The organism is Variovorax sp. CF079 (assembly GCF_900101545.1).
GTDB lineage: Bacteria > Pseudomonadota > Gammaproteobacteria > Burkholderiales > Burkholderiaceae_C > Variovorax.
Genome location: NZ_FMZU01000021.1, coordinates 55,634 through 110,512, shown reverse-complemented (window position 1 = coordinate 110,512; position 54,879 = coordinate 55,634). Strand labels below are relative to the sequence as shown.

Annotated in this window: 56 protein-coding genes (1 of these 56 running past the window's edge); 27 read left to right on the top strand and 29 right to left on the bottom strand. The window is 68.1% G+C overall.

The genetic code is table 11. The annotated features are described in order from the left end of the window. The first annotated feature begins 72 nt into the window (after positions 1–72). The 7 genes from BLS74_RS25775 to BLS74_RS25750 all read left to right on the top strand — a co-directional run bounded on the left by BLS74_RS25775 (position 73) and on the right by BLS74_RS25750 (position 5,038). Complete coding sequence (locus BLS74_RS25775; protein WP_093110001.1) at positions 73–732, top strand: response regulator; 660 nt, start codon at positions 73–75, stop codon at positions 730–732. Next, on the top strand, positions 732–2,591 hold the full coding sequence (locus BLS74_RS25770; protein ID WP_093110000.1) for a sensor histidine kinase: 1,860 nt from the start codon (positions 732–734) through the stop codon (positions 2,589–2,591). Before BLS74_RS25775 ends, BLS74_RS25770 begins: the two co-directional genes overlap by 1 nt. Positions 2,592–2,723: 132 nt before the next feature. Continuing rightward, a complete protein-coding gene (locus BLS74_RS25765) occupies positions 2,724–3,017 on the top strand; it encodes a hypothetical protein (protein ID WP_139191738.1) in 294 nt (97 codons plus the stop codon). Positions 3,018–3,019: 2 nt separating this feature from the next. Further along, a complete protein-coding gene (locus tag BLS74_RS35560; protein ID WP_280142663.1) occupies positions 3,020–3,142 on the top strand; it encodes a hypothetical protein in 123 nt (40 codons plus the stop codon). Positions 3,143–3,170: 28 nt separating this feature from the next. Next, positions 3,171–3,779 carry a cytochrome b gene (locus BLS74_RS25760; protein ID WP_093109998.1) on the top strand — a complete coding sequence of 203 codons (609 nt, stop codon included), beginning with the start codon at positions 3,171–3,173 and terminating at the stop codon, positions 3,777–3,779. Continuing rightward, entirely contained in the window at positions 3,776–4,363 is a 588-nt protein-coding gene (locus BLS74_RS25755; protein ID WP_093109997.1) for a YceI family protein, read from the top strand. Before BLS74_RS25760 ends, BLS74_RS25755 begins: the two co-directional genes overlap by 4 nt. Before the next feature lie 45 nt (positions 4,364–4,408). Then, a complete protein-coding gene (locus tag BLS74_RS25750; protein WP_170855705.1) occupies positions 4,409–5,038 on the top strand; it encodes a YceI family protein in 630 nt (209 codons plus the stop codon). Here the strand turns inward: BLS74_RS25750 and BLS74_RS25745 are convergent. Further along, the gene (locus BLS74_RS25745) at positions 5,019–6,089 is read right to left on the bottom strand and encodes a GSU2403 family nucleotidyltransferase fold protein (RefSeq protein WP_093109996.1); all 1,071 of its coding nucleotides are present in this window, start codon (positions 6,087–6,089) and stop codon (positions 5,019–5,021) included. The genes BLS74_RS25750 and BLS74_RS25745 overlap by 20 nt on opposite strands. A 166-nt stretch (positions 6,090–6,255) precedes the next feature. Here BLS74_RS25745 and BLS74_RS25740 point away from each other — a divergent pair, with 166 nt between their 5' ends. Beyond that, complete coding sequence (locus tag BLS74_RS25740) at positions 6,256–6,636, top strand: hypothetical protein (protein ID WP_093109995.1); 381 nt, start codon at positions 6,256–6,258, stop codon at positions 6,634–6,636. Between the two features lie 6 nt (positions 6,637–6,642). On the opposite strand, the gene BLS74_RS25735 is transcribed toward BLS74_RS25740, so the two are convergent. The 7 genes from BLS74_RS25735 to argS form a co-directional block, all read right to left on the bottom strand. Further along, complete coding sequence (locus BLS74_RS25735) at positions 6,643–8,247, bottom strand: phospholipase D family protein (protein WP_093109994.1); 1,605 nt, start codon at positions 8,245–8,247, stop codon at positions 6,643–6,645. A gap of 2 nt (positions 8,248–8,249) precedes the next feature. Beyond that, positions 8,250–9,830, bottom strand: coding sequence for an RNA polymerase factor sigma-54 (locus tag BLS74_RS25730; protein WP_093109993.1), 1,581 nt, complete (start codon positions 9,828–9,830; stop codon positions 8,250–8,252). A 14-nt stretch (positions 9,831–9,844) separates the two neighbouring features. After that, the gene (gene lptB / locus BLS74_RS25725) at positions 9,845–10,621 is read right to left on the bottom strand and encodes an LPS export ABC transporter ATP-binding protein (protein ID WP_093109992.1); all 777 of its coding nucleotides are present in this window, start codon (positions 10,619–10,621) and stop codon (positions 9,845–9,847) included. Then, positions 10,618–11,310 (bottom strand): lipopolysaccharide transport periplasmic protein LptA, encoded by a 693-nt coding sequence (lptA, locus tag BLS74_RS25720; protein ID WP_093109991.1) that lies wholly within the window; start codon positions 11,308–11,310, stop codon positions 10,618–10,620. The genes lptB and lptA overlap by 4 nt, the downstream gene beginning before the upstream one ends. A gap of 126 nt (positions 11,311–11,436) precedes the next feature. Beyond that, positions 11,437–12,081, bottom strand: coding sequence for a thiol:disulfide interchange protein DsbA/DsbL (locus BLS74_RS25715; RefSeq protein WP_093109990.1), 645 nt, complete (start codon positions 12,079–12,081; stop codon positions 11,437–11,439). Between the two features lie 84 nt (positions 12,082–12,165). Further along, complete coding sequence (locus tag BLS74_RS25710) at positions 12,166–12,894, bottom strand: SPOR domain-containing protein (protein ID WP_093109989.1); 729 nt, start codon at positions 12,892–12,894, stop codon at positions 12,166–12,168. Between the two features lie 9 nt (positions 12,895–12,903). Continuing rightward, the gene (gene argS / locus BLS74_RS25705) at positions 12,904–14,577 is read right to left on the bottom strand and encodes an arginine--tRNA ligase (protein ID WP_093109988.1); all 1,674 of its coding nucleotides are present in this window, start codon (positions 14,575–14,577) and stop codon (positions 12,904–12,906) included. A 128-nt stretch (positions 14,578–14,705) separates the two neighbouring features. Between argS and BLS74_RS25700 the strand changes: the two genes are divergently transcribed. Continuing rightward, on the top strand, positions 14,706–15,002 hold the full coding sequence (locus BLS74_RS25700) for a PsiF family protein (RefSeq protein WP_093109987.1): 297 nt from the start codon (positions 14,706–14,708) through the stop codon (positions 15,000–15,002). Between the two features lie 66 nt (positions 15,003–15,068). On the opposite strand, the gene BLS74_RS25695 is transcribed toward BLS74_RS25700, so the two are convergent. From BLS74_RS25695 to BLS74_RS25665, 7 genes are all read right to left on the bottom strand, one after another. Then, positions 15,069–15,881 (bottom strand): FecR family protein, encoded by an 813-nt coding sequence (locus BLS74_RS25695; protein ID WP_093109986.1) that lies wholly within the window; start codon positions 15,879–15,881, stop codon positions 15,069–15,071. A 12-nt stretch (positions 15,882–15,893) separates the two neighbouring features. After that, positions 15,894–18,452: a two-partner secretion domain-containing protein gene (locus tag BLS74_RS25690; RefSeq protein WP_244503997.1), complete on the bottom strand. Its 2,559-nt coding sequence runs from the start codon at positions 18,450–18,452 to the stop codon at positions 15,894–15,896. A 22-nt stretch (positions 18,453–18,474) separates the two neighbouring features. After that, positions 18,475–20,091: a ShlB/FhaC/HecB family hemolysin secretion/activation protein gene (locus tag BLS74_RS25685; RefSeq protein ID WP_093109984.1), complete on the bottom strand. Its 1,617-nt coding sequence runs from the start codon at positions 20,089–20,091 to the stop codon at positions 18,475–18,477. A gap of 145 nt (positions 20,092–20,236) precedes the next feature. Continuing rightward, complete coding sequence (locus BLS74_RS25680) at positions 20,237–22,306, bottom strand: fused MFS/spermidine synthase (RefSeq protein WP_244503996.1); 2,070 nt, start codon at positions 22,304–22,306, stop codon at positions 20,237–20,239. Positions 22,307–22,329: 23 nt separating this feature from the next. Next, positions 22,330–24,369 (bottom strand): spermidine synthase, encoded by a 2,040-nt coding sequence (locus BLS74_RS25675; protein ID WP_093109983.1) that lies wholly within the window; start codon positions 24,367–24,369, stop codon positions 22,330–22,332. Positions 24,370–24,375: 6 nt separating this feature from the next. Further along, the gene (locus BLS74_RS25670; protein ID WP_093109982.1) at positions 24,376–24,834 is read right to left on the bottom strand and encodes a DUF2214 family protein; all 459 of its coding nucleotides are present in this window, start codon (positions 24,832–24,834) and stop codon (positions 24,376–24,378) included. Positions 24,835–24,854: 20 nt separating this feature from the next. Then, on the bottom strand, positions 24,855–25,790 hold the full coding sequence (locus BLS74_RS25665) for a LysR family transcriptional regulator (RefSeq protein ID WP_093109981.1): 936 nt from the start codon (positions 25,788–25,790) through the stop codon (positions 24,855–24,857). A 97-nt stretch (positions 25,791–25,887) separates the two neighbouring features. Here BLS74_RS25665 and BLS74_RS25660 point away from each other — a divergent pair, with 97 nt between their 5' ends. From BLS74_RS25660 to BLS74_RS25645, 4 genes are read left to right on the top strand one after another with little or no spacing between them, the layout of a single operon-like run. After that, the gene (locus BLS74_RS25660; RefSeq protein ID WP_093109980.1) at positions 25,888–26,832 is read left to right on the top strand and encodes a chromate resistance protein ChrB domain-containing protein; all 945 of its coding nucleotides are present in this window, start codon (positions 25,888–25,890) and stop codon (positions 26,830–26,832) included. An 8-nt stretch (positions 26,833–26,840) separates the two neighbouring features. Further along, positions 26,841–28,202 carry a chromate efflux transporter gene (chrA, locus tag BLS74_RS25655; protein ID WP_093109979.1) on the top strand — a complete coding sequence of 454 codons (1,362 nt, stop codon included), beginning with the start codon at positions 26,841–26,843 and terminating at the stop codon, positions 28,200–28,202. A 10-nt stretch (positions 28,203–28,212) separates the two neighbouring features. Next, positions 28,213–28,845 (top strand): rhodanese-like domain-containing protein, encoded by a 633-nt coding sequence (locus tag BLS74_RS25650; protein ID WP_093109978.1) that lies wholly within the window; start codon positions 28,213–28,215, stop codon positions 28,843–28,845. After that, the gene (locus BLS74_RS25645) at positions 28,842–29,300 is read left to right on the top strand and encodes a chromate resistance protein ChrB domain-containing protein (RefSeq protein ID WP_093109977.1); all 459 of its coding nucleotides are present in this window, start codon (positions 28,842–28,844) and stop codon (positions 29,298–29,300) included. Before BLS74_RS25650 ends, BLS74_RS25645 begins: the two co-directional genes overlap by 4 nt. Before the next feature lie 20 nt (positions 29,301–29,320). Here BLS74_RS25645 and BLS74_RS25640 read toward each other — a convergent pair whose 3' ends face one another. The 4 genes from BLS74_RS25640 to BLS74_RS25625 are packed head-to-tail and all read right to left on the bottom strand — an operon-like array spanning position 29,321 to position 33,346. Beyond that, positions 29,321–30,244, bottom strand: a complete 924-nt coding sequence (locus BLS74_RS25640; protein ID WP_093109976.1) for an SMP-30/gluconolactonase/LRE family protein — start codon at positions 30,242–30,244, stop codon at positions 29,321–29,323. A gap of 7 nt (positions 30,245–30,251) precedes the next feature. Then, positions 30,252–31,223: a Bug family tripartite tricarboxylate transporter substrate binding protein gene (locus BLS74_RS25635; protein ID WP_093109975.1), complete on the bottom strand. Its 972-nt coding sequence runs from the start codon at positions 31,221–31,223 to the stop codon at positions 30,252–30,254. A gap of 4 nt (positions 31,224–31,227) precedes the next feature. Beyond that, positions 31,228–32,421 carry a CaiB/BaiF CoA transferase family protein gene (locus BLS74_RS25630; protein ID WP_093109974.1) on the bottom strand — a complete coding sequence of 398 codons (1,194 nt, stop codon included), beginning with the start codon at positions 32,419–32,421 and terminating at the stop codon, positions 31,228–31,230. Beyond that, positions 32,414–33,346 carry a hydroxymethylglutaryl-CoA lyase gene (locus BLS74_RS25625; protein ID WP_093109973.1) on the bottom strand — a complete coding sequence of 311 codons (933 nt, stop codon included), beginning with the start codon at positions 33,344–33,346 and terminating at the stop codon, positions 32,414–32,416. Before BLS74_RS25625 ends, BLS74_RS25630 begins: the two co-directional genes overlap by 8 nt. Positions 33,347–33,450: 104 nt before the next feature. On the opposite strand from BLS74_RS25625, the gene BLS74_RS25620 reads away from it, so the two are divergent. Continuing rightward, the gene (locus tag BLS74_RS25620; protein ID WP_093109972.1) at positions 33,451–34,191 is read left to right on the top strand and encodes an IclR family transcriptional regulator; all 741 of its coding nucleotides are present in this window, start codon (positions 33,451–33,453) and stop codon (positions 34,189–34,191) included. A 24-nt stretch (positions 34,192–34,215) separates the two neighbouring features. Here BLS74_RS25620 and hisC read toward each other — a convergent pair whose 3' ends face one another. After that, on the bottom strand, positions 34,216–35,211 hold the full coding sequence (hisC, locus tag BLS74_RS25615) for a histidinol-phosphate transaminase (protein WP_093109971.1): 996 nt from the start codon (positions 35,209–35,211) through the stop codon (positions 34,216–34,218). A gap of 204 nt (positions 35,212–35,415) precedes the next feature. On the opposite strand from hisC, the gene BLS74_RS25610 reads away from it, so the two are divergent. Continuing rightward, a complete protein-coding gene (locus tag BLS74_RS25610; protein WP_093109970.1) occupies positions 35,416–37,593 on the top strand; it encodes a malate synthase G in 2,178 nt (725 codons plus the stop codon). Between the two features lie 10 nt (positions 37,594–37,603). Here the strand turns inward: BLS74_RS25610 and BLS74_RS25605 are convergent, their stop codons facing one another. The 3 genes from BLS74_RS25605 to BLS74_RS25595 all read right to left on the bottom strand — a co-directional run bounded on the left by BLS74_RS25605 (position 37,604) and on the right by BLS74_RS25595 (position 39,591). After that, positions 37,604–38,377 carry a glutathionylspermidine synthase family protein gene (locus BLS74_RS25605; protein ID WP_093109969.1) on the bottom strand — a complete coding sequence of 258 codons (774 nt, stop codon included), beginning with the start codon at positions 38,375–38,377 and terminating at the stop codon, positions 37,604–37,606. 1 nt (position 38,378) lies between these two features. Next, positions 38,379–38,597 carry a hypothetical protein gene (locus BLS74_RS25600; RefSeq protein WP_093109968.1) on the bottom strand — a complete coding sequence of 73 codons (219 nt, stop codon included), beginning with the start codon at positions 38,595–38,597 and terminating at the stop codon, positions 38,379–38,381. A 286-nt stretch (positions 38,598–38,883) separates the two neighbouring features. Continuing rightward, on the bottom strand, positions 38,884–39,591 hold the full coding sequence (locus BLS74_RS25595) for a ProQ/FINO family protein (protein ID WP_093109967.1): 708 nt from the start codon (positions 39,589–39,591) through the stop codon (positions 38,884–38,886). A 184-nt stretch (positions 39,592–39,775) separates the two neighbouring features. On the opposite strand from BLS74_RS25595, the gene BLS74_RS34830 reads away from it, so the two are divergent. Further along, the gene (locus BLS74_RS34830; RefSeq protein ID WP_212733695.1) at positions 39,776–40,075 is read left to right on the top strand and encodes a proteophosphoglycan ppg4; all 300 of its coding nucleotides are present in this window, start codon (positions 39,776–39,778) and stop codon (positions 40,073–40,075) included. A gap of 76 nt (positions 40,076–40,151) precedes the next feature. Then, positions 40,152–40,757 carry a L,D-transpeptidase gene (locus tag BLS74_RS25585; protein ID WP_244503995.1) on the top strand — a complete coding sequence of 202 codons (606 nt, stop codon included), beginning with the start codon at positions 40,152–40,154 and terminating at the stop codon, positions 40,755–40,757. Positions 40,758–40,760: 3 nt separating this feature from the next. Here the strand turns inward: BLS74_RS25585 and BLS74_RS25580 are convergent, their stop codons facing one another. After that, positions 40,761–41,693, bottom strand: coding sequence for a LysR substrate-binding domain-containing protein (locus tag BLS74_RS25580; RefSeq protein WP_093109965.1), 933 nt, complete (start codon positions 41,691–41,693; stop codon positions 40,761–40,763). Positions 41,694–41,775: 82 nt separating this feature from the next. Between BLS74_RS25580 and BLS74_RS25575 the strand changes: the two genes are divergently transcribed. From BLS74_RS25575 to BLS74_RS25540, 8 genes are all read left to right on the top strand, one after another. Beyond that, positions 41,776–42,093: a DUF2917 domain-containing protein gene (locus BLS74_RS25575; RefSeq protein ID WP_093109964.1), complete on the top strand. Its 318-nt coding sequence runs from the start codon at positions 41,776–41,778 to the stop codon at positions 42,091–42,093. 124 nt (positions 42,094–42,217) lie between these two features. Then, positions 42,218–43,396 carry an acetyl-CoA C-acetyltransferase gene (locus BLS74_RS25570; protein ID WP_093109963.1) on the top strand — a complete coding sequence of 393 codons (1,179 nt, stop codon included), beginning with the start codon at positions 42,218–42,220 and terminating at the stop codon, positions 43,394–43,396. Next, positions 43,396–44,196 (top strand): enoyl-CoA hydratase-related protein, encoded by an 801-nt coding sequence (locus BLS74_RS25565; protein WP_093109962.1) that lies wholly within the window; start codon positions 43,396–43,398, stop codon positions 44,194–44,196. The genes BLS74_RS25570 and BLS74_RS25565 overlap by 1 nt, the downstream gene beginning before the upstream one ends. Next, positions 44,193–45,356, top strand: a complete 1,164-nt coding sequence (locus tag BLS74_RS25560; protein ID WP_093109961.1) for an acyl-CoA dehydrogenase family protein — start codon at positions 44,193–44,195, stop codon at positions 45,354–45,356. The genes BLS74_RS25565 and BLS74_RS25560 overlap by 4 nt, the downstream gene beginning before the upstream one ends. Positions 45,357–45,403: 47 nt before the next feature. Continuing rightward, on the top strand, positions 45,404–45,706 hold the full coding sequence (locus BLS74_RS25555) for a type II toxin-antitoxin system HigB family toxin (protein WP_093109960.1): 303 nt from the start codon (positions 45,404–45,406) through the stop codon (positions 45,704–45,706). Positions 45,707–45,709: 3 nt separating this feature from the next. Continuing rightward, the gene (locus tag BLS74_RS25550; RefSeq protein WP_093109959.1) at positions 45,710–46,099 is read left to right on the top strand and encodes a helix-turn-helix domain-containing protein; all 390 of its coding nucleotides are present in this window, start codon (positions 45,710–45,712) and stop codon (positions 46,097–46,099) included. An 11-nt stretch (positions 46,100–46,110) separates the two neighbouring features. Next, complete coding sequence (locus BLS74_RS25545; RefSeq protein ID WP_093109958.1) at positions 46,111–47,367, top strand: 6-phosphofructokinase; 1,257 nt, start codon at positions 46,111–46,113, stop codon at positions 47,365–47,367. After that, positions 47,364–47,627, top strand: coding sequence for a cysteine-rich CWC family protein (locus tag BLS74_RS25540; RefSeq protein WP_093109957.1), 264 nt, complete (start codon positions 47,364–47,366; stop codon positions 47,625–47,627). The genes BLS74_RS25545 and BLS74_RS25540 overlap by 4 nt, the downstream gene beginning before the upstream one ends. Here the strand turns inward: BLS74_RS25540 and BLS74_RS25535 are convergent. Next, the gene (locus BLS74_RS25535) at positions 47,563–48,858 is read right to left on the bottom strand and encodes a zinc-binding metallopeptidase family protein (protein ID WP_093109956.1); all 1,296 of its coding nucleotides are present in this window, start codon (positions 48,856–48,858) and stop codon (positions 47,563–47,565) included. The genes BLS74_RS25540 and BLS74_RS25535 overlap by 65 nt on opposite strands. Positions 48,859–48,982: 124 nt before the next feature. Here BLS74_RS25535 and BLS74_RS25530 point away from each other — a divergent pair, with 124 nt between their 5' ends. Beyond that, positions 48,983–50,434 carry an MFS transporter gene (locus BLS74_RS25530; protein ID WP_093109955.1) on the top strand — a complete coding sequence of 484 codons (1,452 nt, stop codon included), beginning with the start codon at positions 48,983–48,985 and terminating at the stop codon, positions 50,432–50,434. 3 nt (positions 50,435–50,437) lie between these two features. After that, the gene (locus BLS74_RS25525) at positions 50,438–51,202 is read left to right on the top strand and encodes a class II glutamine amidotransferase (protein ID WP_093109954.1); all 765 of its coding nucleotides are present in this window, start codon (positions 50,438–50,440) and stop codon (positions 51,200–51,202) included. Positions 51,203–51,256: 54 nt separating this feature from the next. Here BLS74_RS25525 and gshB read toward each other — a convergent pair whose 3' ends face one another. The 4 genes from gshB to gshA all read right to left on the bottom strand — a co-directional run. Continuing rightward, positions 51,257–52,198, bottom strand: a complete 942-nt coding sequence (gene gshB, locus BLS74_RS25520; RefSeq protein ID WP_170855704.1) for a glutathione synthase — start codon at positions 52,196–52,198, stop codon at positions 51,257–51,259. Continuing rightward, on the bottom strand, positions 52,198–52,362 hold the full coding sequence (locus BLS74_RS34540) for a hypothetical protein (protein ID WP_170855703.1): 165 nt from the start codon (positions 52,360–52,362) through the stop codon (positions 52,198–52,200). Before BLS74_RS34540 ends, gshB begins: the two co-directional genes overlap by 1 nt. A gap of 17 nt (positions 52,363–52,379) precedes the next feature. Further along, positions 52,380–54,248, bottom strand: coding sequence for a potassium transporter Kup (locus BLS74_RS25515; RefSeq protein WP_093109952.1), 1,869 nt, complete (start codon positions 54,246–54,248; stop codon positions 52,380–52,382). A 156-nt stretch (positions 54,249–54,404) separates the two neighbouring features. Beyond that, positions 54,405–54,879 carry the end of a glutamate--cysteine ligase gene (gene gshA, locus BLS74_RS25510; protein WP_093109951.1) on the bottom strand. The gene runs 824 nt beyond the window's last position, so 475 of the gene's 1,299 nt are visible here — the last part of the coding sequence; its start codon lies beyond the right edge, outside the window — the gene reads right to left on this strand; the stop codon is at positions 54,405–54,407.

Genomic DNA, 54,879 nt, shown 5'->3' with positions numbered 1-54,879 from the left:
CTACCGCGTTTGCGCTATCGCCATGCAAGTCCCCGGTGCGAAAATCGCCGGACCGCGTCGCGAAGGGCTCACATGACCACCAGCGTGCTGATTGTCGAAGACGAACCGGAGTTCATGCGCCGTTTTTCGGACGCGGTGCTGGCGGACCCCGGCCTGCAGCTCATCGCGGCGGTGGCCACCGGGCGCGCGGCGCTGGCGATGCTGGACGCGCAAGCGCCCGACGTCATGCTGGTCGATCTCGGGCTGCCCGACATCGACGGCGTCGAGGTGATCCGCCACGCGGCCCGCCATCGTCCGCAGTGCGACGTGCTGGTGGTCACGATGTTCGGCGACGACCAGCACGTGCTGTCCTCGATCGAGGCCGGCGCCACCGGCTACCTGCTCAAGGACGCCGGGGCCGACCGCATTGCCGCCAGCATCCACGAAGTGCGCGCCGGCGGCTCGCCCATCAGCCCGAGCATCGCGCGTCGCGTGCTGGCGCGCTTCCGCGTCAGCGCCCAGCCGGCGCCCGCGACGCAGCCGCCCACGCCCGAAGCGCCCTCGCCCCTGACCGAACGCGAGACCGAGATCCTGCGCCTCACGGCCAAGGGCCTGAGCTTCGACACCATCGGGGAGCTGATCGACATCTCGCCGCACACCGTGGTCGCGCACGTGAAGAAGATCTACCGCAAGCTCGCCGTCCACTCGCGCGGCGAAGCGGTCTACGAAGCGAGCCAGATGGGATTGCTGTGATGCACCGGCTCGCGGTCGCCGTGCTGATGGCGGCCTGCATCGCGGGCATCGCCCATGCGGCATTGCAGGAGCCGCGCCAGGCCTCGGTGTTTGCGGCGCCGCTCGTCACTAGAACCCCACCGCCGGCCGACGCGGCATGGGAAACGGTGACGCTGCCCGACGACGCCGGGTATTCGCGCCCGGACCGCGCAAAAGCGCCCGCCTGGTACCGCGTCGGCTTCGACTATCCCGACGATCCGGCCCGGCAGGCGCAGTGGGCCGCCTACGTGCCCTACTTCTACGACGGCGGCGACCTTTGGCTCAACGGCACCCTGGTCGCGAGCGTGCCCGAGAACACCGAGCAGGTCTACGCGCGCACCTACCGGCCGCAGATGACGGTGTTTCCGGCACCGCTGCTGCGCCCCGGCCGCAACGAGCTGGCGATCCGCGTCGCGGCCCCCAAGGGCTACCCGCTGCGCTTCCCGCGCGTCGCCGTCGGGCCGCAAACCGAGCTCCAGCCGCTGCACGACCGGCGCCTGTTCTGGACCCGCACCGTGCCCGAGCTCACGGTGCTCGTCTCCGTGCTGGTCGCCGGCTTCGTGGTGTTCATCTGGTGGCGCCGCCGCAGCGAGGTGCTCTATGGGCTCTTCGGCCTTGCGGCCGCGCTGTGGGCCACCCGCACCATGACCTTCCTGATCGATGCGATGCCCATGGCCCAATGGCAGTGGTGGCGCGTGATCTACAACAGCGCCACGGGCGGCTTCGTGATCGTGATGGCGGTGTTCACGTTGCGCTATGCCGGCGTCCATCGGCCCGGACTGGAGCGCGGCCTGGTGGCTTACTGGCTGCTGGGCCCGCTCAGCTTCGCGCTCGGCGGCTTCGCGGCGGAGCCGTTCGTGGCGCGCTACTGGCTGGGCGGCATGATGGGGGTCGGCCTGCTGATCATCGCGACCTCGATCGGTTATGCGCGCCGCCGCGGCACCCTGACCTCTGCGGCACTGTCCGCCGTGATGGCCTTTGCGGTGCTGGTGGGCGTGCACGACTACCTGATCACCTGGGACCCGCGCCTGCTCGGGCGCTTCCTGCCGGAATGGGTCGGGCATCGCATCCACCTGCTGCATTTCGGCTCGAACATGCTGCTGCTGGCGATGGCAGCCCTTCTGACGGCGCGCTTCCTGCGCACGCTGCACTCGCTGGAGGACCTGAACCGCACGCTGGAAACGCGCGTCGCCGACCGCGAGCGAGCGCTGGCGGCCAACTACGAGCGGCTGGCCGCACTGGAGCGCGAGCATGCCGCATCGGAAGAGCGCCAGCTGATCATGCGCGACCTGCACGACGGCCTGGGCTCGCAGCTCTTCACCTCGCTGTCGCGCGTGGAGCGCGGCGACATGGACGACGGCCAGATCGCCACCGCGCTGCGCAGCTGCATCGCCGACATGCGGCTCGCGCTCGATGCGCTGGCCTCCGACGAGCACAACCTCGGCGCCGCGCTCGGCAACTTCATGTTCCGCTGGGAGGCGCAGCTGATCGCGGCCGGCGTACGCCCGCGCTGGGACATCGACCTGCCCGACGATGCGATGCCCCTGGCGCCGCACGCCGCGCTGCAGCTGCTGCGCGTGGCGCAGGAGGCGCTGACCAATGTGCTCAAGCATGCGCGGGCCACGCGGGTCGAGGTGCGGCTGCGCCAGCTCGGCGACATGCTCGAAATGGAAGTCGAAGACGACGGCCATGGCCTGGTCGGCGAACCCCGGCGCCAGGGCCACGGCCTCGGCAACATGCGCTCGCGGGCCCAGCGGCTCGGCGGTGCGCTCGAAGTGCGCTCGGGCCCGACCGGCACCTGCGTCGTGCTGCGCCTGCCGATGACGGCGCCGGTCGCCTGAGCGCTGTCGCGCGGCCCCTCCCGCGAACGCGGGATCCCGAACGCGAAGGCGGCATTTTCCGCGCACGGCTTCCTGCCTAGATTGCATGCACACGCCTTCATCGCGTGTCATCCGAAGGAAGGAAGGCCCCGCATGCAGTTCCAATCCCACGCAGCGACCAGATACCGGCTCTCGGCGCTCGCCGGAAAAAGCCGGAAAGAAAGCCGCATGCCCCGGCTGCTGCTCGGTTCGGTGGCACTGGCCGCCATCCTGCTCGTCGGCCTGGCCCTGCTCGGCCACTGGCAAGCCGAGGCCAGCGGCGCCGCGGCGCAGCGCCAGGCCCCGCCTGCGGCCGCCTATCGCAGCAGCGATCCCTCGGTTCCCGCCGCGAGCGAGGTGCTGACCGACCGCACGCCCGAACAGGCCAATCACGTTCCGACCTTCTGATCATGAACAACCAGCTCGCCTCCGACAAAGAAGAGCATGACGCACCCTGGCTCGTGGTGCCCTTCGTGCTGATGCTGGTGCTGGGCCTCGGCCTGCTGCTGATCGCGCGCTGGAGCATCGGATAGACGGCTTGCGGGGCGATATGCTCTGTGCATGCCCGCCGAGCCGCTCCATCCCGCGCTTGCCCACGACCGTGCCGACGCCCCACGCTACGGCGCGGTCGCCATGGGGCTGCACTGGCTGCTCGCGCTGCTGATCGTCGCCTCCTTCAGCGTCGGCCTCTACATGGCCGGCCTGCCCTTCTCGCCGATGCGGCTCAAGCTCATCAACTGGCACAAGTGGGCCGGCATCACGATCCTGACGCTTTCGGCCTTGCGCCTGCTGTGGCGCCTGTCACACCCGCCGCCGCCGCTGCCAGCCTGCATCGTGGAGGCGATGCCGGGCTGGCAGCTCATCGCGCACCGCGGCACGCATCTGCTGCTGTATTTGCTGTTCTTCGCCGTCCCCCTGTTCGGCTGGGCCTACAGCTCGGGACTGGGCATTCCGATCGTCTGGTTCGGCCTCGTGCCGCTGCCGGACTTCGTGCCGGTGGACAAGGACTTCGCCGAGGCGGTGCTGAAGCCGATGCACAAAGGCAGCGCCTTCACGCTGGCCGCCGTGGTGCTGCTGCACGCGGCGGCGGCGCTCAAGCATCACTTCGCCGACCGCGACGGCCTGCTCGATCGCATGTGGCCTTTTTCGCACCAGGGACACCCAAGATGACAAGACTTCCAATCGCCTGGCGGGCACTCTGGGCCGCCGCTGCGGCGCTCGCGACGGCGGGGCCGGCGAGCGCCGCAGAACCGATGGCGAAGCTGGTCCCCGGCTACGGCCAGATCACCTTCGTCACCAAGCAGATGGGCGTGCCGGTCGAAGGCGCGTTCAAGAAGTTCGACGCCCAGATCGCCTTCGACCCGCAGAAGCCCGAGGGCGGCACGGTCTCCATGCAGATCGACATGGGCAGCGCCACCCTCGGCGTGCCGCAAAGCGACGCCGAACTGCCCAAGGCGCCGTGGTTCGACACCGCGCGATTTCCGAAGGCCAACTTCCAGTCGAGCGCCATCAAGAGCCTCGGCAGCGGGCACTTCGAGGTCGCGGGCAAGCTGACGATCAAGGGCACCACGCAGTACGTCATGGTGCCGGTGACCATCACGCAAGCCTCGGGGCAGTCGGTGGCGACGGGAAGCTTTACGATCCAGCGCCTCGCCTTCAAGATCGGCGAGGGCGAATGGACCGACACCTCGATGGTCGGCGACGACGTGCAGGTGCGCTTCAAGCTCGTGCTCGCCGGCCTGCGTCCGATTTGACCTGACCTTCGTTCTTCTTTGCATCGCCCCATTCGAAAGCTCGTCATGATGAAGTCCATTGCCGTCGCTGCGCTCGCGGCCGCAGCGACCCTCGCCGCCGCACAGCAGGCACCGGAAATGGCCGCCTTGCCGGCAGGAGGTCCGGTCAAGGGCGCCAGCTACGTGGTCGACCCGACCCACACTTTCGTGATGTACGAGATGGGCCACTACGGCACCACCACCAACCGCGGCCGCTTCAGCACCAAGGACGGCACGGTCAAGATCGATACCACGGGCAAGAACGGCAAGATCGACATCACGATGGACATCGGCTCCATCAACACCGGCGTCGACCTGCTCAACCGCCACGTGCTGAGCAAGGACTTCTTCAACGTCGCGGAATTTCCGACCGGCCGCTTCGTGGCCGACAAGATCGATTTCAACGGCGACAAGGTCGCCGAAGTCGACGGCACGCTCACGCTGATGGGCCAGACGCGGCCCATCAAGCTCAAGGCCAGCCGCTTCGGCTGCTACCTCAGCCCGCTGATCAAGCGCCAGGTCTGCGGCGGCGACTTCGAGACCATCGTGGAGCGCAGCGACTGGGGCATCACCTGGGGCATCAACTTCGGCTTCGAGAACAAGGTGCGGCTCCTGGTGCAGGTCGAGGCGGTCAACATCACGGACCGGCCGAGCTAGGGCGCGATCGCTTCCTCGCTGCCGGTCCGAGGGCGAGCTCGAACTGTTCGAGCGCTTGAGGATGCCCACTCAAGGCCCTGCGCAAAGCAGGCAGGCGGGTTCTCGCCACTTCCTTGAGTGCGGCTGGCGCATCCCGAAACGAATCGGACAGAAGCTCGTCTTGCTGCTCGGCCAGGACGGCTCCCAGGGTCGCTGCCTGCAGCAGGTCCTTTTCGGCTTTCTCGGGCTTGGCCTTGCGCTCGGCGCTCGCGTAGAGCTTTTGCCAGACGAAGCGCTCCGGCTGCGGCAACGTCAAAGGGATGCAATGGCCGCCGGCAAGCGATGCGGCGCGACTTGGCTCCGCGAGCAGATAGTCATAGTGGGGCACGGTCTCGGCATGCCATTTCAGCTGCGGCAGGGGAACGGTCTTTCCAAGCTCCTCGCCATGCGTCAGAACGTCGACTCGCAACCCATCCCTGCCCTTGAGCTTCACGGAAGTCGAGGGCGCCTGGCTTGGAATCCCGGGAACAGGATGAAAACCAAGCCTGGTGGCTTCCATCGCTTCAAGAAAGGACGCCGGCGCTGCAAGCCTCAGCTTTTGCCGGGCGGCAATGTCGACGTCCTGCGTGCGGGCCGATACCGCCATCGCTCCGAGTTCGTTCAACCAGGCCATGAAGCCCAAGGTTCCGACCAGTGCGAGGCACGCGCCCAGGATGCCCGCGTTGTGAAGCTCGACCAGCACGCTCGCCACGCCTTTGTCCGCCACCTGGAAATCGAGCTTCCTGAGATTTCTCACCTGGGCGCTTGTCCATTGGGCGAACTCGATCTCGCGGGACACTTCGTCGAGTGCCGCGGTGTCCCCGTCTTTGCAGACGATCTGCTCGGCCTTCTTGCCAGGCGCCGGATAGAAGACCCGATACCAGTAGGCATAGCCTGTCCCCCGGCGCAATTGAAGGCTCCCGGGCGTTCCTTGAAGAAGGCGGCCCGCAGACGCAGTGCGTTCCTTGAGCTCGGCGTACTGCGTGCGAAAAGCCAGCTCATGCATGCGGTACAGGGCGTGCTGGACAGGCATGGATTTCTTACCCCACAAAACTGCATTTTATGTGGTAAGTCCGCTCCTGCGCTGTACGTCCGCGCTGCAACATTCAGCAACAAGCTTCACGGAGCAGGCGGGTCCTGCTTTACGCGGGCCGGGTGCAATGACCCCAACGGCACTTCATGCCTTCAGGAGTTTCTTCATGAACATCGCGCACACCCGCTTCTTCAAGTGGATCGCCGCCGGCGCCTTCTCCGCCGCAGCCGTGCTGGGCGCCACGTCCGCCAGCGCCAGGGACCTGGCCGTGTCGGTGGGCATCCATGTGCCAGGGGTCGCCGTCGGCATTGCCAGCCCGGTCCACTATGCCCCGGCGCCGGTCTACTACGACCCGCCGCCGCGGCACTACCGTCCGGCTCCCGTGTATGACTACCACCGCCCGCCGCCGCGGCACTTCTACCGCCATGAATACCGCGACGAGTACCGGCACGGTGATCGCCATCACTACCGCCATGACCGTCATGGCCGTCATGACCGTTATGACCGTTATGACCGTTATGACCGTTATGACCGTTATCGCTACTGATGAGGTCTAGAGCAGGCTCTCCGGCGCCAGCGGCGCCAGCAGCTCCAGCATCAGGTGGTCCCAGAAGCCCGCATCGGGCTCGCTGGTGAGCACCTGTTCGACGCCGGCCTCCTCGCTCACCCATTCCATTTTCTCGGTGCCGGGCGCGAAACGCACCTTGTAGGCGCCCTGCTGCTTGAGCACCTCGACCAGCTTCAGCACCTGCTGCGCCATCTCACGGCTGAAGATGAAGAGGCCGATCTCGGTGTTGTGCACTTCCGAGCGCGGGTCGAAATTCATCGAGCCGACGAAGAGCGTGCGCCCGTCGATCACGGCCGACTTGGCGTGCAGGCGTCCGATCTGCGTGCCGAACAGGCCCAGGCGCACGCTGCGCCGCGTGCGCACCGAGCTCAGCTCGTGGATCTCGGCGCCGAGCCGCAGCATGTCGGCCCGGTAGCGGCGGTAGCCGGTGTGGACCACGGGCTCGTCGGTGGCGGCCAGCGAGTTGGTGACCACGCTGATCTTCATGCCGCGCCGGCGGATCTCGCGCAGCACCTCCAGCCCCTCCTTGCCGGGGATCAGGTAGGGCGACACCAGCGTCACGTCGGAACGCCCGCGCCGCATCTGCTCGACCACGTTGTAGCGCACGCTGTCGACGTCGAGCAGCGGCACGCCGCCGTAGGTGACCTGTTTGCCGATCACGCGCTCGGGCGAATCGGCATACGCCTCGGCGGTGGTCCAGATGAGGTCGAGCTTGCCGGCGTTGAGGTTCTCGACGATCGGGCTGTAGCCCAGCAGGTCGTTGGGCGCCGGCGAACGCGGTGCCGGGGTGGTGGCCGGGGCAGTCAGCTCCTCGAAGCGCCGCTGCCGTTCCTCCCGCGCGAGCGTGGGCGCGACCACGGTTTCGATCGGCCGCACGTGCTCGCTGTTCCAGTACAGGTCGAACAGGCTGGAAAGACGCGGGATCAGGGCGCCGGCGACGAAGGTGTCGAGGTCGATGAAGTTCGCGCCGGCCGTCTGCGTGAAGTACGGGTTGCCGATGTTGCGCCCGCCGGCCACCGCCATCGCGCCGTCGGCGATGAAGAGCTTGTTGTGCATGCGCCGGTTGACGCGGCTGAAGTCGAAGAGCGAGGCCGAGAAGCGCCTGAGCATGCTGCCGCGCCCGGCCGGAAACGGGTTGAAGAGCCGCAGCTCGAGGTTGGGTGTGGCGGCCAGCGCGAGCAGCAGCTCGTCCTCGCCCGCGGTGTAGAGATCGTCCATCAGGAGCCGCACGCGCACGCCGCGCTGGGCCGCGTCGCGCAGTGTGCGCAGCAGGTAGCGGCCGGTCTCGTCGTTGTCGATCTGGTAGTACTGGACGTCGAGCGTGCGCTCGGCGCGGCGCGCGAGCTCGAGCCGCGTGTTGAGCGCGAAGTCGCCGCTGGGCATGAGCCGGAAGCCGCTCAAGTCCGCATCCGGCTGCGAGGCCTTGGCGATGCGGCCCAGCACGGTGCCGGTGGACAAGGGCATCGCCTTGGACGGCGTGCGCTCGAATTCGGCCGGCAGCATCGCGCAGCCGGTGGCGAGAAGAAGCACCGCCATCAAGGCCAGGCCGAGGCGAATCCAGCTTGGGAGCGGACTCGGACGGCGACTCATCGCTAGAGTGCCTTGCGCAGGTTCGCAGGCGCGATGCGCAGCGCCTCGCGGTACTTGGCCACCGTGCGGCGCGCGCACTCGATGCCCTGCTCCTTGAGCATCTCGGACACCTGGCTGTCGGACAGCGGCTTCCTCACGTCCTCGGCGCTCACGAACTGCTTGATCAGCGCGCGCACCGCGGTGCTGGAGGCGTTGCCGCCGGTTTCGGTGCCGAGCGCCGAGCCGAAGAAGTACTTGAGCTCGACGGTGCCGTAGGGCGTGGCCATGTACTTGGCGGTGGTCACGCGGCTGATGGTGGATTCGTGCAGGCCCAGCTCGTCGGCGATCTCGCGCAGCACCAGCGGCCGCATCGCGAGCTCGCCGTGCACGAAGTAGCTCTTCTGCCGCTCGACGATCGCGTTGGAGACCCTGAGGATGGTGTCGAAGCGCTGCTGGATGTTCTTGATGAACCAGCGCGCTTCCTGCAGCCGCTGCGACAGCGCCTGGCTGCCCTCGCCCTTGTGCTGCTTGAGCGCGCCGGCATAGATGTCGTGCACGCGCAGCCGCGGCATGACCTCGGGATTGAGCATGACGCGGAACTTCGCGTTGGTGCCGTGGCCGATGCGCGTGACGATCACGTCGGGCACGACGATGTTGCGCTCGACGTCGACGAAGCGGCGCCCTGGCTTGGGCTCGAGCCTGGCGATCAGCTGCAGTGCAGCGCGCACCTCGTCTTCATTGCTGCGCGTGAGCGTGGCCAGGCGCTTGAAGTCGCGCCGCGCGAGCAGCTCCATCGGCTGCTTGCAGATCGCGATGGCGGTCTTGCGCACCTGGGCCTCCTCCTCGCTCTCCTTGGCGCTCGCCAGCTGGCGCAGCTGGATGGTCAGGCATTCGCCGAGGCTGCGGGCGCCGACGCCGGCCGGCTCCAAACTCTGCAGCAGGCCCAGCGCGACCTGGAAGTGATGCACCAGTTCGTCGAACTGGTCGTTGTCGTCGCCCGCGAGGCCCGAGGCCAGCGCTGGCAGCGAATCCTCGAGGTAGCCGTCGTCGTTGAGCGATTCGATCAGGAAGCGCAGCGCGGCGCAGTCGTTCTCGTCCAGGCGCAGCGACAGCGCCTGCCGGTGCAGGAAGGACTGCAGCGATTCCTGGCTGCGCGCGAGCTCGGTCGCATCGGTGCGCTCGTCGTCGCCGAGGTTGTTGGCGCGCGCGGGCGCATCGCCGCCCCATTCGCTGTCGTCGGGCGCGAGGTCGACCGTACCGTCGCCCTCCCAGTCGGGTTCGCTGTCGGCGGGCGCAGCCGCTTCGGCATCGCCGTTGGCGGCGACCGCCACCTCGGCCGGCGCCGCGGCCGGGCCGGGGACGAAGTCAGCCTCGCCCTCGGCCTGGCGGTCTTCGTCGCGCACCGGCGCATCGGCCGCCTCGAGACCGAACTCCTCGCGCGGCGCCTCTTCGGCCGTGCGTTCGAGGAACGGGTTCTCGTCGAGCATCTGCTCCACTTCCTGGCTCAATTCGAGCGTGGAGAGCTGCAGCAGCCGGATCGACTGCTGCAGCTGCGGCGTGAGCGCCAGGTGCTGGGAAACGCGAAGCGAGAGCCCTTGCTTCATCGAAGTACGGTCCCCTACATCCGGAAATGCTCGCCCAGGTACACGCGTCGTACCTCGGCGTTGTCGACGATCTCCGAAGGCGTGCCTTGTGCCAGCACATGCCCGTCGCTGATGATGAAGGCGTGATCGCAGATGCCCAGCGTCTCGCGCACGTTGTGGTCGGTGATGAGCACGCCGATGCCGCGTTCCTTCAGGAAACTGATGATCCGCTGGATCTCGATCACCGCGATCGGATCGATGCCGGCGAAGGGCTCGTCCAGCAGGATGAAGCGCGGCTGCGTGGCAAGCGCCCGCGCGATCTCGACGCGGCGGCGCTCGCCGCCCGACAGCGCCAGCGCGGGCGAATCGCGCAGATGGTCGACGCGCAGGTCGTGCAGCAGTTCGCCGAGGCGTTCCTCGATGCGCTGCTTCGACAGCGGCACCGGCCGGCCCGCGTCGTCGAGTTCGCGCTGCAGCTCGAGCACGGCGCGCACGTTCTCCTCGACCGTGAGCTTGCGGAAGATCGAAGCTTCCTGCGGCAGGTAGCTCAAGCCCATGCGGGCGCGGCGGTGGATCGGCATGTGCGCGATCGGTTCGCCGTCGATGCTGATTTCGCCCGCATCCGCCCGCACCAGCCCGACGATCATGTAGAAGGAGGTGGTCTTGCCCGCGCCGTTGGGCCCCAGCAGGCCGACCACCTCGCCCTTTTGCACGCCGAGCGAGACGTCCTTGACGACCTTGCGGCTGCCGTAGCTCTTCTGCAGGCCGCGCGCCTCGAGGCGGCTGCCCAGGACTTCGTTGCCGCCGCTCACTTGCGCTGCTCTCCGCCGAGCGTGGTGGTCGAGCGCAGGCCCGTTCCGGACGCCGGCGCGGAGGCGGCCGGCGCCGCCGGCCTGGCGGACCCGGCAGCGGGCGCGGAAGCGGCCGCCTTGGGCGTGAGGATGGCCTTGACGCGGCCGCCGGGCTGGGTCGCCACGCCCGCATTGGGCGGCAGCGGCGAGCCGTTGACGGTGAAGGTGTCGTTGCTCTGGTCGTAGACGATCAAAGGTCCGCTGCTTTCGTCGTTGGGTGTCGCGCCGACCAGGCGACGCATCACCGCACGGCGGATGAACTTCACGTTGTCGGCGCGGCTGTCGTACTCGATGACTTCCGACTCGCCCTCGATCCACTCGTCGGGGCCGGCGTCGCGCTTCTGCTTGAAATAGGCCAGCTTGCCGGGCGCGGCCGTGACGATGCCGTACTGGTAGCCCTCGGGATCCTGCCGCACGTCGATGCGGATGCCGCGGATGATGATGGTGCCCTTGGTCACCACCACGTTGCCGGTGAAGACGCTGGTCTGCTTGAGGTCGTCGTAGCGCATGGCGTCGGCCTCGATGTTCATCGGCTTGGTGCGGTCCGCCTTCTCGGCCTGCGCCGCCGACACGAGGCCGGCCACGCCCAAGGCGAATACGAAAGCGCGACAAAGGTGGCGAGAAACGGAGGAGGAATGTAACGATGTCATAAAAGGCACGAAACTTGCTGGGCGATTGTATGCGGCCTCATGGATCCGGTTTCCGCCGGCGGATGAAAAAGCCCGCCGAAGCGGGCTTCCTGCTGGTTGCCGCGACGAGCGGCGGGAGGCGCTTTTTTACGCGCTCTTGCGCGCTTCGCCGACCAGGAAGTCAGTGACCTGCAGCGCGCGGTCCATGCTGCGCGCGAGTTCGCCGTCCGTATACCACCTGCCCGCGATGCCCATCGCGGGCACGCCGGCCACTTGGTAAGCCTCCTGCAGCTGCTTGGCGCGCTGGATCTTGCTCGCCACGCTGAAGGACTTGAAGTTCTCGGTGAACTTGGCCTTGTCGAGGCCGTTGGCCGCGGCCCAGTCGATGATCTGCTGCTCGCCCGAGAGGTTCTGGCGCTGCTGATGGATCGCGGCGAACACCTTGCGCTGGTATTCGTCAACCTTGCCCATCGCTTCCAGCGCGTAATAGAGCCGCTGCTGCGGCTGGAAGCTGGGCTGGAAGGCGACCGGCACGCGCTTGAAAGACACGTGGGCGGGCAGCTTCTTGATCCAGGTCTCGAGCGTCGGCTCGAAGGCGTTGCAATGCGGGCAGCTGTACCAGAAGAACTCGATCACCTCGACCTTCCCGGCCGGCGCGTCGACCGGCACGCGCTTGTCGAGCACGGCGTAGTCGGTGCCCGCCTTGGGCGCGAGCGCCTGGGCGTGCGAAAGTGAGGCGAGGGGAAGAAGCCCCAGCGAAGTGGCGGCCAGCGAAAAGTCACGACGTTTCATATTAAGAAGTTCTCCTGTGCGGCTGACAGAGCCCGCGGCTGGCCCGGAGTTCCCGGACCGGCGAGCTTGAGTATGGATGAAGGCTCAGCGCTGGACGCGCACCAAGGCAGATTCGAGGCCACCGCCGTCGAGCCGCTCCTTGAGCCGGTCCGCATCTTCCTTCTTGTTGAAAGGCCCCGCGCGCACGCGGTAGACGGTGCGGCCGGCCTGCTCGCGCTCGGTGATGCGCGCTTCCACGCCCATCAGCGAAAGCTTGGCGCGCTGCGCCTCGGCGTCCTCGGGGGTGCGGAAGGCGCCGGCCTGGACGAAATACATGAAAGGATCGGTGCTGGCGCTGGGCGCCGCGGCGGCGGTGGTGGCGCCGGGGCTGGCGCCCGAACGTGCCCGCGCGAGATCGCCGATCGGGTCGTTCGATGGCGGCACCGCGTTGGCTTCGGCCGGCAGGGGCGGCCGTCCGGCGCGCTGTGGCTGTTGCTGTTGCTGTTGCTGCTGCGCGCCGGGTGGCACCACCACGGGCGCCGGCGCGGTCGGCGGCGTGGGCGCCCCCGCCGTGGCGGGCTGGGGCGGTGCGGGCGTCGCGGGTGCCTGCGGGCGGGCGGCGCCTGCCTTGCCGGCGAGCGGGCCGTTGGGGTCCCAGTCGCGGTTCTTGCGCGCCTCGGCTTCGTCTTGCTCGGGGCCGCCGCGCTGGGTCTTGGTCATGAAGGGGATCGGCACCTTGGTCACATAGACCGCGATGCCCAGCGCCACGCCCAGCCCCAGCACCAGGCCGACGATCAGCCCGATGACAATGTTGCCGCTCTGTCTTTTAGTCATGGTTCGAAATCACATCTTGCGCGGCGCGCTCACGCCGAGAATTGCCAGCCCATTGTGCAGCACCTGCGCGGTGGCCGCGACCAGCGACAGGCGGGCCCGCTTGACCGGCTCCTCGTCGACCAGGATGCGCTCGGCGTCGTAGTAGCTGTGGTAGCAGGCAGCCAGTTCGCGCAGGTAGAAGGTGACGTCGTGCGGCGCAAAATCCTTGGCCGCGGCCGCGAGCATGTCGGGGTACCTGGCCAGCAGCAGCAGCAGCGCCTGCGCAGCCGGGCTTTGCAGCGGCGCGAGCTCGACATCCGCCAGCGCGGCCGCATCGCCGCCCCAGGCCGCCAGCACCGAGCAGATGCGCGCATGCGCGTACTGCACGTAGTAGACCGGGTTGTCGTTGTTCTGCGCCAGCGCGAGGTCGATGTCGAAGGTGTATTCGGTGTCGGGCTTGCGGCTCAGGAGGAAGAAGCGCACGGCGTCGGTGCTGGTCCACTCGATCAGGTCGCGCAGCGTCACGTAGCTGCCGGCGCGCTTGCTGATCTTGACCTCTTCGCCGCCGCGCATCACGCGCACCATGGTGTGCAGCACGTACTCGGGATAGCCGGCCGGGATGCCGACGTTCGCGGCCTGCAGGCCGGCGCGCACGCGCGCGATCGTGCCGTGGTGGTCGGTGCCCTGGATGTTGACCACCTCGCCGAAGCCGCGCTCCCACTTGGCGATGTGATAAGCGACGTCGGGCACGAAGTAGGTGTAGCTGCCGTCGCTCTTGCGCATCACGCGGTCCTTGTCGTCGCCGTAGTCGGTCGACTTCAGCCACAGGGCGCCGTCCTGCTCGTAGGTCTTGCCGGCCTCGATGAGCCGCTTCACCGTCGCATCGACCCGGCCGCTGGTGTAGAGGCTCGATTCGAGGTAGTAGTTGTCGAAGCGGACCTGGAAGGCCTTCAGGTCCAGGTCCTGCTCGTGGCGCAGGTAGGCCACGGCGAACTGGCGGATCGAGTCGATGTCGTCGACGTCGCCGCTCGCGGTGTATTCGCGGTCGTCCGAGCGCACGGTCTTCTTCGCCTTGAAGTCTTCGGCGATGTCGGCGATGTATTCGCCGTTGTAGGCCTGCTCGGGCCATTCGGCATCGCCGGGCTTGAAGCCCTTGGCGCGCAGCTGGGTGCTGGTGGCGAGCGTCTGGATCTGCACGCCCGCGTCGTTGTAATAGAACTCGCGCCAGACCTGCGCGCCCTGCGAGGCCAGCAGGTTGCAGATCGCGTCGCCGAGCGCGGCCTGGCGGCCGTGGCCCACATGCAGCGGGCCGGTCGGGTTGGCGGAGACGAACTCGACCAGCACGCGATCGCTGCGCGCGGGCTGGCGGCCGAAGGCCTCGCCCGCGGCCAGCACCTCGCGCACCACCTGCTGCTTGGCAGCGGTCTTGAGGCGGATGTTCAAGAAGCCGGGGCCGGCGATCTCTATGGCATCGACCCACTGCGCGAAGGCCGGGGTGGCCTGGAGCGCGGCGCTGATGTCCTCGGCCAGTTCGCGCGGCTTGCGCGCCAGGGGCTTGGCGAGCTGCATCGCAGCGGTGCTTGCGAAATCGCCATGCGCCGCGACCTTGGGCGATTCGAACGCGGCTTTGGCGCCGGCGCCGGGCGAGAAGGATTCGAGCGTGTTCGCGAGCGCCGCGAGCAGCTCCTGTTTGACCAATAGCATCGCGGGATTTTACCGGGGGCAAACCCGGCCCCGGCCGGCCATGGTCATCCAGGCGTTGCCTCGGGCCGTTAGCATGGGCGGCCCCGGCCGGGGCTCCTGTCACAACCACCCTTGAGGACACCTACACCATGAAGAAGCTTCTCTCCCTGTTTGCCGTGGCCGCCTGTCTCTCCATCGGCGTCGCGCATGCGCAGGACAAGGCCCCCACGGCCCAGCAAAGTAAGATGGCGACCTGCAACAAGGACGCCGGCGACAAGAAGGGCGACGAGCGCAAGGCCTTCATGAAGACCTGCCTCTCGGCCAAGCCGGTGACGCAGCAGGACAAGATGAAGAGCTGCAACGCCGACCCCAAGGCCAAGGCGCTGAAAGGCGACGAGCGCAAGGCCTTCATGAAGGAATGCCTCTCGGCCAAGCCGGCTGCCTGAGCGACGCCGCAAGCTGGCAAAGAAAAGCCCCGCAGGCTTCGGCCTGGCGGGGCTTTTTCTTTGCGCTCAGCGCACTTCGCAATCGACGGTGTTGCTCTTCGTGCCGCTGGTGCGGCTGGAAGCCGAGGATGAAAACACCGGCGGCGGGGTGAATTTGAGGCCGGGGTTGATGGGCAATACCACCGGCGGCTGCACGAAGGAGGGTGTGAAGCCAAACTGCCCGGCCGAGAATTGTTGCGACCCTCCCTTGTTCGACAGGTTGACCAAGCCGTCGATCACGTGCACATACAGGCCTGGCGCGAGCGCGCCCGGCACGGAAGGTGCGCGCGGCACGGAGGGGATCTGGACCTGCGCAACCCTCTCCCAGACGGGCAAGGCTGTCCCCGCATCGCTTCGCACCGGGCTGGCGGCTGAGGCCAGGCTGGCTTGCGCATAAGCGCGCCGCGCCACGGCGACGGCCGGATCCGGCCGGTAGAAGAGATTGAAACTGCCTGCGCCGGCATCGACGGTGGTTTCGCCGGCCTCGATGGCCAGGCGGCCGGCGCCGGGGGTTGCGCTTGCGACCACCTGCAGCTGACCGGCGGCCAGCTCGAGCGTGGCGGCACTGGCGATCTTCAGCCGGGTCTTGGGGCCCAGCACGGCCTGGCGGCCGTCGGCCAGGCCGATGCGAACGTAGGTGTCCTGCTCGCTCGTCAGGGTGTCGCCCACGTCGATCACGGATTGCGGCGACAGCACTTTCAGCACGCCATCGGCCTTGACGGCCATGACGAAGCCGCTCAGCTGCGTCACCTGGGCGGCCGGCGTGCCGGCGTGGGCTTGCGCTCCGCAGAGCGACAGCGCGGCCAGGAAGGATGCGAGGACAGGGAATTGGAGGTTCATGGTCGGCCCCGGTTAGTTGCAGTACATCTTCTTGGTCGGCTCGTTCTTGGCGCCGACCGTGTCGCTCGCCGCTTCCTTTGTTTCTTCCTTGGTCGCTTCTTTCTTGGATTCCGACTTGACGACCGGCTGAGACACCGTGGTGCTGACGGTGTTGATGATGTCGACGGTCGTGTTCACGGCCTGGGTGAGGGGCGTTGACGAGAGGGTGGTCTGCACAGGTGGCAGCACGACCGAGCAGCCCATCAGTGCAGGGGTCGCGGTGCAAGCGGCGAGGTTCGGCAGCACGGCGGAGCAACCCGTCGTGCTGGGTGCACTGATGCATTGCGACAACGTTGGCAGCACGGCAGAACACCCCGACCGCGTGGGCACGGCCGTGCAGGTGCCGAGGCTCGGCAGGATCACGCTGCATCCGGGCATGCTGGGCGTGCTGGTACAGGCGGCCAGGCTGGGCAGCACGGCGCTACAGCCGTCCATGGCCGGGTCGGCGATACATGCGCTCAGCGTGGGGAGCGCTGGCGCAGGCGCAGGTGACAGGGGCGGCGCAGGCGGCGGCAACACGACCGAGCAGCCGGCGGTGGCCGGATTTTCCTGGCAGGCCGCGAGGGTCGGCAGCACCGCGGCGCAGCCTGTCAGCGCCGTGTCGGCCATGCAGTCGGCCAGCGAGGGGCGCAGCACGATGCCCTGCGCCGTCACGCGGCCGCTGATCGAATCTACGGTGGACTGGTTGTCGAAGGTGGCCGCGGAGGTCAGCACGATGTTGCCCGCCTGCGAACTGACGGGGCTTTGCAGCGTGAGGTTGCCGGCGACGTCGATGTTGATGGGGCCGCTGCCCAGCGAAGTGATGCCGGTTTCGGGGCCGGCCATGCCGATGATCAAGGGCGTGTTGTTGCCGCGGAAATTGAATCCGCCGGCCCCGCCGGCAAAGCCGGCCAGCTGCTGCACCTGGTTGCCCGCGTGGGTGAGGTTGACCGATCCGGTGTCCGCGCGGGCCGACAGCGTCACCACGGTGATGGGCGCCGTCTGGTTGATGTCGCCCGCAGCGGTGCGCAGTTCGAGCCGGCTGCCGGGCCCGCCGGTGATGGCCCCGTTGATGTTGATGCCCGCGGCGGCATGCAGCGCCAGGCTCGTGTCGCTGGTCCACGTCACGGCGTCAACCACCTGGATGATGCCGGCGCCCGTGCCCGCCGCGTTGTCGGTGGTGACCACCACCATGCTGCTGGCGAGCGCGGCCTGCAGCGTGCCGACGGTCAGCAGCGAGTCGCTCACGGCGCCGGTGGCGACGAAGGTGGCGGCCGAGCTATCGGTGCCCACCATGCCCGCGGCGGTGGCGCTGGCCTGGTCGTTCGCGATGTAGATGTTGGTCGGGTCCAGCAGCAGGGTGCCGGTGCGGCCGTTCGGCGCGCGCGTATCGACGCGGCCGCGCATGTCCAGCGTGTGGCCCGAGGTTTCGATGAAGCCGCCGTCGCCCGAGCGGGCGCCGCCGCGGGCGCTGATGCTGCCGTAGACGCGCGTGATGCCGTCGGACCAGGCGATCACCTTGCCGCCGTTGCCGGATCCGATGGCGTCGGCGCGGATGCTGGCGTCGCCGGAAACGTAGAGCTGCTGGGCATTGGCGATGGCCGGGTTCTGGCCGCGATAGTCGCCGCCGGCCAGCACGGTGCCGCCGCCGGCCTCGCCGCTGGCGTCCACGCGCGCGTTGCCCGCCAGGCCCACGCGCTCGCCCAGGAGATGAATGGTGCCGCCGGTGCCGGTGCCGGCACCCGTGGCGCTGGTCAGGCTGCCGCCCTCCAGCAGCAGGTCGCCGCTGGCCTTGAACACGATCTGCCCGCCGGCGCCCACCGTCGCGCTGTCGGCGCTGACCAGGCCGCGCTGGTTGACCAGGTTGCCATAGATGCCGATGCGCCCGCTTTGCGCCACGATCTCGCCCAGGTTGACGGCCTGATCCTGCGGCGCGCTGACCACGACGTGCAGGGCCGGGTTGGCGCTGTCGGCCAGCTTCACGCTGCGACCCGCGGCCAGCACCACGTCGCCGCCGGGCGAATGGATGAGGCCGCTGTTCTGGACGTCCGGCGCGATCAGGATCACGTGGCCGCCTTCCGGCGTCGAGATCCGGCCCTGGTTGGCGACGCGGCCCGCCACGGGGCCGCCATTGAAGTTCATCCTGCCGGCCAGGAAATCGCTGTTGGAGATCGCCAGGCTGGAAGCCACCAGCCCGTTCACGTCCACCCGCGAACCGGCGCCGAACACAACGCCGTTGGGGTTGACCAGGAAGACGCGGCCGTTCGACTGCAGGGCGCCCAGGATCAGCGAAGGCTCCTGGCCCGTGATGCGGTTGAGCACCGTGCTGGTGGGGCTCTGCTGGATGAAGCGCGTGACCTCGCCGGCCGCGATCGAAAACCCGGGCCACTGGATGATGGTGCCCGGGGTGTTGGTGATCGCGCGGACATTGCCCAGTTGCTGGAAGCTGGCCTGGCCGTGGACGACGGTCTGGGCTACAGCCCCGCCCGCGCCGGCGAGCATGAGCGCGGCTGCCAACAAGCCCCGTGCAGTTCGTGCGTGGGTTGTTTTCATTTTTTTCATCCCTCGGGTCATGTCAGTAGGAAAGCGACAGGGCGACGTGCACCCGGCTGTCGCCGGACGCGCGCACGCCGCCGCCGTCGATCACGCGGGCGTAGTCCACCTGCAGGCTGGCGCGCCGGTCCATGGCGAATCGCAGTCCCAGGCCCGCGCTGGAGATGGACGTGCGCTGCTCTTCGCCGGGCAGCGCCTTGTTGCGCGACACGCTGGCAGCGTCGACGAAGGCCAGCGCGCGGCATTGCACGACGATGGCAGCCGTGGCCGGGCACCAATTGGGCGTCTGGATTTCCACGTTGGCGAACTGGCCCTTGTCGCCGGCGACCTCGCGCTCCTGGAAGCCCCGCACCGAACCGGCGCCGCCGGCGCCGAACTGCTCGCCGGAGACGAGTGCCGAACGGGTGGCCTGGCCGTTGAACTGCAGGCGCAGCTGCCAATCGTCCGCCAGCCGCCGGCTGTAGGCCGCGCCGTAGCGCAGGATGCGGTAGCTGGCCGAGGCGCCGGCGCGCTGGCGGGCGAAATCCTCGCTGCGGCCGTTCGACCCGCCGGGGATGTTCTGCAGGCCGATGAGCTGGACCCCGAGCACGGCGGCGGGCAGGGCCCATTGGCCGGAATAGCCGAGCGACAGCGGATGGACCGTGACCTCGCCGCCCAGCTGGGCGCCCTCGAGGTCGATGTCGTTCTTGTAGGTCCGCCAGTCGACGCCGTAGATCAGCGTGGAGCTCAGGTCGCCCCACTGCGGCAGGTTGTGGTTGTAGCGCGTGCCCAGGACCGTTCCCTTGCCGCTGACCTGCAGGTTCAGCACGCCAGCCGTCAGCATGCCGGAGTTCACGTCCGAATGGCTGGCGAAGAAATCCAGCGAATCGCCCAGCGCATACAGCGGCACGTGGTAGCCCGCACCGAACACGCTCAGCTTCGAAGGCTTCTCGGCCGACGTGATGTACTGCAGGCTCGCCACGTGGTCCAGGCCCCAGAGGTTGGCATGCTGGTAGAGCGTGCTCAGGCGCGTGCGGCCGATGTCGGCGTTGCCGGTGTTGTCGGCGGCGAGGCCGATGCGCCATGGCTTGTCTTCGGCCACGCGGACAACGGCGGCGACCTCGTCGGGCTGCTCGGCAGCCTGCAGCGCCAGCGTGATCTGCTTGGCGGGATTGGTGTTGGCCACTTTCAGGCTCGCCGAAACGTCGCGGATGTTGGGCGTGGCGCCTTCCTTCAGTGCCGGCAGGCTGGCGCGGATGTTGGCGGTCGAAAAGCCTTGGTTGCCTTCCACCGCGACGCGGCGGATGCGCGGCTCGATCACCTTGACGCGCACCACGCCCTGGGCGAGCTCCTGCTCGGGCAATTGCACGAGGACCACGCTGTAGCCGCGCCGGCGGTACGCCTGCTGCAGCGCTTCCACCGCGCGCCGCACGTCGCCGAAGTTGCGCGCCGGGCCGGCAAAAGGAGCCAGCAGGCCATCGACCTCTGCGCTGGGCAGCAAGCTGTTGCCCTCCACGGCGAAGCGGGAAATGGCAAATCGGGGTCCGCTGCTGCCAGCCTCGTCGGCGGCCTGAACGGCAGGCGCGGCAGCGGCGAAGGCCGCGAAGATCAGGAACATCTGGGTACGACGCAGCCGCATCCCGCTTTTGGTTGTTTTCATTGGGAGGCCAGGTCGAAGTAGCGGGCGTGGATTGCCGCCGGCGGGTTATACCGGCGGCAAGGCGCAACGCCGGCCAAAGGACCGTCGATAACCTCTCCTCGTGTGACCTAATGCCGCCAATCGAGGGAACACCGCAGCACTTTTCTTACTTCAGCACACTGAAGAGGTTGTTGAAGTCGTCGGTCCAGGGCTTCTGGCCCGAGATCGGCTCGAGGACGGAAGTGGCGCCGCGGATCGGGTCGCGCACCAAGGCCTGCGGGTCGCGCGACACCAGCACCCAGTCGGTCTCGTGCAGGCTCGTCGATTTGTCTGGCTGGTCCACCACCAGCGCCGCGTGCAGGCCCTTGGCGCGCGCGATCTTGTCGACCACCGGCGCCAGGGCCAGGTAGCGATTGCTCACATGGAAGGCGATCACGCCGCCGGGCTGCATGTGGCGCAGATAGACATCCATCGCCTCTGCCGTGATCAGGTGAACGGGTATCGAGTCGCCCGAGAAGGCATCGACCGCGAGCACGTCGAATCGTTGCGGGCTCTCGCGCTCCAGCGCGAGCCGGGCATCGCCCAGCACCCGCTCGATGCGCGCCGCACTGTCGGCCAGGAAGCTGAACTCGCGATCGGCCAGCTCGAAGACCAGCGGGTTGATCTCATAGAAGCGGTAGATGTCGCCCGGCCGGCCGTAGACCGCCAGGGTGCCGGCGCCGAGGCCGATCAGCCCGACGCGGCGCGGGCCCGCCGGCGCGGCGGCGATCGCGCGTCCGATACCTGAGGTGGGCCCGTAGTAAGTCGTTGGCTCGCGGCGCAATGCGGGCGCGAGGTACTGCTCGCCGTGCTTGATCGAGCCGTGATAGAGCTTGCGCATCGCGCCCTTCGCACCGCTGCGCGTTTCCGTGGTGAGCAGCGCGCCGTAGAAATTGCGCTCCATGCGAAAAATGCCGACCGCATCGCTCTTCACCTGCTGTACGAAGAACCAGGCGCAGCAACCGGCCAGCGCCAGCGAGGCCGCGAGGCCGATGCGCTTGCGGCGCCACAGCGCGGCAGCAACCAGCGCGCACAGGACCAGGCCGAGCCCCAGCTCGTAGTAGGCCGGCAAGACATGCGGTGCGACGAGCCCCACGCTCACGCCGCCGATGGCGCCGCCGAGCGAGAGCATCAGGTAGAAGCGCGTGAGCCAGGCCGCCGCGGGACGCATGCGGGCCATCTCTCCATGCAGGAACATGCACAGGGCGAACAGGCCGACGACGTAGATCGGCAGCGCGGTCTTGATGTTGGTGCCGATGCGGTGCTGCAACCCGAAGGCGCACAGCAGGAGCATCGCTGCGGCCAGCGGCAGGAACACGCGGCGGCGGTACCAGCGGTCACTCTCGAAGGTGAGCACGAAGGTCAGCAGGTAGACCGACAGCGGCAGCACCCACAGGAAGGGGATGGACGCCACGTTCTGCGTGATGTGGTTGGTGATGGCGAGCAGCAGCCACGAACCGAGCGCCGGCAGCGCGAGCCAGAGCAGGTAGTTGGTGCCGCGCGGCTTCGCGCCCGGCGCAGCGGCCGGCGCGGACGCGGGCGCGGCTTGCGTGGCCGTGGTCCAGTTCCGCGCCATGTACAAGGTGGTGCTCGCACACAGCAGCACGAAGACGGCGTAAGCCACCGACCAGCCCCAGGCCTGGTGCAGCAGTGTGCTGCGCGGCTCGATCAGGAGCGGATAGCACAGGAGCGAGACCAGCGAGGCCAGGTTCGAGAGCGAGAAGTAGCGGTAGACCTGCGCGCCCCAGGGCGTGCGCGCCACCCAGGACTGCACCAGCGGCCCGGTGGTGGAGAGCAGGAAGTACGGCAGGCCGATGGTGCCGACGAGCAGGCCGAGGATCCACAGCGTCGGGTCTTCGGTACCGATCGGCTTCCAGCGCGCGCTGGTCACGATCGGCAGGAAGACGAGGCTCGCGAGCAGCAGCGCGACATGCAGCCGCGCCTGCGCGCGCACGCCGAGCCGGCGCGTGATCCAGTCCGAGTAGGCATAACCTGCCAGCAGCACGACCTGGAAGAACACCATGCAGATCGACCACACCGCGGCCGAGCCGCCGAACCAGGGCAGGATCTGCTTGGCGATCAGCGGCTGGACCAGGAACAGCAGGAAGGCACTGGCGAAGATGGTGCCGGCGAACAGTGCCTTGACGTAGGCCGGCCGCATGCCGGCCGCGCCTCGCGAGAACCCCTTGATCGTCATGCAGGCGTTCTCGGACCCGGACCCTACTTCAGCACGCTGAAGAGATTGTTGAAATCGTCGGTCCAGGGCTCGAGGCTCGCAATCGGCTCGGGCGCAGAGGTCGCGCCGCGGATCGGATGGCGCATCAGCGCCTGCGGATCGCGCGCGACCAGCACGTAGTCGGTGGCGCGAAACGGGGTGCTCTCCGCCTCGTCGTGAACCAGCGCCCCGTGCAGGCCCTTGGAGTCTGCAATCTTCTGGATCACCGGGGCCAGCGCGATGTAGCGATTGGTGACGTTGAAGACGATCACGCCGCCCGGCTGCATGTGCCGCAGATAGACATCGATGGCCTCGGCAGTGAGCAGGTGGACGGGCACCGCGCCACCCGAAAACGCATCGACCGCCAGCACGTCGAAGGCCTGCGGGCTGTCGCGCTCGAGCGCCAGCCGCCCGTCGCCAGTCACGCGTTCGATGCGCGCGGCGCTGTCGGCGAGGAAGCTGAACTCGGTGTCCGCTAGCTTGTACACCTGCGGATCGATCTCATAGAAGCGGTAGACGTCGCCGGCCCGGCCGTAGGCCGCGAGCGTGCCGGCACCGAGCCCGATCACACCGACGCGGCGCGGCCGCAGCGGCGCCGCGGCGATCGCCCGCCCGATGCCGGAGTCGGGGCCGTAGTAGGCCGTCGGCTCGCGCCTGCGCGCGGGCGCCAGGTATTGCTCGCCGTGCTTGACCGAGCCGTGGTACATCTGGCGCACATCATCGGCCGGATCGGCGCGGTGCGAGTCGAACGTGATCACCGTGCCGTAGAAATTGCGGACCATGCGCCGCGCGCCGGTCACGTCGTGGCGCACCTGCAGCACAAGGAACCACGCGCAGCAGGCGGCGAGCGCCAGCGTCGAAAACACCAGGATGCGCCGGGTGCGCAGCAGCGCCACGCCGGCGAGCGCGACGAGCACCAGGCCGATGCCCAGCTCGTAGTAGGCCGGCAGCACGTGCGGCGCCACCAGCCCCACCGTCACGCCGCCTGCGGCACCGCCGAGCGACAGCATGAGATAGAAGCGCGTGAGGTAACGCGCGCCCGGGCGCAGCCGCGCCATCTCGCCGTGCAGGAACATGCACAAGACGAACAGGCCGGCGACATAGATCGGCAGCCCGGTCTTGACGTTCGAACCGATGTTGTCCTGCAGCCCGAAGGCGCAGAGCACCAGCATGACCGCCGCCGCCGGCAGCACCACGCCGCGGCGGTACCAGCGGTCGCTCTCGAAGGTCAGCACGAAGGTCAGCAGGTACACCGACAGCGGCAGCACCCACAGGAAGGGGATGGACGCCACGTTCTGCGTGATGTGGTTGGTGACCGCCAGCAGCAGCCAGGACGCGAGCGCCGGCAGCGCCAGCCACAGCAGGTAGTCGGCGGTGCGCGGCGGCGCGTCGGGCACGGTGGTGGCGCGATCGACCTTCGAGGCGGGCACGACCGTGCTCGCGGCCCAGCGGCGCGAGACATAGAGCGTGGTGGCGCTGCACAGCACGGCGAAGAGACCGTATCCCCATGACCATCCATAGCTCTGCTGAAGCACCGTACTGCGCGGTTCGATCAGCACCGGGTAGCTCAAGAGCGAGACCAGCGAGGCCAGGTTCGACAGCGAGAAGTAGCGGTACACCTGCGCACCCCAGGGCGTGCGCGCCACCCAGGACTGCACCAGCGGCCCGGTGGTGGAGAGCAGGAAGTACGGCAGGCCGATGGTGCCCATCAACAGGCCGAGGATCCACCAGGTCGGATCTTCGGCACCGGTCGGTTTCCAGCGCGCGCTGGTCACGATCGGCAGGAAGACGAGGCTCGCCAGCAGCAGCGCGACGTGCAGCCGGGTCTGCGCGCGCACGCTCAGCCGGCGCGTGATCCAGTCCGAGTAGGCGTAGCCCGCCAGCAGCACCACCTGGAAGAACACCATGCACACCGACCACACCGCCGCCGAGCCGCCGAACCACGGCAGGATCTGCTTGGCGATCAGCGGCTGCACCAGGAACAGCAGGAAGGCGCTGGTGAAGATGGTGCCGGCGAACAGCGCCTTCACGTAGGCCGGCTTCATGCGGGGCTAGCTCCGCGCGCCGAAGCCGCGTGCCAGGAAGGCGGCGACCAGCGGGATCAGCACGAGCAGGTGCGCCTGGATCATCACCAGCCGCCGGGTCTTCTTGATCTCGGCCTCGCTCGGCAGGGTGCCGGTGGAACGCACCGCCTTGCGCCAGCGGAAGTAGGTCAGCGTCGGGAAGATCGAGATCACGCCGATGATGATGAAGAGCGTGAGCTTCACGTGCAGCAGCGGATTGGTCCAGTACCAGGTGGTGCCCTTCATGCCCCACCAGGTGCGCGCGACGCCGGTCGCGAGCACGGCGATGGCGGAGAAGCCGTAGACCATGTCGACCTTGGCGAGGCGCTCGACCACCGCGGAGTTGAGCCACTGCACGCGGCACAGCGCGGCTTCGCTCGAGATGAAGACCACCATCGTGAGGATGGCCAGGATGTGCAGGTAGGCAAGGATCGCTTCGAGGGTCATCGTGGTTTTTCCTGTTGTTTCTACTGCGCAGCGATTGTGCCGCCCCAGAACTCCGGCCGCGCATAGTGCGCCTTCAGAAAATCGAGCCACAGCCGCACGCGCAGCGGCAGATGCTTGCGTTGCGGGAATACCGCGTAGATGCCGTTGGGCGGCGCGGCGAACTCGTCGAGCAGCGGCACCAGCAGGCCGGCGTCGATCTCGGCCTCCACCTCCCAGGTGCTGCGCCAGGCGATGCCGTGGCCGGCCAGGCACCAGTCGTGCAGCACCTGGCCGTCGGAGCAATCGAGCGGGCCGGTCGGCTTGAGGTAGATCACTTCGTGCTCGCCGCCCGCGGTCGGCACGCGAAAGGCCCAACCGCGGGTCTGCGAGGCATCGCTCGACAGGCTGAGGCAGGCGAAGCGCGCCAGCTCGCCCGGATGCCGCGGCGCGCCGTGGCGACGCACGAACTCGGGCGTAGCGACGCAGCGGCGCCGGTTGTCGGCCAGGCGCAGGCTCACCAGCGAGGAGTCCGGCAGGTCGCCCACGCGCACCGCGCAGTCGTAGCTCTCGCGTGCCACGTCGATCACGCGGTCGCTGAGGTTGAGCGAGATCGTGACTTCGGGGTGCAGCTCGTGGAAGCGCGGCACCAGCGGCGCGACATGGCGCCGGCCGAAGCCCGCCGGTGCCGTCACGCGCAGATGGCCGGCGGCCTTGACGCCGCCGGCGCTCACGCTGGCCTCGGCGTTCGCGAGCTCGACCAGCAGGCGCTGGCAGTCCTCGAGGAAGGCGCTGCCCTCGTGCGTGAGCGTGATGCGGCGCGTGGTGCGCAGCAGGAGCTTGACGCCGAGGCGCTCCTCCAGCGCATCCAGGCGCCGGCCCATGATCGCCGGCGCCACGCCCTCGGCCTTGGCCGCGGCCGTGAGGCTGCCGCGGGTGGCGATGGCGACGAAGGATTCGAGTTGCTTGAGTCTGTCCATGGCGGGGCGTCAATGATGCATGCGCTGCCGGCGCCACCAATCCCGGCTCCGAATTTTGATATTGATACTACATTTCTTGTAGCGTATGCTACTCACCATGTGGGCCATCCTGATCGTCACCCTTCCGACCCAGCCCAACGCGGTGCGCCTGCGCATCTGGCGGGCGCTCAAGGCGCTGGGGTGCGCGGCGCTGCGCGACGGCGCCTACCTGCTGCCCGACGCGCACGCATCGATCCTGGAGTCCCTGGCCGCCGAGGTGCGCGAGCACGGCGGCACGGCGTCGGTGATGACGCTCGCGCCGCGCGACGAGGCCCAGCGCGTCGAGGTGCTGGCGCAGTTCGATCGCACCGATGCCTATGCGCAGTGGCGCGAAACCGCGACGGCGCTGCAGCTCGAACTCGAAGGCCTGGCCGAAACCGAGGCCAGGCGCCGGCAGCGCGGCGTGGCCGACGCGCTGCAGGCCTTGCGCGGCATCGACTACTACCCCGGCCCGGCCGCCGAACAGGCCGAGTCCGAACTGCTGGCGCTGCGGCGCACGCTCGACGCCAGGTTCTCCAAGGGCGAACCGCAGCCGCGCCCGAACGACGGCATCGAGCGACTGGATCGGGCCCGGTTCCAGGGCAAGCGCTGGGCCACCCGCGCGCGCCCGTGGGTGGACCGGCTGGCCTGCGCCTGGCTGGTGCGGCGTTTCATCGACCCGGCGGCCGAGTTCGTCTGGCTGGACGGGGCCCGCGCCCCGGTTCGCACGCCGCGCGGCGCCATCGGCTTCGACTACGACGGCGCGCGCTTCACCCACGTCGGGACGCGCGTCACCTTCGAAGTGATGGCCGCGAGCTTCGGCCTGGAATCCGATCCGAGGCTGCAGCGCGTCGCCGGCGCGGTGCACTATCTCGACGTCGGCGGCATCCCCGTGCCCGAAGCGGCCGGGCTGGAAGCGGTACTGGGCGGCCTGCGCGAAGTGCACGCCAAGGACGACAAGCTGATCGCCGCCGCGGCGGCCGTATTCGATGCGCTGTATGCGGCGCCGGGAGCATCTTCGTGAGCGCCACTTTGGAGAAAACGGGCGAGGCGATCGCCCCGCCCGACCCCGTCAGCTTCGGCGCGGCCTTCCGCTTCTGGCTCAAGCTCGGCTTCATCAGCTTCGGCGGGCCGGCGGGGCAGATCGCGATCATGCACACCGAGCTGGTCGAGCGCCGGCGCTGGATCAGCGAGAAGCGATTTCTGCACGCGCTCAACTACTGCATGCTGCTGCCCGGTCCGGAGGCCCAGCAGTTGGCCACCTACATCGGCTGGCTCATGCACCGCACCTGGGGCGGCATCGTCGCCGGCGCCTTGTTCGTGCTGCCCTCGCTCTTCATCCTGATCGCGCTTTCGTGGATCTACCTGCGCTTCGGCGACGTGCCGGTGGTGGCCGGCATCTTCTACGGCATCAAGCCGGCCGTGACGGCGCTGGTGCTGCACGCGGCGCACCGCATCGGCACGCGCGCGCTCAAGAACCCCTGGATGTGGGGCATCGCGGCGGCGGCCTTCGTGGCCATCTTCGCTTTCGACACGCCCTTCCCGGCCATCGTCCTCGCGGCCGGGCTGATCGGGCACTTCGGCGCGCGCCGGGCGCCCGCCGTGTTCGCGCTCGGCGGCGGCCACGGCAGCCAACAGCAGAGCTACGGACCGGCGCTGATCGACGACGACACGCCGACGCCGGCACACGCGCGCTTCTCGCGCAGCCACCTGGCGAAGCTGCTGGCCGTCGGGCTGGGTGCATGGGCGCTCGCGATGGGCGCGCTCATCGCCATCCAAGGCCTGCAGGGCACGTTAACGCAGATGGGCTGGTTCTTCACCAAGGCGGCGCTGCTGACTTTCGGCGGCGCCTACGCGGTGCTGCCCTATGTCTACCAGGGTGCGGTCGAACAGCACCATTGGCTCAGCGGCGCGCAGATGATCGACGGCCTGGCCCTGGGCGAGACGACCCCGGGCCCGCTGATCATGGTGGTGGCCTTCGTGGGCTTCGTCGGCGGATGGGCGAAGCAGGTGCTGGGACCCGATGCGCTGTTCCTCGGTGGGGCACTGGCTGCCACGGTCGTCACCTTCTTCACCTTCCTGCCCTCCTTTATCTTCATCCTGGCGGGCGGGCCGCTGGTCGAGTCGACCCACGGCAAGCTGGGCTTCACCGCGCCGCTGTCCGCGATCACCGCGGCGGTGGTGGGCGTGATCCTGAATCTCGCACTGTTCTTCGCGTACCACGTGCTGTGGCCGCAGGGCTTCGGCGGCCGCTTCGATTTCGTCTCGGCCGTCATCGTCGTGGCCGCGGCCATCGCCCTGTTCCGCTTCAAGCTCGGCGTGATGCCGCTGCTCGGCGCCTGCGCACTGGCGGGGCTCGCCGTCACGTTGGGCAGGCCGCTGCTTTTCCCCTGAGGAGAGTTCCATGGATGCATCCGTCCTGCCCCCACCGATGGCGCTGGCCCTGGCCGCCAATTTCGGCAGCGTCGAGCGTTGGCGCGAGGAGTTCATCGCGATGGCCAGGACGCCCGGTGGCGCTTCGAGCTCCGTGCTGCTGATGTTCCAGCCGCGCGAGGGCACGCTCGTCAATCAGCAGGCGCCCGGCGGCGACGGCATACCGATCCTGGCCGTCGACAAGCAGGAAGACATCGAAGCGTTCATCGCCGCCATCGACTGGAATCCGGTGTACGAGCGCTACCAGGAGGCCGTGCATGCGGCGAGCGAGCCCTTCGGTGCGCGCCAGGACGAGGTCGCGGACGCCTTGCTGCTCGACGTGCGTCGCGCCGGCGTGTTCGAACAGGCGGCATCGATGATTCCCGGCGCCCGCTGGCGCGACCCGGCCGATGTCGGCGATTGGGCCGGCGAATTGCCCACCGACCGCGAGGTGGTCGTCTACTGCGTCTACGGCCACGAGGTGGGGCGCTCGACGGCGATGCGCCTGCGCGCCGCGGGCCTGCAGGCGCGCTACCTGCGCGGCGGTATCGACGGCTGGCAGAGCGCCGGGCAACCACTCGCCGCCAAGCCCGGCAAGCCCGGCAAGCAAGGAGGGACATCATGAAGTGGGTGACCCGCGAACGCCCGAAGATCGACCGCATTGCCTGCCCCTGGTTGATCCTGCGCTTCATCGACCGCGAGGCCGAGTTCCTCTACGTGCCGGCGCCGGAGGTGCTGCGCATCGCGGCGGACACCGGCGCCACGCCCTACGACATCCCCGGGGTGGAGATGAGCCATGTCGGCGAGCTGTGCAGCTTCGACGCCTTCCTGACGAAGTACCGCCTGGACGAGCCGTCGCTGCTGCAGCTGGCCGCCATCGTTCGCGGCGCCGACACCTCGCGGCCGGACCTCACGCCGCAGTCCGCGGGGCTGTACGCCATCTCGCTCGGTCTGTCCCGCGTGTTTGCCGACGACCACGAGATGCTGCGCCACGGTTTGGTGATGTATGACGCGCTGTATGCGTGGTGCCGCGAGGGGCGCGGCGAAACCCACAACTGGCCGCCGCTGATGACGGCCTGAGGGGGCAGGGCCCGCATGGGCTAGGACCGGTGGGAGAACAGCGGCACGCCCGCCACGGGCAGCTCGGCCGACAGCACGGTCCCGGTCGCCGATTCGGTCATCACCAGCTCCCCTGTTCCCGGCCTGAACGCCACATTGGTAACGGTCTGGCCGCCCGGACTGCGCACGAAATGCGTGATCTCGCCGCGCGCATTGAGTACGAAGGCACCGCCCAGGCTCGCATGCGCCACCACCAGGCTGCCGTCGTCCGCGAGCGCCAGGCCGTCGGGTCCGCTGGTGCCGAAGAAGCTCTGGAAGGCGCCCATCTTCGAGATGCTGCCGTCGGGCAGGAGCGGCGCGCGCCACACCTGGTTACCGCGCGTGACGGCGACGAAGAGCAGCTTGCCGTCTTCGCTCACGGCGATGCCGTTGGGGCTGGGCGCGTTGGAGAGCAGCAGATCCAGCTTGCCATCGGTGCCGAGGCGATAGACGCGGCCCGTGGGATCGTGCAGGCCGGTCTGGCCCTGGTCGGTGAAGAAGAGACGGCCAGCGCTATCGAACGTCAGGTCGTTCACCCCCTTGAAGGACTCGCTGTTGCGGTGCGCAAGCACGGGCTCGATCGCTCCGCTTGCCGCATCGAGCTTCAGGATGCCGCGCCGGTAGTCGGCGATCCAGAGGCTGCCGTCGGCGTGGATCGCCATGCCGTTGGGCCAGCCTTCGTACTGCACGACCAGTTGCCAGTCGAGCACCGGCGTGATGCGGAAGATGCGGCCGTAGGGAATGTCGGTGACGTACAGGTTGCCGGCCCGGTCGAACACCGGCCCTTCGAGGAAGCTGTCCATCACATGGCCGGGCTTGTTGGCATCGACCCAGTCGGTGCGGCGCGGCTGTCGCAATGCATCGGGCAGCCGCGTCAGCACGCGGGCCTCGATGATTTCCGGCGGCTTGAAGCTTAAGCTCCACATGGCCCGCTCACTCCGGCTGCACGCCGGCGGCCTTGATGACCGCACCCCAGTCCTGCGTCTGGCTCTTCACGTAGTTCTGGAACTCGGCCACCGCCATGCCGCCGGGCGCCGCGCCCTGCTCGGCGAAGCGCTTGACCAGCTCGGGCGAGGCCAACGCCTTCTTCACCTCGGCCTGCAGCTTGTCGATGATCGGCTGCGGCGTGCCCTTGGGCGCGGCGATGCCGAACCAGTTGGTGGCGTTGAAGGCCTTCATGCCGGCCTCGGCACTGGTCGGCACATCGGCCAGTGCGTCGAGCCGTTTCGGCGAGGTGACCAGCAGCGCGCGCACCTTGCCGCCCTTGACCTGCGGGATGGCCGTGGGCGCGGCGGTGACCAGCACGTCGACCTGGCCCGACACCACGCCCAGCATCGCCTCGCCCGCGCCCTTGTAAGGCACGTGCGTGAGGGCCAGCTTGCCGTGCTGCTTGAAGAGCTCGCCGCCCAGATGGGTGGAGCTGCCGACGCCGCCCGAGCCGAAGGTGAGCTTGTCGGGACTCTTGCGCGCGGCATCGACCAGGTCCTGCACCGTCTTGTAGGGCGAGGCGGCGCCGACCACCAGCACCAGCGGCGCATCGACGATGGTGGTGACCGGCACCAGGCCGCTCGCGTGGTCCCACGGCAGCTTCTTGAACAGGTGCGGCAGCATCGCGTAGGTGGTGTCGTTGACCAGGAAGCTGCTGCCGTCCGCCGGCGCCTTGGCCACCATGTCGGAGCCGATGGTGCCGCTGGCACCGGCCTTGTTCTCGACATAGAAGGACTTGCCGGTCTGCTCCGTGAGCTTCTGCGCGATCTGGCGCGCGGCGTAGTCGGTGGTGCCGCCGGGTGCGTAGGGCACGACCAGACGCACCGGCTTGTCGGGCCAGGCGGACTGGGCCATCGCGGGCAGGACGGCGAGGGTCGCGGCGCAGGCGAGCAGCGCGCGGCGTGGGATGGAAGCCATGGGTTCAGTCTCCGGTGGTGATGTTCTGCGTCTTCAGTTCGGCGATCTGCGCGTCGCTGTAGCCGACCTCCTTCAGCAGCGCGTTCGTGTGCTCGCCGAGCAGCGGCGGCTGGATGCGGATGCCCGGGCGTTCACCGCCGAGCGTGAAGGGCATCAGCGGCACCTTCGAGGTGCTGCCGTCGTTCATGCGGATCGGCGCCAGGCCACCGGTGGCGTTGAGGTGCGGATCGTCGAACAGCTCCTGCGGCTTGGTGATGGGCGCGAAGGGCAGCTCGTTCTTCTCGAACACGGCGCTCAGTTCGGCCGCGCTGTGGCCCGCCAGGTGCGAGCGCAGCATCGGCATCATCCAGTCGCGCGCGAGCACGCGGTCGTTGTTGGTCTTCAAACGCGGATCGGCCAGCATCTCCTCGAGGCCGAAGGCCCTGCAGAAGATGGTCCACTGCTTGTCGCTGACGGCGGCCAGGAATATCTGCTCGCCGTCCTTGACGGTGAAGACGTCGTACACGGCCCAGGCCGAGATGCGGCTGGGCATCGGATCGGCCGCTTTGCCGGTAGCGGCGAACTGCATCATGTGCTGCGCGACCAGGAAGATGTTGTTCTCGAACAGCGCCGACTGCACCTCGCAGCCGCGGCCGGTCTGCTCGCGCTGGCGCAGCGCCGCCATCGCTCCGATGGCGCCGAACATGCCGCCCATGATGTCGTTGACGCTGGTGCCGGCGCGCAGCGGGTCGCCGATGCGGCCGGTCATGTAGGCCAGGCCGCCCATCATCTGCACCACCTCGTCGAGCGCGGTGCGATGGTCGTAGGGGCCGGGCAGGAAGCCCTTGTGGCTCACGTAGATCAGGCGCGGGTTGAGCTGCTTCAGGCTCTCGTAGTCCAGCCCCAGCTTCTTCATCGTGCCGGGCTTGAAGTTCTCGCTCACGATGTCGGCGGTGGCGACGAGGCGCAGCGCAGCCTCGACGCCCTCGGGCTTCTTGAGGTCGAGCGCGATGCTCTTCTTGTTGCGGTTGAAGGTCGGGAAGAAGCCGGCGCCGGAGCCCAGCAGGCGCCGCGTGGCATCGCCTTCGATCGGCTCGACCTTGATGACCTCGGCGCCGAGATCGGCCAGCAGCATGCCGCAGGTGGGGCCCATCACCATGTGGGTGAATTCGACGACGCGGACGCCTTCGTACGGCAGGGGAGCGGTGCTTTCAGACATGTGCTTTTCCTTGAACGAAGCCCTTGGGCAGGCCGGCCTCGGGCGTCATGCCGTAGACCGGCTCGCCCGGCAGGCCGGCCATGAGCGGCGCGCGCGCCGCGATGAGTTTCTCGATGTCGATGCCGGTGGCGACGCCCATGGCCTCGAACATGAAGACCAGGTCCTCGGTGACGACGTTGCCGGATGCGCCGGGCGCATAGGGACAGCCGCCGAGGCCGCCGAGCGAGGCATCGAAAGTGCGCACGCCTTCTTCGTAGGCCGCGAGGCAGTTGGCCAGGCCCAGGCCGCGCGTGTTGTGCATGTGGGCGGCGCCGGCCTTGTCGCCGAGCTCGGCGCGCAGGCGCCTGAAGAGACGGCGCACCTGCGCCGGGTTGGCATAGCCGACCGTGTCGGAGAGCCCCGATTCGTCGGCGCCCGCGGCCACGCATTGCGCGGCCAGCCAAATGACTTCGTCTTCCGGCACCTCGCCCTGCAGCGTGCAGCCGAAGGCGGTCGAGATGCCGGCCTCGAGTTTCACCTGCGGCGCGATCTCGCGGCGCAGTTCGGCGATGGCGCGCACCTCTTCGACCATCTCTTCGCGCGTCTTGCGCACATTGGCCAGCGAATGCGCGGCGCTGGCCGATACCGGCATCGTGAGCTTGTGCACGCCCGCCGCGAGCGCGGCTTCGGCGCCCTTGCGATTGGGCACCAAGGCCATCACCGTGAGGCCAGGCAGCGTGACGGCGTGGCGCACCACCTCGGCAGCGTCGGCCATCTGCGGCAGCAGGCGGGCCGGCACGAAGGAGGCAACCTCCATCTCGCGCACGCCGGCGGCGTACAGGGCTTCGATCCAGCGCAGCTTGTAGTCCGTGGGCATCGTCGCCTTGACGGACTGCAGGCCGTCGCGCGGGCCGACCTCGCTGATGAGGACATCGGGACTTGTCATCGGGCTTGTCTCCTTGAAGGGCGCTTGACAGTTCTATCTAACAGAACTAAATTCTGTTTTACAGAATTAGACCGCAGCACACCCTCCACTGTCAACCCGAAGCCATGCCCCGCAAAGCCCACACCGAATCGGTCTCCGACCTCAACGCCGCGCCGGGCGGCGCCGCTGCGGTCGATCGGGCGCTGAGCCTACTTTCATGCTTCCAGCCCGGCGACGAGGCGCTGACGCTGGCGCAGTTCGCCGAACGCACGCAGCTCTACAAGAGCACGGTGCTGCGCCTGCTCGCCTCGCTCGAGCATGCGCGCCTGATCCGCCGGCAGGAGGACGGCCGCTATGCGCTCGGCATGGAGATCGCGCGGCTACACGGCCTTTACGCGGCCTCGCTCTCGCTCGACCGCATCGTGCCTCCGGTGCTGCGCGAGCTGGTCGCGGCCACCGGCGAGAGCGCGTCCTACCACGTGCGTCAGGACCAGGGCGACAGCTGGGCGCGCCTGTGCCTCTACCGCGTCGACTCACCTCACGTGGTACGCGACCACGTGCGCGCCGGCGACCTGCTGCCCAACGACCGCGGCGCCGGCGCCCGCATCCTGATCGCCTTCGGCCCCGAGGCCGAACGCCCGCGCGGCAGCAAGGAGCGCAAGCTCTACGACGCCATCCGCGCCCAGGGCTACTGCGCGATGGTCGGCGACCGCTCGGCCGAACTGGGCGGCATCTCGGCGCCGGTGTTCCACGCCGACGGCCGCCTGGCCGCGGCGCTCACGCTGACGATGCCGGCGCATCGCTATGACGAGCGGCACATCGAACCCGTGCGCGCCGCCGCGAGCCGACTCAGCGGGCAGGTTTGAAGGACCGGACTTTGCCGAGCGGGATCAGCGTGCTGGCGCGTTGTCGCGGAGCGCGTCAAGTACGGCCTCGTTCTGCTCGGTCAGGCCGACCGTGATGCGCAGCCAGTGCGGCAGGCCGTAGTTGTCGAGCAGCGAGACCTCGATGCCGGCGGCCAGCAGGCGCGCATGCACGGTGCGCCCCTCCCCGACCTGCACCATCACGAAGTTGCCCGACGACGGAATGGAAGCCAGCCTGAGCTCGTGCAGCCCGTTCGCGAGTTGCGCCCGCCCGATGGTGTTGAGCTGGTAGCTGCGCGCGAGAAAGGCCGCGTCAGCCAGCGCCGCCACCGCTGCGACCTGGGCCGGCGTGCTCACGTTGAAGCGCGGCCGCTGTGCATTCAGGCGCGCTGCCAGCGCCGGCTGCGCGACGCCGTAGCCGATGCGCAGCCCGGCCAGCCCGTAGGCCTTGGAGAAGGTGCGCGCCACGATCAGATTCGGGAAGCGCCGCACCCAGGCGATGCTGTCGTAGCGTTGTGCCGGCGCGAGGTACTCGGTGTAGGCCTCGTCGAGCAGCACCGTGACGTGCGCCGGCACCGCCTGCAGGAATTCGAGCAGCGGGCCCGCTTCGATGAAGGTGCCGGTCGGGTTGTTGGGATTGGCCACGAAGACCAGGCGCGTGTCTTCGCCGATGGCCGCCCGCATGGCGTCGAGGTCGTGGCCGAAATCGCACGCCGGCACCACGGTGCTTCTCGCATGGGCATGGGCCGCCGCCTGCGCATAGACGATGAAGCCGTATTGCGAATAGACCACGCCTTCGCCGGGCTTGACGCTCACCTGCGCCGCCAGCTCGAGGATCTCGCTCGAGCCGCTGCCCAGCGTCAGCCAGTCCATCGGCACGTCCAGCCGCGAGGCCAGCGCATGCTTGAGCGCGGTGCCGTTGCTGTCGGGATAGTTGCCCGCGCCTTCCAGCGCTGCTGCGGCGGCGCGGCGCGCCGATTCGGGCATGCCGAGCGGGTTTTCGTTGGATGCCAGCAGGATCATCGCTTCGAATCGTAATTATTTAAGAAGTTAAATTATCCGGGGCATGTACATCGCTCCTATCAGGGCCTACCCTTTGAGCCGAAGCCTGGGCGGGCCGCGATTACATTCAATTTGGTCATTGATAAAACCCGCTCACGGCTCTTACTGATCAGCCAGGTATCGAATAAAGTCTTCGGCTGCATTCGATTTCAAGGAGTAGAGAACATGACCGCCCGCACCACCGTCCACGGCCTCCAGGTCGCCGACGAGCTCCATCGCTTCATCGAAGACAAGGTGCTGCCCGCCACCGGCGTGGCCAGCGCGACCTTCTGGAAGGGCTTCGACGCGATCGTCGGCGAGCTCGCGCCGAAGAACATCGCGCTCCTGGCCGAACGCGACCGGCTGCAGTCCGAGATGGACGCCTGGCACAAGGCCCACCCCGGTCCGATCGCCGACATGCCGGCGTATCGCACCTTCCTCGAGAAGATCGGCTACCTGCTGCCGCAACCCAAGGACGTGAAGGCCAGCACCGCCAACGTCGACGCCGAACTCGCGCTGCAGGCCGGCCCGCAGTTGGTGGTGCCTATCCTCAATGCGCGCTACGCGCTCAACGCCGCCAACGCACGCTGGGGCTCGCTGTACGACGCGCTCTACGGCACCGATGCTATTCCCGAGACCGGCGGCGCCGAGAAGGGCAAGGGCTACAACCCGGCGCGCGGCGCCAAGGTGATCGCCTTCGCGCGCGGCGTGCTCGACCAGGCGGCCCCGCTCGAGAACGGCTCGCACAAGAACGCGACCGGCTACTCGGTCAAGGACGGCCAGCTCGTGGTGACGCTGCAAAGCAGCAGCACCCACCTCGCCGACCCAGCGCAGTTCGCCGGCTACCAGGGCGACGCGGCGGCGCCGAAGTCGGTGCTCATCAAGCACAACGGCATCCATATCGACATCCAGATCGACCGCACGACCGCCATCGGCAAGACCGACCCCGCCGGCATCAGCGATGTGGTGCTCGAAGCCGCGCTCTCCACCATCCTCGACCTCGAGGACTCGGTGGCCGTGGTCGATGCCACCGACAAGGTGCTCGCCTACTCGAACTGGCTCGGCATCCTGCAGGGCACGCTGACCGAGGAAGTCGCCAAGGGCGGCAAGACCTTCACGCGCGGCCTGAACCCCGACCGCGAATACACAGGCGCCGACGGCCGGCCGGTCAGCCTGCACGGCCGCTCGCTGATGTTCGTGCGCAACGTGGGCCACCTGATGACCAATCCGGCCATCCTCTATGGCGGCGGCAAGGAGATTCCGGAAGGGATCATGGACGCGGTGATCACCACCACCATCGCCACCGTCGACCTGAAGCGCAAGGGCAACTCGCGCACCGGCTCCGTCTACATCGTGAAGCCGAAGATGCACGGCCCGGCCGAGGTGGCCTTCGCGAGCGAGCTCTTCGGCCGCGTCGAAGAGATGCTGGGCCTGCCGGCCAACACCGTGAAGCTCGGCATCATGGACGAGGAGCGCCGCACCAGCGTCAACCTCAAGGCCTGCATCGCCGAGGCGGCCGCGCGCGTGGCCTTCATCAACACCGGCTTCCTCGACCGCACCGGCGACGAGATGCACACCGCCATGCACGCCGGCCCGATGCTGCGCAAGGGCGACATGAAGACCACGCCGTGGATCCAGGCCTACGAGAAGAACAACGTGCTGGTGGGCCTGTCGTGCGGCCTGCGCGGCAAGGCGCAGATCGGCAAGGGCATGTGGGCCATGCCCGACCTGATGGCCGCGATGCTGGAACAGAAGATCGGCCATCCCAAGGCCGGCGCCAACACCGCCTGGGTGCCCTCGCCCACTGCCGCCACGCTGCACGCGCTGCACTACCACCAGGTGAGCGTGGCGAATGTCCAGAAGGAGCTGGAGAAGATCGACGCCAACGCCGAGCGCGACAACATCCTGGGCGACCTGCTCAAGGTGCCGGTCGTGCCCGAAGCGAAGTGGTCGGCCGAGGAGCGCCAGCAGGAGCTCGACAACAACGTGCAGGGCATCCTCGGCTACGTGGTGCGCTGGATCGACCAGGGCGTCGGCTGCTCCAAGGTGCCCGACATCCACAACGTGGGCCTGATGGAAGACCGCGCCACGCTGCGCATCTCGAGCCAGCACATCGCTAACTGGCTGCTGCACGGCGTGGTGACCAAAGAGCAGGTCGACGCCACCTTCCAGCGCATGGCCGCGGTGGTCGACGGGCAGAACGCCGGCGATCCGCTCTACCAGAACATGGCCGGCAACTTCGCGACCTCGGCCGCGTACAAGGCGGCGCAGGAGCTGGTGTTCAAGGGCATCGCGCAGCCGAGCGGCTACACGGAGCCGCTGTTGCATGCTTGGCGGTTGAAGGTGAAGGCGGGCGAGGCCTGACGCCGAGTCTTCAGGCGCCGCCGGCCAGGCGCGACTGCACCTCCCGGCGGCTGAGCTGCCGCTTGGCGACCGCGTACACGCAGTCCTGTCCATACATGGCGCGCGTCGCCGGCACACCGGGCGCCGGCGGCTGGCGCGCGTGCGCGCGGGTCACCTTGCAGCGGCGCAGCACGTCATAGCGCTCTGCCGTCGCTCCCGTGCCGAGCGGCAGCGGCGCGAGCCTCACTTCGAACCAGCAACCATCGACCCGATGCCACTGCGTGACGCTGTCGATCACGTGGTACTCGGCATAGGGTTGGTCCGTGTGCCGCTGCGCCCGTCGCGCCCGCTCCTGCTGCCGCGCCTTGTGCTGGCCTCGATTCGGCAACAACACGCCGGTGACGGGGTGAACGAACAGTTCGGTGTATGAATGCTCGCGCACCGGCACCCACGCCGGAGGTCCAGGCCAACGGCGCCAGACCATCACCATGCCATCGATCCATCGCGTCTCGCGTTCGACGAACTGGTCGACGTGCTGATGGATGTGGGCCTGCACCGTGTTGCGACGGTCGATGCCCCTGCACAGCTCGGAATACACCGCGTCCCACGGCCGGTGCGCCTGCTTGTGCAACCAGCGCTTGAGCGGCGCGAGGTTCTCGTTGAAACCCTTGGGGTGCGCGTATCCGCGCTGCATGCCCAAGTGCGCGCCGCGATCCCTGCTGTTGCGCCAGATGCGCCCGTCGCCCTGCACGCCGCCGCCGCGACGGGGGCGCTCGACGATGACCTTGTCCATGTCCTCGCGCATCTCAAGGCTCCTCGATCCATCGCACGGCTTTTTGCAAGGCCACGCGTTGCGCGCGCCGTTCGGCGCGGCGGCTGCGCAAGTGCCGGCCTGCACCCTGGCTCGACGCGCGATGCGCCATCGCGGCAACCACGGGGTTGCGCGGCGCCGGCGCGGCCGGCAGCGGAAAGTAAAAACGGGCGAGACGTTTGTCGTCGTCACGCGCCCTGCGCCGCGAACTCATATCCGCACTCCAAAAAACAAAGCCCCGGCAGATGGCTGCGCCGGGGCCGTTGTGTCGACGGGCCGCGGCGGGACGTATGCACGTCCGGCCGGGGCGGTCGGAGTGCGGGTCAGAAGTTCAGAAAACGGTTCATGGAAAGTAAAGCTCGTCAGGGAGGTTGATCGTCACCGGACGCACAGCAAACGCTTGCTGAAAAGAAGCGCGGATTGTGGCGAGACTGGCCACCGCCTGCAAGCGCAGAGCCGGTGGTTGTGGCGCGAAGACGACGGCGGTTGCGTTCGTGTGGCTACTCGGACTGCGCGCGCGCCCGCGCGCGCTCCAGCGTCCGTCCTACCTCGGCCGGATCCATCCCATACATCTCCGCGAACTCCGCCACGCTACGCCCGCTGGCCTCGAAGGCACGCAGCAGCGCCTCGCGCTTGGCGGTGCGCGCACCCCATTCGGCGAAGGCCTCGTCGAGCACGGCGTTCGATGCCTCGTCGTTCGTGCGAACGACGAGCATGTATTCCTCGCGCGAGAGGCCCGAGGCTTCGATGGCTTCGACCAGCCGCGCGCGCAGTTGGGGCCGCAAGTCGTCGGCCGTGCGCGCCTGGCGCCGGCGGAACACTTCGAGGATCGCGTGGTGAACATGCTCGGGCGCGACGTCTTCCACTGGCAAGCCGTTCAGGTCATGGCGCTTCTCGCCCGCGGCCACCGCCTCGAGGTAGCGGGTGGAGCGCGCATGAAGGCCCAGCGCGATCTTCAGGTCCTCTTTCTTGAATTCGTCGGGGTGCAGCGCCAGCAGGTCCTGGAACACGCCGAGCTTGAGCGGCAGGAAACGCGCGCCGAACATCTTCGGGTAGAGCTCGAACAGGCGTTCGAGCACGGGGTTCACCTTGCGCGGACGCGGCGGGGCCTTGGGCGCCTTGGCGTCCTGGGACTGGGGCTTGCGGCGGGGGCGGCCGCCTTCCTTCTTCTTGTTTTCGGTGGTCGGTGCGGGAGCGGTGTCGGTCATCAGAAAAAACTCTTCTCTCGATATGGTTGCCCCGGACTGTAATGCCGCGTGGTCTCCTTCCTACAGGACTGCGCGCCGGGTGCCGACCCGGCGCATGCACAGGGGTCGCCTAAGTTGAACGCAGCTGGTCATTCGGACCGGCGCATTCCATCGAACCCTCAGTCTGTCCTCAAGGAGTAATCGCATGAACGCACGCAAGCATCTTCTCGCCGTCCTCGCGCTAGGCGCCAGCGGCTTTGCCTTCGCGCAGGCCACGCCACCGACGACCGCATCGCCCAACCCGCCCACCGCAGCCGGCCAGCAAAGTCCTGCGGGCGGCCCGATGGGCTCGACCGGCACCTCCGTGGCGCAAGCTCAGACGCCGACGAGCCCGGGCACGACCACAAGCCCGAGCCAAAGCCAGGCACCTGCAGCCATGCCCGCGCCCAGCACCGACACCACGACGCCGGCACCGATGTCTCCGCCGCGCGCAGACCGCAACTGAGGTGCTGTGAGATAGCATTTTTCGCCACGAGCCGGGCTGCATGCCCGGCTTTTTCAGTCCATTCGGAGTCGACGCATTGAAGCGCTTCACCTCTTTCGTCCTTTGTCTGGCGGCTTGCTCGGCTGCCGTCGCAGCAGCGGATGCGCCCGCCGAGATCGCGCAGTTCGCGCAGCGCGCGGTGGCCACGGGCGACAGCGCCCAGCGGCCGTTCGCGATCGTGGACAAGCGCAACGCGAGGGTGTTCGTGTTCGATGCCGATGGCCGCCTGCGCGGCGACGCGCCGGTGCTGCTGGGCCTGGCCCGCGGCGATCGATCGGTGCCGGGCATCGGCGAACGCAAGATGTCGGAGATCCGCCCCGATGAGCGCACCACGCCGGCCGGCCGCTTCGTCTCCGAGCCGGGGCGCAACATGCAGGGCGAAGACATCGTCTGGGTCGACTACGGCGCGGCCGTGTCGATGCACCGTGTGCGCGCCACCGAGAAGTCCGAGCGCCGCCTCGAACGCCTGGCTTCTCCCGGCGTCGACGACAACCGCATTTCCTACGGCTGTATCAATGTGCCGGCCGATTTCTACGACGCGTATGTGAAACCTGCACTCGGTGCCTCGCGCGGCCTGGTCTATGTGCTGCCAGAGACCGCTCCCGCCGCCGAACTGTTCAGCTTCGCGGCCGATGCGCGCTGAAGCTCAAGCGCGCTGCGCCGCCTCGGCCTCGGCGCGCAGCCAGCGCACGAAATCTTGCGCGTCGGCATTGCCGGCCGCGCGGCGCGAACTCTCGATGAAGTAGGCGCGACGCGATGCAGCGCCTTCGCTGAAGGGCGCCACCAACTGCCCGCTCTGCACCAGCTCGCGCAACAGCGGCAGGCGGCCGATCACCACGCCCTGCCCAGCCACGGCGGCCGCCACCGCGTCGGTGTACTGGGTGAAGCGCATGGTGTTCTTCATGCGCAGTTCGGGCAGGCCCATCACCTCGAACCAGGGTTCCCAATCGACAGTGGGCGCCTCGCTGTGCTTCGGCATCTCGATGGTCAGCAAGGTCTGGTCCGCCAGATCGTCCGGCACCCGCAGCAGGGCGGCCACCTGCGGCGCGCACAGGGGCATCACCGACTCCTCGAACAGCGCCGGCCCGGCGCCGCGTTCGATCGGCACGAAGCGCACCGCGATGTCGAGACGGCTGCGCTCCAGGTCGAGCACCTCGAGCGTGGCCGAGAGCCGCACGTCGACCAGCGGATGGTTGGCCGTGAAGCGCGCCAGGCGCGGGATGAGCCAGAAGGACGCGAAGCCCGGCGTACAGGTGATCGCGACCTGGCGCGGCGCCGGCGCGGCGCGCAGGCGCGCGGTGGCGTCGCGCAGCCGCTCCAGGCTTTCGACCACGGCGCGCTGCAATACGCCGCCGGCCTCCGTCAGCGCCAGCGCTCGATGGCGGCGCTCGAACAGCAGCACACCGAGGCTGGCTTCCAGCTGCTGGATCTGGCGGCTGACTGCCGACTGGGTGAGAAAAAGCTCGCCGGCCGCCTGGGTGAAGCTCAGCGTGCGCGCCGCCGCCTCGAAGCTGCGCAGCAGCTCCAGGGGCGGCAGGTCGGCCGCGGCGGAAAAGAGTTTCGCATTCTCAGCACGCATGCAACGAGTTCCGGATGACCGTGTGACGTACGGGGACTCACTCACTATATTCATTCTCATACCGAATGCAAAGGAGTCCGCCATGACAACCGACACCAGCCGCTTCCACCTGAGCCTGGCGAAGCGCGCCATCTTCACCCTGCCCGACGCAGCCGGCGTCGGCATCGAGTGCCGCAGCGGCACCGTCTGGGTCACGCTCGACAACGATCCGCGCGACGTGGTGCTGGAGCCCGGCGAGCGCTTCGAAGGCGATTCGCACCGGCGCATGCTGGTGTCGGCGCTGGAGCCGTCGTGCATCACCGTCTCCGGCTCGCGGCCGGCGGCGCTGCCGGCACATTCGGCCAAGTCGCGCGAACGGTCGCCTTGGCGACTCCGGCCCCACGGGATGTCCCCGGCTTGACCATGGGGGCCCGAGCGTAGAACTATCGACGCTCGTGGCCCTGGATGCACCGATGCACGCCGTCCCTCGGGACGGCGTTTTGCTTGGGAGGCGCCGGCCATCGACTTTCTTCTAAGGAATTCACATGGCAGAGGCATACATCGTGGCCGCCGCGCGCACCGCAGGCGGCCGCCGCGGCGGCAAGCTCGCGGGCTGGCATCCGGCGGATCTGGCGGCGCAGGTGCTCGACGCGCTGGTGGCGAAAAGCGGCATCGACCCGGCCGCGGTGGAGGACCTGATCCTCGGCTGCGTGAGCCAGGTCGGCGAGCAGGCGAGCAATGTGGCGCGCAATGCGGTGCTGGCCTCGAAGCTGCCCGAATCGGTGCCGGGCACCTCGGTCGACCGCCAATGCGGCTCCTCGCAGCAGGCGCTGCACTTCGCGGCGCAGGCCGTGATGGCGGGCAGCATGGATGCGGTGATCGCGGGCGGCGTCGAGAGCATGACGCGCGTGCCGATGTTCACGCCCAATTCGCTGCCGGCCAAGGCGGGGCTCGGGACCTACGCCAGCCCCGGGATGCAGCGGCGCTACCCGGGCGTGGAGTTCAGCCAGTTCGTCGGCGCGGAGATGATCGCGAAGAAGTACGGGATCGATAAGGATGCGCTCGACCGCTATGCGCTGGAGAGCCACCGCCGCGCGATCGCCGCGACCCGCGAAGCCTTGTTCAAGGACGAAATCTTGCCCGTCGAGATCCGGCTGGCCGACGGCTCGGCCTCGGGCGAGATGCACACGATCGACGAAGGCATCCGCTTCGATGCCACGCTGGAAGCAATTGCGGGCGTGAAGCTGATCGCCGAAGGCGGCCGCTGCACCGCAGCCACCGCAAGCCAGATCTGCGACGGCGCGAGCGCGCTGCTGGTGGTCAACGAGCGCGGCCTGAAATCACTGGGCGTGAAGCCCCTGGCACGCATCCACCACATGAGCGTGCTGGGCCACGACCCGGTGATCATGCTGGAGGCGCCGATCCCCGCGACCGCGCGTGCGCTCAAGAAGGCCGGCATGAAGATCGAGGACATCGATCTCTACGAAGTCAACGAGGCCTTCGCGCCGGTGCCGCTGGCCTGGCTGCAGACCCTGGGCGCCGACCCGGCGAAGCTCAACGTGAACGGGGGCGCGATCGCGCTCGGCCACCCGCTGGGCGCCTCGGGCACCAAGCTCATGACCACGCTGATCCATGCGCTCGGACAGCGCGGCAAGCGCTATGGGCTGCAGACCATGTGCGAGGGCGGCGGGATGGCCAACGTGACGATCATCGAAAGACTCTGATGTCGACCGTTCTCTGGGATCTTGAAAACAGCGTAGCGACGCTGACGCTGAACCTTCCACACAAGCTCAACCCGATCGCGCTCGACCTTCAGCACGAACTGCGTGGGGCCTTCGCCCGCGTGCGCGAGGACCGCAGCGTGCGCGCCGTCGTGCTCACCGGCGCCGGCAAGGCCTTCTGCGTGGGCGCGGACCTGAGCGCGATGCGCGCGCCCGAAGCCGGCGAGACGCTCGGCGATCAGACGGCGAAATGGATGCAATCGGTCAGCAACCCGCTGATCGAGGAGATGCGCGCGCTGCCGGTGCCGGTGGTGTGCGCGGTCAACGGCGCCGCGGCGGGCGCCGGGGTCGGCCTCGCGCTCGCGGGCGATGTGACCCTCGCGGCGAAGAGCGCCTACTTCTACCTCTCCTTCCTGCCCAAGCTGGGCATCGTGCCCGACCTGGGCTGCACCTGGTTCATCCCGCGCCTCGTGGGCCCGGCGCACGCGATGGGCATGAGCCTGCTCGACGAGCGGCTGCCGGCGGAACGCGCGGCGCAGTGGGGCCTGATCTGGGCCTGCGTCGAGGACGATCTGCTGCTGCTCGAAGCGCAGCAGATCGCCGAGCGCCTGGCGCGCCTGCCCGCGCATGCGGTGCTCGAAGCGCGCAAGGCCTTCGAGGCCTCGGCGCGGCATACGCTGCCGGAGCAGCTGCGCTACGAAAGCGAACGCCAGCGCGAGCTCCTGAACCGGCCCGAATTCGGCGAGGGCGTGAGCGCCTTCCTGCAGAAACGTGCACCCACCTTTCCGGGCCGCGAGTCATGATCGAACGCACCCTCTTCGGCCCCGACCACGAAGCCTTCCGCGACAGCTTCCGCCGCTTCATGGACAGGGAGATCGCGCCTTTCCACGAGGCCTGGGAAGAGCAGGGCTACGTCGCGCGCGAGGTCTGGAACAAGGCCGGCGCGAACGGCTTTCTCTGCATGGCGCTGCCCGACGAATACGGCGGTGCGGGCGCCGACCTGCTCTATTCGGTGATCCAGTTCGAGGAGCTCTGGGCGCGCGGCTTCACCGGCATCGGCTTCGGGCTGCACAGCGAGATCGTGGCGCCCTACATCCTGCGCTACGGCACCGAGGCACAGAAGAAGAACTACCTGCCGAAGCTCGCGAGCGGCGAGATGATCGGCGCCATTGCGATGAGCGAGCCGGCCGCCGGCAGCGACCTGCAGGCCGTGCGCACCACCGCCATCCAGCAGCCCGACGGCAGCTACCTGATGAACGGCAGCAAGACCTTCATCACCAACGGCTGGCATGCGGACCTCGTGATCGTGGTCGCCAAGACCGACCCCGCAGGCGGCGCCAAGGGCACCAGCCTGTTCCTGGTGGAGCGCGGCATGGCTGGCTTCGAAAAGGGCCAGCGTCTCAAGAAGCTGGGCCTGAAGGCGCAGGACACCTCGGAGCTCTTCTTCAACGACGTGCGCCTGCCGGCCGAGGCGCTGCTCGGCGGCGCCGCGCAGGAGAACCGCGGCTTCGTCTGCCTGATGGAGCAACTGCCGTGGGAGCGGCTGCAGATCGCGATCAGCGCGGTGGCCGCTGCGCAGGCCGCGATCGAGCACACCGTGGCCTATGTGAAGGAGCGCAAGGTCTTCGGCCAGCCCGTGGCGGCGTATCAGAACACGCGCTACACGCTGGCCGAGCTGCAGACCGAGGTGCAGGTAGCGCAGGTCTTCGTCGACAAGTGCATCGAGCTCCTGATGCAGGAAAAACTCGACACCGCGACCGCGAGCATGGCCAAGTACTGGACCACCGACCTGCAGTGCAAGGTGATGGACGAGTGCGTGCAACTGCACGGCGGCTACGGCTACATGTGGGAGTACCCGGTGACGCGCGCCTACGCCGATGCGCGGGTGCAGCGCATCTATGGCGGCACCAACGAGATCATGAAAGAGGTGATCACGCGGGCGATGGGGTTGCCGGGGCGCTGAGGGGAAGCGCTTGTTTTAGTCCCAATTTGGGACTAAACTTGACCGCGATGCGGATCATTTCGGTGAAGTACTTGAGGGACTTTTGGGTGCGCCACCCCGCCTCGGAACAGCCGTTGAAGGCTTGGCATGAAGAGACCAAGGCGGCAGTTTGGAAGACACCGCAGGACATCAAGGACCGCTATCGCAGTGCTCGCTTTGTTGGAAGCAACCGGGTCGTTTTCAACATCAAGGGCAATGACTACCGCCTTATCGCTGCAATCGCTTACAGATACGAGGCCGTTTGCGTCAAATTCATCGGCACGCATTCGGAATATGACCGAATCGATGCCCAACCTATTGAAGTGGAGTAGTCCATGGACATCCGACCCATCCGAACCGAAGCTGATTACAAGGCCACACTGAAGGCGGTGTCGCCGTACTTCGATCAGGAGCCGGCGCCGGGCACGGAGGACGCCGATCGCTTCGAAGTGTTGCTGGCATTGATCCAGAGCTATGAATCGAAAAATCACCCGATCGACCCGCCGGACGCGATCGAGGCGATCAAGTTCCGAATGGAGCAGCAGGGCCTCTCGGCGAAGGATCTTGAGCCTTTCATCGGGCAGTTGAATCGCGTGTACGAAGTCCTCAATCACAAACGTCCCTTGACCTTGAGGATGATTCGTCGAATCCACAAGGGGCTCGGCATTCCAGCTGAGGTATTGATCCAAACCGAAAACGACGACAAGTTCTCGCTTGCCGCATAGGAGCCCGCGTCATGCCCACCAATGCCTTCTATGCCCAGTCCGGCGGCGTCACTTCGGTCATCAACGCCTCGGCCTGCGGCGTGATCGAAACGGCGCGCCGGCACGCCGATCGAATCGGCACCGTCTACGCCGGACGCAACGGCATTCTCGGCGCGCTCGCCGAGGAGCTGATCGATACCAGCCTGGAGTCGGCCGAGGCGATCGCGGCGCTGCGCTCCACGCCCGCGGGCGCCTTCGGTTCCTGCCGCTACAAGCTCAAGTCGCTGGAAAAGAACCGGCGCGAGTACGAGCGCTTGATCGAGGTCTTCAAGGCGCACGGCATCGGCTACTTCTTCTACAACGGCGGCGGCGATTCGGCCGACACCTGCTTCAAGGTGAGCCAGCTGTCCGCTTCGCTCGGCTACCCGCTGCAGGCGATCCATGTGCCGAAGACCATCGACAACGACCTGCCGCTCACCGACTGCTGCCCGGGCTTCGGCTCGGTCGCGAAGTACGTGGCGGTGTCCACGCTCGAAGCCTCGCTGGACGTGCGCTCGATGGCCGCCACCTCCACCAAGGTGTTCGTGCTCGAGGTGATGGGCCGCCACGCGGGCTGGATCGCGGCGGCCGGCGGCCTGGCGGCGGACCACGGCATTCCTGTCGTGATCCTGTTCCCCGAGATTCCCTTCGACCAGCCGGCCTTCCTGGCGCGCGTCGATGCGCTGGTCAAGCACCATGGCTATTGCACGGTGGTGGTGTCGGAAGGCTGCCACCATCCCGACGGCACCTTCCTCGCCGAGCAGGGCACCAAGGATGCCTTCGGCCATGCGCAGCTCGGCGGCGCGGCGCCGGTGGTGGCGCAGATGGTCAAGGAGGCGCTGGACTACAAATTCCACTGGGCGGTGGCCGACTATCTGCAGCGCTCGGCGCGCCACATCGCCTCGGCCACCGACGCGCGGCAGGCCTATGAGCTCGGGCAGCGCGCGGTCGAGCTGGCACTCGAAGGCAAGAACTCGGTGATGCCGACCATCGATCGGACCTCCGACTCGCCCTATGCCTACCGCATCGGCAGCGCGCCGCTCGACCAGGTGGCCAACACCGAGAAGTTCATGCCGCGCGACTTCATCTCGGCCGACGGCTACGGCATCACCGACAAGTGCCGCAGCTACCTGCTGCCGCTGATCCAGGGCGAGGACTATCCGGCCTACCGCGACGGGCTGCCGGTCTACGTGACGCTGCAGAACCACGTGGTCGCGAAGAAGCTGCCGGCCTTCGAGATCGCCAAATGAACGCCGCAGCTGCACGGCCCGATCCTTCGCGTTGCCCTCTGTGCGGCGAGGCGAACCGCTGCGCGATGGAGATCGAGCGCGAGACCGGCCAAGTGCAGCCGCCTTGCTGGTGCATGCAAACCGACTTCGACCGCGCCGTGCTCGCGCGCGTCCCTGCAGAGATGCGCGGCCTCGCCTGCATCTGCGCGCGCTGCGCTACTGCAGCCGCTGTTGCTGCGACTGCTGCTGATCCTGCTCCTGCGCCGGCGGTTCAGGATTGACGGGCGCCGGCGGCTGCCGGCCGCGCTCCCGCTCTTCGGCGATCACCTCGTGGATGAACTGCAGCTTGCCTACGGCCACGTGCGGCAGCACGAAGGGGTAGTAGTCGGGCTGGCCCATGCTGCGCGACAGCTCGTTGAGCACATTGGTGAGGCGCACCCAGCCGTTGAGGAAGTCGAGGAAATTCGCCGCTCCGGGATGTTCGGGCTGCCAGAGATCCGAGAGCTCGAACAGGTCGCTGGTGACTTCGACGTTCTGCGCATCGACGCCGAAGCTCTTCGCCGTGTCCGCCGTGTCGGCCATGTGCAGGTAATGGGCCCAGGTTTCGGCCCAGTCTTCCCATGGATGCGCGCTTGCATAGCTCGTGACGTAGCGGTTCGCCCAGTCGGGCGGCGGGCCGTTGTCGTAGTGGTTGCGCAGCGCCGTCGCGTAGTCGGCCCGCTCGTCGCCGAAGAGCTCGCGAAAGCTGTCGAGCCACGGCGTCGGGAAGACCAGCAGGTCCCAGTAGTAGTGGCCGATCTCGTGGCGGAAATGGCCGACCAGCGTGCGGTAGGGTTCGCGCATCTCGGCACGGATGCGCTCGCGCACTGCGTCCTCGGCCTCTTCGGCGTTGAGCGTGATCAGGCCCATCTCGTGGCCGGTCATCACATGCGGGCCGCCCGGCATGTTGCTCAGGAAGTCGAAGGCCAGGCCGTGCACCGGATCGGTCAGCCGCGTGACGACCGGCAGGCCCAGCGCCAGCAGTTGCGAGATCAGCCGGCGCTTGGAGAGTTCGAGCTTGCGCCACAGTTCGCCATTGCTCTCGATCGACAGGTCGGGGATGGTGCGCGTGACGCTGCATGACAGACAAAGGCCGGGCACCAGGCCATCGGTGTGGAAGGCCGGGTCGTCACCTTCGCGCGGCGCGGGCACCATCCAGTTGCAGGCGGCCGGGGTCATCAGGTTGGCGCAGCGGCGGTAAGTCTTGCCCCCGGCATCGCCGAAGACGGTGAAGGTGTCGGGCTCGGCGCCTTCAAACGTTGCGGGCGCGAGCGGCACCACGCCCAGGCTTTCGATCACGAAGCCGAGCGGCGTATGGCAGGCCAGGCACTGGCTGTTGCGCAGGAACACGGGGCGGCCGCACTGGCACTGGTAGGCACGGGTGACGGTGGGCGCCTGGAGCTCGGCCGCGAGCGAGGGCGCGGCTTCGGCTTCGACGGCGGGGCCGCTGTCGTCGGGGGTAGGGGATTCCATGGCTCTGTGTTCTTTTGGATTTCGTGCGGGACAGCCGGACCATTGTGAAGGCTGCCTCTGCGCCAGGACCGGCGCGCAAACCCCGATATCCTTGTAGGACGGCCCGAACAGGCTGCCTCCCCCGATGACCTCGACGCTCCCGCCGCAATCCCTCAGCAGCCGCTATGGGCCCCGCTACCGCTGGCTGCTGCTCTTTTCCGTGATGGTGGGCGTGATGGCATCGATCATGTCCTCGACCATCGTCAACGTGGCGATCCCGGGCATGAGCCACCACTTCGCGCTGGGCCAGGAGCGCGCGCAGTGGGTCAGCTCGGGCTTCATGGTCGCGATGACGGTGTCGATGTTGACCACGCCCTGGCTGCTCGCGCGCTACGGCTACCGCCGCACCTATGTCGGCACCATGGTGCTGCTGCTGCTCGGCGGCGTCGCGGGCGGGCTGGCCAACCACTTCCCGCTGGTGCTGATCGCGCGGGTCGCCGAGGGCCTGGCGGCCGGCGTGGTGCAGCCGATCCCGGCCATCATCATCCTGCGCGCCTTCGAGCCCCACGAGCAGGGCCGCGCAACCGGCATCTTCGGCATGGGCGTGGTGCTGGCGCCGGCCATCGGCCCCAGCATCGGCGGCGTGCTGGTCGACCTGTTCGGCTGGCGCTCGATCTTCTTCATGGTGGTGCCTTTCTGCATCGCCTCGATCTGGCTGGCCTACAAGTTCGTGCCGACCACGGCGCCCGGCGGCGTGGTGGCGGCGCGCAGCGGCGGGCTCGACTGGGGCGGCCTCGCGCTGGGCACCGCCGGCACCTTGTGCCTGCTGAACGGGCTGGTCGAACTGCGCGGCGACGCGCCGCTGCAGGCCGCGGCGCTGCTCGTCGGCGCGGTCGTGGCCTTCGGCGCCTTCGTCGGCTGGCAGCGGCGGCTCGCGGCCGCGGGCGGCACGCCGCTGATGAACCTGGCGCTGTTCCAGTACCGGCAGTTCGCGATGGGCAGCGTGGTCGCCTTCATCTACGGCACGGCGCTGTTCGGCTCGACCTACCTGCTGCCGGTCTACATGCAGGTCGGGTTGCAGCTTTCGGCTTCGCACGTCGGCACCATCCTGCTGCCGGCCGGCATCGTGCTCGCCTTCACCATTGCCGGTGTCGGCCGGCTCGCGGACCGGCATCCGACCTGGCTCCTGGTGTGCACCGGGCTCGCGCTCTTGGCCGTCTCCTTCGCGCTGATGCTGTTGCTGCGGCTCGACAGCGCGCTCTGGCTGCTGGTGGCCTTCGCGATCATCGGCCGCGTCGGGCTGGGCTTCATCCTGCCCTCGCTCAACCTGGGCTCGATGCGCCCGCTCGCCAAGCCGCTGATTCCGCAGGGCGCGAGCGCAATCAACTTCCTGCGCATGTTGGGCGGCGCGGCCGGCGTGAGCCTGTGCGCGATCGTGCTCGAATGGCGGCTGGCCGTGCATGGCGATTCGCTGGTCAACACGGCCACCAGCCCGGCGCGGCTGGCGGCCTTCAACGAGGTGTTCGCGATGCTGGCCGGCCTCTGCGCGCTGGCGATCTGCGCGGCCTGGCAGTTGCGCGAAAAGCGCTCTAATTGACCCATGTGCCAACTGCTCGGAATGAACTGCAACACGCCGACCGACGTGACATTCAGCTTCACGGGCTTCGCGCAGCGCGGCGGGCGCACCGACCACCATGCCGACGGCTGGGGCATCGCCTTCTTCGAGGACCGCGGCCTCAGGCATTTCGTCGACCACCAGCCGGCCTGCGAGTCGCCGGTGGCCGAGCTGATCCGGCGCTACCCGATCCAGAGCCGCAACGTCATCGCGCACATCCGCAAGGCCACGCAGGGCGCGGTGAACCTGCAGAACTGCCACCCCTTCGTGCGCGAGCTGTGGGGCCGCTACTGGGTGTTCGCGCACAACGGCGACCTGAAGGACTTCAGGCCGCGGCTGCACGGCAACTTTCATCCCGTGGGCAATACCGACAGCGAGCACGCCTTCTGCTGGATCATGCAGGAGATGGCCAAGTCGCACGCCGACGTGCCGAGCGTCGAGGAACTGACGCTCACGCTGCGCGAGCTGGCGCCGCGCGTCGCGCGCCACGGCACCTTCAACTTCATGCTCTCGAACGGGCAGGCGCTCTGGTCCCACGCCTCGACGAACCTCTGGTACATCGAGCGGCGCCATCCTTTCGTGACGGCCGAGCTGTCGGACGAAGACCTCAGCATCGACTTTGCGCAGCACACCACGCCGAATGACCGGGTGGCGGTGGTGGTGACGGCGCCCCTGACCACCAACGAGACCTGGACCGCCTTCGCGCCCAACGAGCTCGCGGTGTTCGTCGACGGCCAGCGCGCCAGCTGAATTCGGGCGCCGCGCACGGGCTTCGCCGAGGCGGTGCGCGCGCCGGGCCAGGCGCTAGCGGAGGTACGCCTCCAACGCATCGATGAACATCGCCGGCACGTCGAAGCCGGTCTGCTCGGTGATTTCCTGGAAGCAGGTCGGGCTGGTCACGTTGATCTCGGTCAGCGAGCCGCCGATCACGTCGAGCCCGATCAGGAGCAGCCCGCGTTCGTTGAGCACCGGTCCGATCGCTTCGGCGATGCGCCGGTCCTGGTCGGTCAGCGGCTGCGCCACGCCCTTGCCGCCGGCCGCGAGGTTGCCGCGCACCTCGGTGCCCTGCGGAATGCGCGCCAGGCTGTGCGGCACGGCCTGGCCGCCGATCACGAGGATGCGCTTGTCGCCCTGCGCGATCTCGGGCACGAAGCGCTGCACCATGATGGTTTCGGCGCCGTTCTTGTTGAGCGTCTCGACGATCGAGCCGAGGTTCAGCCCGTCGGCCTTGACGCGGAAGATGCCCATGCCGCCCATGCCGTCGAGCGGCTTCAGGATGATGTCCTGGTGCTCGGCATGGAAGGCGCGCACCGCGGCCGGATCGCGCGTGACCAGCGTGGGCGTCGTGTACTCGGCGAACTCCATGATCGCGAGCTTCTCGGGATGGTCGCGCAGCGCGCGCGGCCGGTTGACGACGCGCGCGCCTTCGCGCTCGCCCTGTTCGAGCAGGTGAGTGGCGTAGATGTACTCGGCGTCGAAGGGCGGGTCCTTGCGCATCAGCACCACGTCGAAGGCGTGCAGCGGGCGTTCGATCACGGCCTCTTCGCGGAACCATGCCTGCTCGCCGGTCAGCACGATCTCGCGCGCCCTGGCGGTGACCGGCCGGCCGCGCTGCCAGTTCAGGTGCCGCGGCTCGCAGGCCGAGAGCGTGTAGCCGCGGCGCTGCGCCTCTCGCATCATCGAGAAGGTGGTGTCCTTGTAGATCTTGAACTGCTCGAGCGGGTCAGCGATGAAAAGAATGTGCATCAGGATGTCTTTCCGGCGATCGATGAGGAAGGGGCGGCTTCGGCAGAAGCGGCCCGTGCGTCTTGCTTGATCTTGCAGGCAGCTGCGATGTCCTTGCCGGCGAAGGGTTTGCCGCAGCCGAGCTGCTGGATGGCCGAGAGGCTCAGGTCCTTGAAGAATCGCATCGACGGACCTCGACGCCCTAGATCTCGATCTTCGAGCCCAGCTCGACCACCGCGTTGTTCGGCAGCCCGAGGAAGCCCGCCGCCCCGCTCGCGTTGTGGTGCATCTGCGCGAAGAGCTTCTCGCGCCAGGGCGCCATGCCGCTGCCGAGCGTGGGGATCACCACGTCGCGCGAGAGAAAGTAGCTGGTCGTCATGGGCTCGAGCTGGCAGCCGCGCAGCCGCGCATGCTCCAGCGCGCGCGGCAGGTCGACGTCGTTCTTGAAGCCGTAGTGCACCACCACCTGCCAGCAGTGATGCCCGAGCGGCTCCATCTCGATGCGCTTGTCCATCGGAATCCACGGCACTTCGTGGCTGCGCACGGTGACGAACAGGTTCTGCTCGTGCATCACCTTGTTGTGCTTGAGGTTGTGCAGCAGCGCATTGGGCACCACGCCCGGCTCCGCGGTCATGAACACCGCGGTGCCGTCGACGCGCGCCGGCGGATTGACGAACACCGAATCGAGGAAACCGCGCAGGTCGATGGCTTCGGCCAACTGCATCTGGCCCATGAGGCGCCGGCCTTCCTTCCAGGTCAGCATCAGCATGAAGATGGACCCGCCGATCAGGAGCGGGAACCAGCCGCCTTCGAACAGCTTCAACAGGTTGGAGGCGAAGAACAGGAAGTCGACCACGAAGAACCAGCCGGTCGCGGCGATGCACAGCCACAACGGGTACTTCCAGGCATAGCGGATCACGAAGAAAGTCAGCACCGTGGTGATCAGCATGTCGGTGGTCACGGCGATGCCGTAGGCCGCGGCCAGGTTGCTCGACGAGCGGAACATGACCACCGCCAGCACGATCGCGACGAACAGCCCCCAGTTGACGAAGGGAATGTAGATCTGCCCCGCGGTGCGCACGCTGGTGTGCTCGATGTTCAGGCGCGGCAGGTAACCGAGCTGGATCACCTGCCGCGTGACGCTGAAGGCGCCGGTGATGAGCGCCTGCGACGCGATCACCGTGGCGGCGGTGGCGAGCAGCACCAGCGGTATCAGGGCCCATTCGGGCGCCATCATGTAGAAGGGATTCTTCACCGCCGACGGGTTCTCCAGCAGCAGCGCGCCCTGGCCGAAGTAGTTGAGCGTGAGCGCCGGCATCACGACCGAGAACCAGGCGACGCGGATCGGCCGCTTGCCGAAGTGGCCGAGGTCGGCGTAGAGCGCCTCGGCACCGGTCACGCACAGCACGGTCGCACCCAGGATGATGAAGCTGGTGCCGGGGTTGTCCCACATGAAGCGCAGCGCATAGTGCGGGCTCATGGCCTTGAGGATTTCAGGATGGGCGAGGATCTGCCACACGCCCAGCAGCGCGATCGCGAAGAACCAGACCAGCGTGATCGGGCCGAAGTAGCGGCCGATGCCCGTGGTGCCGTGCTTCTGGAGCGCGAACAGGCAGAACAGCACGACCAGCGTGATCGGGATCACGTAGTGCTTGAAGTGCGGCGACACCACCTCCAGGCCCTCGACCGCCGACAGCACCGAGATGGCCGGCGTGATGACGCCGTCGCCATAGAAGAGCGAGGTGCCGAAGATGCCGACCATCAGCAGCACGTGGCGCAGGCGGGGCTTGTCGACCACCGCCTGCGAGGCCAGTGCCAGCATCGCGACCAGGCCGCCCTCGCCCTCGTTGTCGGCCCGCAGGACCAGCACCACGTACTTGAGCGAGACGATCACCGTCAAGGTCCAGAAGAACATCGACAGGATGCCGTAGACGTTCTCGACCGTGAAGGGAACGTGGCCGTGGCCGAACACCTCCTTGACCGCATACAGAACGCTGGTGCCGATGTCGCCATAGACGACACCGATGGCCGCAAGGATCAGCGCGGCAGAGGAAGATTTGGTGGGGGACACGGAGTCGATGAAAAAGGGTGTCCGGCATGACGCTGCACGCCCGGGCGCCTGGGCAGCTGGGTGCAGCCGCCGCGTCGCCTTCCGCCCTCTTGTTTGCGTTGCTGTGGGGTCGCTATTTTGCCGCCGCCGGAAGGCCCCGCAACACGTACTACGAAATCATTCGTAGATTTCGGCGTCCGGATCGGTCGCCTCGAGCTCGTAGCTGGCCGCCACCATGGCCAGCCGTCCGATCACGCCGTACATGTAGAAGCGATTCGGGGCGCTCGCGCCGGGCTTGGCGCCCGGTTGCGGTAAGTGCGCACTCTCCGAAAATGCCAAGGGCACGAAGCTCGCGCCCGGCAGGTTGAGGTTCTCGTCGGGGCTGCGCTCGGCATGCACCCGGTAGAAGCCGCCGACCACGTAGCGGTCCATCATGTAGACCACCGGCTCGGCGACGCCGTTGTGCACGCGCTCGTTGGTCAGCACGCCCTCCTGCACGATCACCTCGCCCGGCTCCTGGGCTTCGCTGGCGGTGCCGGTCTTGTTGTTGCGCGGCCTGCGGCCGAGGGCCTCGAGATCCTTGACGTCGCGCACCGTCATGACACCCATGCCATGGGCGCCGTTGTCGGCCTTGACGACCACGAAGGGCTTC

Bases quoted from the DNA above. Each gene is read 5' to 3' on its own strand.
- BLS74_RS25775 (WP_093110001.1), top strand. From the start codon at position 73: ATGACCACCAGCGTGCTGATTGTCGAAGACGAACCGGAGTTCATGCGC.
- BLS74_RS25770 (WP_093110000.1), top strand. From the start codon at position 732: ATGCACCGGCTCGCGGTCGCCGTGCTGATGGCGGCCTGCATCGCGGGC.
- BLS74_RS25765 (WP_139191738.1), top strand. From the start codon at position 2,724: ATGCAGTTCCAATCCCACGCAGCGACCAGATACCGGCTCTCGGCGCTC.
- BLS74_RS35560 (WP_280142663.1), top strand. From the start codon at position 3,020: ATGAACAACCAGCTCGCCTCCGACAAAGAAGAGCATGACGCACCCTGG.
- BLS74_RS25760 (WP_093109998.1), top strand. From the start codon at position 3,171: ATGCCCGCCGAGCCGCTCCATCCCGCGCTTGCCCACGACCGTGCCGAC.
- BLS74_RS25755 (WP_093109997.1), top strand. From the start codon at position 3,776: ATGACAAGACTTCCAATCGCCTGGCGGGCACTCTGGGCCGCCGCTGCG.
- BLS74_RS25750 (WP_170855705.1), top strand. From the start codon at position 4,409: ATGATGAAGTCCATTGCCGTCGCTGCGCTCGCGGCCGCAGCGACCCTC.
- BLS74_RS25745 (WP_093109996.1), bottom strand. From the start codon at position 6,089: ATGCCTGTCCAGCACGCCCTGTACCGCATGCATGAGCTGGCTTTTCGC.
- BLS74_RS25740 (WP_093109995.1), top strand. From the start codon at position 6,256: ATGAACATCGCGCACACCCGCTTCTTCAAGTGGATCGCCGCCGGCGCC.
- BLS74_RS25735 (WP_093109994.1), bottom strand. From the start codon at position 8,247: ATGAGTCGCCGTCCGAGTCCGCTCCCAAGCTGGATTCGCCTCGGCCTG.
- BLS74_RS25730 (WP_093109993.1), bottom strand. From the start codon at position 9,830: ATGAAGCAAGGGCTCTCGCTTCGCGTTTCCCAGCACCTGGCGCTCACG.
- lptA (WP_093109991.1), bottom strand. From the start codon at position 11,310: ATGACATCGTTACATTCCTCCTCCGTTTCTCGCCACCTTTGTCGCGCT.
- BLS74_RS25715 (WP_093109990.1), bottom strand. From the start codon at position 12,081: ATGAAACGTCGTGACTTTTCGCTGGCCGCCACTTCGCTGGGGCTTCTT.
- BLS74_RS25710 (WP_093109989.1), bottom strand. From the start codon at position 12,894: ATGACTAAAAGACAGAGCGGCAACATTGTCATCGGGCTGATCGTCGGC.
- argS (WP_093109988.1), bottom strand. From the start codon at position 14,577: ATGCTATTGGTCAAACAGGAGCTGCTCGCGGCGCTCGCGAACACGCTC.
- BLS74_RS25700 (WP_093109987.1), top strand. From the start codon at position 14,706: ATGAAGAAGCTTCTCTCCCTGTTTGCCGTGGCCGCCTGTCTCTCCATC.
- BLS74_RS25695 (WP_093109986.1), bottom strand. From the start codon at position 15,881: ATGAACCTCCAATTCCCTGTCCTCGCATCCTTCCTGGCCGCGCTGTCG.
- BLS74_RS25690 (WP_244503997.1), bottom strand. From the start codon at position 18,452: ATGAAAACAACCCACGCACGAACTGCACGGGGCTTGTTGGCAGCCGCG.
- BLS74_RS25685 (WP_093109984.1), bottom strand. From the start codon at position 20,091: ATGAAAACAACCAAAAGCGGGATGCGGCTGCGTCGTACCCAGATGTTC.
- BLS74_RS25680 (WP_244503996.1), bottom strand. From the start codon at position 22,306: ATGACGATCAAGGGGTTCTCGCGAGGCGCGGCCGGCATGCGGCCGGCC.
- BLS74_RS25675 (WP_093109983.1), bottom strand. From the start codon at position 24,369: ATGAAGCCGGCCTACGTGAAGGCGCTGTTCGCCGGCACCATCTTCACC.
- BLS74_RS25670 (WP_093109982.1), bottom strand. From the start codon at position 24,834: ATGACCCTCGAAGCGATCCTTGCCTACCTGCACATCCTGGCCATCCTC.
- BLS74_RS25665 (WP_093109981.1), bottom strand. From the start codon at position 25,790: ATGGACAGACTCAAGCAACTCGAATCCTTCGTCGCCATCGCCACCCGC.
- BLS74_RS25660 (WP_093109980.1), top strand. From the start codon at position 25,888: ATGTGGGCCATCCTGATCGTCACCCTTCCGACCCAGCCCAACGCGGTG.
- BLS74_RS25650 (WP_093109978.1), top strand. From the start codon at position 28,213: ATGGATGCATCCGTCCTGCCCCCACCGATGGCGCTGGCCCTGGCCGCC.
- BLS74_RS25645 (WP_093109977.1), top strand. From the start codon at position 28,842: ATGAAGTGGGTGACCCGCGAACGCCCGAAGATCGACCGCATTGCCTGC.
- BLS74_RS25640 (WP_093109976.1), bottom strand. From the start codon at position 30,244: ATGTGGAGCTTAAGCTTCAAGCCGCCGGAAATCATCGAGGCCCGCGTG.
- BLS74_RS25635 (WP_093109975.1), bottom strand. From the start codon at position 31,223: ATGGCTTCCATCCCACGCCGCGCGCTGCTCGCCTGCGCCGCGACCCTC.
- BLS74_RS25630 (WP_093109974.1), bottom strand. From the start codon at position 32,421: ATGTCTGAAAGCACCGCTCCCCTGCCGTACGAAGGCGTCCGCGTCGTC.
- BLS74_RS25625 (WP_093109973.1), bottom strand. From the start codon at position 33,346: ATGACAAGTCCCGATGTCCTCATCAGCGAGGTCGGCCCGCGCGACGGC.
- BLS74_RS25620 (WP_093109972.1), top strand. From the start codon at position 33,451: ATGCCCCGCAAAGCCCACACCGAATCGGTCTCCGACCTCAACGCCGCG.
- hisC (WP_093109971.1), bottom strand. From the start codon at position 35,211: ATGATCCTGCTGGCATCCAACGAAAACCCGCTCGGCATGCCCGAATCG.
- BLS74_RS25610 (WP_093109970.1), top strand. From the start codon at position 35,416: ATGACCGCCCGCACCACCGTCCACGGCCTCCAGGTCGCCGACGAGCTC.
- BLS74_RS25605 (WP_093109969.1), bottom strand. From the start codon at position 38,377: ATGCGCGAGGACATGGACAAGGTCATCGTCGAGCGCCCCCGTCGCGGC.
- BLS74_RS25600 (WP_093109968.1), bottom strand. From the start codon at position 38,597: ATGAGTTCGCGGCGCAGGGCGCGTGACGACGACAAACGTCTCGCCCGT.
- BLS74_RS25595 (WP_093109967.1), bottom strand. From the start codon at position 39,591: ATGACCGACACCGCTCCCGCACCGACCACCGAAAACAAGAAGAAGGAA.
- BLS74_RS34830 (WP_212733695.1), top strand. From the start codon at position 39,776: ATGAACGCACGCAAGCATCTTCTCGCCGTCCTCGCGCTAGGCGCCAGC.
- BLS74_RS25580 (WP_093109965.1), bottom strand. From the start codon at position 41,693: ATGCGTGCTGAGAATGCGAAACTCTTTTCCGCCGCGGCCGACCTGCCG.
- BLS74_RS25575 (WP_093109964.1), top strand. From the start codon at position 41,776: ATGACAACCGACACCAGCCGCTTCCACCTGAGCCTGGCGAAGCGCGCC.
- BLS74_RS25570 (WP_093109963.1), top strand. From the start codon at position 42,218: ATGGCAGAGGCATACATCGTGGCCGCCGCGCGCACCGCAGGCGGCCGC.
- BLS74_RS25565 (WP_093109962.1), top strand. From the start codon at position 43,396: ATGTCGACCGTTCTCTGGGATCTTGAAAACAGCGTAGCGACGCTGACG.
- BLS74_RS25560 (WP_093109961.1), top strand. From the start codon at position 44,193: ATGATCGAACGCACCCTCTTCGGCCCCGACCACGAAGCCTTCCGCGAC.
- BLS74_RS25555 (WP_093109960.1), top strand. From the start codon at position 45,404: ATGCGGATCATTTCGGTGAAGTACTTGAGGGACTTTTGGGTGCGCCAC.
- BLS74_RS25550 (WP_093109959.1), top strand. From the start codon at position 45,710: ATGGACATCCGACCCATCCGAACCGAAGCTGATTACAAGGCCACACTG.
- BLS74_RS25545 (WP_093109958.1), top strand. From the start codon at position 46,111: ATGCCCACCAATGCCTTCTATGCCCAGTCCGGCGGCGTCACTTCGGTC.
- BLS74_RS25540 (WP_093109957.1), top strand. From the start codon at position 47,364: ATGAACGCCGCAGCTGCACGGCCCGATCCTTCGCGTTGCCCTCTGTGC.
- BLS74_RS25535 (WP_093109956.1), bottom strand. From the start codon at position 48,858: ATGGAATCCCCTACCCCCGACGACAGCGGCCCCGCCGTCGAAGCCGAA.
- BLS74_RS25530 (WP_093109955.1), top strand. From the start codon at position 48,983: ATGACCTCGACGCTCCCGCCGCAATCCCTCAGCAGCCGCTATGGGCCC.
- BLS74_RS25525 (WP_093109954.1), top strand. From the start codon at position 50,438: ATGTGCCAACTGCTCGGAATGAACTGCAACACGCCGACCGACGTGACA.
- gshB (WP_170855704.1), bottom strand. From the start codon at position 52,198: ATGCACATTCTTTTCATCGCTGACCCGCTCGAGCAGTTCAAGATCTAC.
- BLS74_RS34540 (WP_170855703.1), bottom strand. From the start codon at position 52,362: ATGCGATTCTTCAAGGACCTGAGCCTCTCGGCCATCCAGCAGCTCGGC.